The sequence below is a fragment of the Mesorhizobium sp. P171375 genome (assembly GCF_057786075.1).
In genome coordinates this window covers 173,448-228,515 of sequence record NZ_JBYNWF010000001.1, presented here as the reverse complement: position 1 = coordinate 228,515, position 55,068 = coordinate 173,448, and the positions used below count along the sequence as shown (strand labels likewise).

56 protein-coding genes (2 of these 56 running past the window's edge) are annotated in these 55,068 nt (G+C 63.1%); 34 read left to right on the top strand and 22 right to left on the bottom strand.

Annotated elements, in window-relative coordinates; all coding sequences use genetic code 11:
* Together ACYHH6_RS01140 and ACYHH6_RS01135 are read left to right on the top strand one after the other, a co-directional pair.
* A protein-coding gene (locus ACYHH6_RS01140; protein WP_352591260.1) for a glutathione S-transferase family protein crosses the window boundary here: on the top strand, positions 1-255 show its final stretch. Its footprint begins 630 nt before the window's first position; only the last 255 of its 885 coding nucleotides appear in the window; the start codon falls outside the window, past its left edge; it ends in the stop codon at positions 253-255.
* Between the two features lie 230 nt (positions 256-485).
* A complete protein-coding gene (locus ACYHH6_RS01135; RefSeq protein WP_352591257.1) occupies positions 486-854 on the top strand; it encodes a hypothetical protein in 369 nt (122 codons plus the stop codon).
* A 133-nt stretch (positions 855-987) separates the two neighbouring features.
* Here the strand turns inward: ACYHH6_RS01135 and ACYHH6_RS01130 are convergent, their stop codons facing one another.
* The gene (locus tag ACYHH6_RS01130; protein WP_112559520.1) at positions 988-1,203 is read right to left on the bottom strand and encodes a hypothetical protein; all 216 of its coding nucleotides are present in this window, start codon (positions 1,201-1,203) and stop codon (positions 988-990) included.
* 393 nt (positions 1,204-1,596) lie between these two features.
* On the opposite strand from ACYHH6_RS01130, the gene ACYHH6_RS01125 reads away from it, so the two are divergent.
* From ACYHH6_RS01125 to ACYHH6_RS01115, 3 genes are read left to right on the top strand one after another with little or no spacing between them, the layout of a single operon-like run.
* The gene (locus ACYHH6_RS01125) at positions 1,597-2,043 is read left to right on the top strand and encodes a DUF2865 domain-containing protein (protein ID WP_435053432.1); all 447 of its coding nucleotides are present in this window, start codon (positions 1,597-1,599) and stop codon (positions 2,041-2,043) included.
* Between the two features lie 10 nt (positions 2,044-2,053).
* Positions 2,054-2,248 (top strand): DUF2865 domain-containing protein, encoded by a 195-nt coding sequence (locus tag ACYHH6_RS01120; protein WP_435053431.1) that lies wholly within the window; start codon positions 2,054-2,056, stop codon positions 2,246-2,248.
* Positions 2,245-2,382, top strand: coding sequence for a hypothetical protein (locus tag ACYHH6_RS01115; protein ID WP_352591254.1), 138 nt, complete (start codon positions 2,245-2,247; stop codon positions 2,380-2,382). The genes ACYHH6_RS01120 and ACYHH6_RS01115 overlap by 4 nt, the downstream gene beginning before the upstream one ends.
* A gap of 81 nt (positions 2,383-2,463) precedes the next feature.
* On the opposite strand, the gene ACYHH6_RS01110 is transcribed toward ACYHH6_RS01115, so the two are convergent.
* A complete protein-coding gene (locus ACYHH6_RS01110) occupies positions 2,464-2,817 on the bottom strand; it encodes a hypothetical protein (RefSeq protein ID WP_352591251.1) in 354 nt (117 codons plus the stop codon).
* Between the two features lie 416 nt (positions 2,818-3,233).
* Between ACYHH6_RS01110 and ACYHH6_RS01105 the strand changes: the two genes are divergently transcribed.
* From ACYHH6_RS01105 to phoB, 7 genes are all read left to right on the top strand, one after another.
* Positions 3,234-7,757, top strand: coding sequence for a PAS domain-containing hybrid sensor histidine kinase/response regulator (locus ACYHH6_RS01105; protein WP_435053435.1), 4,524 nt, complete (start codon positions 3,234-3,236; stop codon positions 7,755-7,757).
* 492 nt (positions 7,758-8,249) lie between these two features.
* Positions 8,250-9,278 (top strand): substrate-binding domain-containing protein, encoded by a 1,029-nt coding sequence (locus tag ACYHH6_RS01100; RefSeq protein WP_352591248.1) that lies wholly within the window; start codon positions 8,250-8,252, stop codon positions 9,276-9,278.
* Positions 9,279-9,373: 95 nt separating this feature from the next.
* A complete protein-coding gene (gene pstC / locus ACYHH6_RS01095) occupies positions 9,374-10,834 on the top strand; it encodes a phosphate ABC transporter permease subunit PstC (protein ID WP_352591245.1) in 1,461 nt (486 codons plus the stop codon).
* Positions 10,831-12,147, top strand: a complete 1,317-nt coding sequence (gene pstA / locus ACYHH6_RS01090) for a phosphate ABC transporter permease PstA (protein WP_352591242.1) — start codon at positions 10,831-10,833, stop codon at positions 12,145-12,147. The genes pstC and pstA overlap by 4 nt, the downstream gene beginning before the upstream one ends.
* A gap of 17 nt (positions 12,148-12,164) precedes the next feature.
* A complete protein-coding gene (pstB, locus tag ACYHH6_RS01085) occupies positions 12,165-12,989 on the top strand; it encodes a phosphate ABC transporter ATP-binding protein PstB (RefSeq protein WP_112559514.1) in 825 nt (274 codons plus the stop codon).
* A 41-nt stretch (positions 12,990-13,030) separates the two neighbouring features.
* On the top strand, positions 13,031-13,735 hold the full coding sequence (gene phoU, locus ACYHH6_RS01080; RefSeq protein ID WP_192259346.1) for a phosphate signaling complex protein PhoU: 705 nt from the start codon (positions 13,031-13,033) through the stop codon (positions 13,733-13,735).
* Positions 13,736-13,751: 16 nt separating this feature from the next.
* Positions 13,752-14,441, top strand: a complete 690-nt coding sequence (gene phoB, locus ACYHH6_RS01075; RefSeq protein ID WP_010911896.1) for a phosphate regulon transcriptional regulator PhoB — start codon at positions 13,752-13,754, stop codon at positions 14,439-14,441.
* Between the two features lie 24 nt (positions 14,442-14,465).
* Here the strand turns inward: phoB and ACYHH6_RS01070 are convergent, their stop codons facing one another.
* The gene (locus ACYHH6_RS01070; RefSeq protein WP_352591238.1) at positions 14,466-15,701 is read right to left on the bottom strand and encodes an ROK family protein; all 1,236 of its coding nucleotides are present in this window, start codon (positions 15,699-15,701) and stop codon (positions 14,466-14,468) included.
* Between the two features lie 269 nt (positions 15,702-15,970).
* On the opposite strand from ACYHH6_RS01070, the gene xylF reads away from it, so the two are divergent.
* The 4 genes from xylF (at position 15,971) to ACYHH6_RS01050 (ending at position 21,114) form a co-directional block, all read left to right on the top strand.
* Entirely contained in the window at positions 15,971-17,011 is a 1,041-nt protein-coding gene (xylF, locus tag ACYHH6_RS01065) for a D-xylose ABC transporter substrate-binding protein (RefSeq protein ID WP_112559512.1), read from the top strand.
* A gap of 148 nt (positions 17,012-17,159) precedes the next feature.
* Positions 17,160-18,491, top strand: a complete 1,332-nt coding sequence (locus ACYHH6_RS01060) for a sugar ABC transporter permease (RefSeq protein ID WP_352585257.1) — start codon at positions 17,160-17,162, stop codon at positions 18,489-18,491.
* Between the two features lie 13 nt (positions 18,492-18,504).
* Positions 18,505-19,302 (top strand): ATP-binding cassette domain-containing protein, encoded by a 798-nt coding sequence (locus ACYHH6_RS01055; protein WP_192259350.1) that lies wholly within the window; start codon positions 18,505-18,507, stop codon positions 19,300-19,302.
* A 165-nt stretch (positions 19,303-19,467) separates the two neighbouring features.
* Positions 19,468-21,114: a CHASE domain-containing protein gene (locus tag ACYHH6_RS01050; RefSeq protein WP_352585259.1), complete on the top strand. Its 1,647-nt coding sequence runs from the start codon at positions 19,468-19,470 to the stop codon at positions 21,112-21,114.
* Between the two features lie 38 nt (positions 21,115-21,152).
* Here ACYHH6_RS01050 and ACYHH6_RS01045 read toward each other — a convergent pair whose 3' ends face one another.
* The 6 genes from ACYHH6_RS01045 to ACYHH6_RS01020 all read right to left on the bottom strand — a co-directional run bounded on the left by ACYHH6_RS01045 (position 21,153) and on the right by ACYHH6_RS01020 (position 24,715).
* On the bottom strand, positions 21,153-21,395 hold the full coding sequence (locus tag ACYHH6_RS01045) for a YMGG-like glycine zipper-containing protein (protein ID WP_112559509.1): 243 nt from the start codon (positions 21,393-21,395) through the stop codon (positions 21,153-21,155).
* Positions 21,396-21,478: 83 nt separating this feature from the next.
* Positions 21,479-21,805, bottom strand: a complete 327-nt coding sequence (locus ACYHH6_RS01040) for a hypothetical protein (RefSeq protein WP_352585261.1) — start codon at positions 21,803-21,805, stop codon at positions 21,479-21,481.
* Positions 21,806-21,956: 151 nt separating this feature from the next.
* The gene (locus ACYHH6_RS01035; protein WP_352585263.1) at positions 21,957-22,139 is read right to left on the bottom strand and encodes a hypothetical protein; all 183 of its coding nucleotides are present in this window, start codon (positions 22,137-22,139) and stop codon (positions 21,957-21,959) included.
* Between the two features lie 181 nt (positions 22,140-22,320).
* On the bottom strand, positions 22,321-23,361 hold the full coding sequence (locus ACYHH6_RS01030; RefSeq protein WP_352585264.1) for a sensor histidine kinase: 1,041 nt from the start codon (positions 23,359-23,361) through the stop codon (positions 22,321-22,323).
* Positions 23,362-23,528: 167 nt separating this feature from the next.
* Positions 23,529-23,696 (bottom strand): DUF1328 domain-containing protein, encoded by a 168-nt coding sequence (locus tag ACYHH6_RS01025; protein ID WP_023670098.1) that lies wholly within the window; start codon positions 23,694-23,696, stop codon positions 23,529-23,531.
* Between the two features lie 224 nt (positions 23,697-23,920).
* Positions 23,921-24,715, bottom strand: coding sequence for a response regulator (locus tag ACYHH6_RS01020; RefSeq protein WP_192259355.1), 795 nt, complete (start codon positions 24,713-24,715; stop codon positions 23,921-23,923).
* 221 nt (positions 24,716-24,936) lie between these two features.
* Between ACYHH6_RS01020 and ACYHH6_RS01015 the strand changes: the two genes are divergently transcribed.
* Together ACYHH6_RS01015 and ACYHH6_RS01010 are read left to right on the top strand one after the other, a co-directional pair.
* Positions 24,937-25,131, top strand: a complete 195-nt coding sequence (locus ACYHH6_RS01015) for a NepR family anti-sigma factor (RefSeq protein WP_112559505.1) — start codon at positions 24,937-24,939, stop codon at positions 25,129-25,131.
* A 3-nt stretch (positions 25,132-25,134) separates the two neighbouring features.
* Positions 25,135-25,686, top strand: coding sequence for a sigma-70 family RNA polymerase sigma factor (locus ACYHH6_RS01010; protein ID WP_023670095.1), 552 nt, complete (start codon positions 25,135-25,137; stop codon positions 25,684-25,686).
* Positions 25,687-25,737: 51 nt separating this feature from the next.
* Here ACYHH6_RS01010 and ACYHH6_RS01005 read toward each other — a convergent pair whose 3' ends face one another.
* On the bottom strand, positions 25,738-26,115 hold the full coding sequence (locus ACYHH6_RS01005) for a response regulator (protein ID WP_112559504.1): 378 nt from the start codon (positions 26,113-26,115) through the stop codon (positions 25,738-25,740).
* A 287-nt stretch (positions 26,116-26,402) separates the two neighbouring features.
* On the opposite strand from ACYHH6_RS01005, the gene ACYHH6_RS01000 reads away from it, so the two are divergent.
* From ACYHH6_RS01000 to ACYHH6_RS00990, 3 genes are all read left to right on the top strand, one after another.
* Complete coding sequence (locus ACYHH6_RS01000; protein ID WP_352585267.1) at positions 26,403-27,164, top strand: Crp/Fnr family transcriptional regulator; 762 nt, start codon at positions 26,403-26,405, stop codon at positions 27,162-27,164.
* Between the two features lie 130 nt (positions 27,165-27,294).
* Positions 27,295-27,621 carry an ElaB/YgaM/YqjD family protein gene (locus ACYHH6_RS00995; RefSeq protein ID WP_352585269.1) on the top strand — a complete coding sequence of 109 codons (327 nt, stop codon included), beginning with the start codon at positions 27,295-27,297 and terminating at the stop codon, positions 27,619-27,621.
* A gap of 12 nt (positions 27,622-27,633) precedes the next feature.
* On the top strand, positions 27,634-28,095 hold the full coding sequence (locus ACYHH6_RS00990) for a hypothetical protein (RefSeq protein WP_352585271.1): 462 nt from the start codon (positions 27,634-27,636) through the stop codon (positions 28,093-28,095).
* Positions 28,096-28,115: 20 nt separating this feature from the next.
* On the opposite strand, the gene ACYHH6_RS00985 is transcribed toward ACYHH6_RS00990, so the two are convergent.
* The gene (locus ACYHH6_RS00985; RefSeq protein ID WP_352585273.1) at positions 28,116-29,642 is read right to left on the bottom strand and encodes a sensor histidine kinase; all 1,527 of its coding nucleotides are present in this window, start codon (positions 29,640-29,642) and stop codon (positions 28,116-28,118) included.
* Between the two features lie 157 nt (positions 29,643-29,799).
* On the opposite strand from ACYHH6_RS00985, the gene ACYHH6_RS00980 reads away from it, so the two are divergent.
* Positions 29,800-29,994, top strand: coding sequence for a hypothetical protein (locus ACYHH6_RS00980; RefSeq protein ID WP_352585274.1), 195 nt, complete (start codon positions 29,800-29,802; stop codon positions 29,992-29,994).
* Positions 29,995-30,020: 26 nt separating this feature from the next.
* Here the strand turns inward: ACYHH6_RS00980 and ACYHH6_RS00975 are convergent, their stop codons facing one another.
* Positions 30,021-30,941, bottom strand: coding sequence for a diacylglycerol/lipid kinase family protein (locus tag ACYHH6_RS00975; protein WP_352585275.1), 921 nt, complete (start codon positions 30,939-30,941; stop codon positions 30,021-30,023).
* Positions 30,942-31,198: 257 nt separating this feature from the next.
* Between ACYHH6_RS00975 and ACYHH6_RS00970 the strand changes: the two genes are divergently transcribed.
* Positions 31,199-32,524 carry a PRC-barrel domain-containing protein gene (locus tag ACYHH6_RS00970; protein ID WP_352585277.1) on the top strand — a complete coding sequence of 442 codons (1,326 nt, stop codon included), beginning with the start codon at positions 31,199-31,201 and terminating at the stop codon, positions 32,522-32,524.
* Between the two features lie 97 nt (positions 32,525-32,621).
* On the opposite strand, the gene ACYHH6_RS00965 is transcribed toward ACYHH6_RS00970, so the two are convergent.
* The gene (locus tag ACYHH6_RS00965) at positions 32,622-34,184 is read right to left on the bottom strand and encodes an alkaline phosphatase family protein (RefSeq protein WP_352585279.1); all 1,563 of its coding nucleotides are present in this window, start codon (positions 34,182-34,184) and stop codon (positions 32,622-32,624) included.
* 221 nt (positions 34,185-34,405) lie between these two features.
* Here ACYHH6_RS00965 and ACYHH6_RS00960 point away from each other — a divergent pair, with 221 nt between their 5' ends.
* The 4 genes from ACYHH6_RS00960 to ACYHH6_RS00945 all read left to right on the top strand — a co-directional run bounded on the left by ACYHH6_RS00960 (position 34,406) and on the right by ACYHH6_RS00945 (position 37,549).
* Complete coding sequence (locus ACYHH6_RS00960; protein ID WP_352585281.1) at positions 34,406-35,338, top strand: VOC family protein; 933 nt, start codon at positions 34,406-34,408, stop codon at positions 35,336-35,338.
* A gap of 4 nt (positions 35,339-35,342) precedes the next feature.
* The gene (locus ACYHH6_RS00955; protein WP_352585283.1) at positions 35,343-35,975 is read left to right on the top strand and encodes an alpha/beta hydrolase; all 633 of its coding nucleotides are present in this window, start codon (positions 35,343-35,345) and stop codon (positions 35,973-35,975) included.
* Positions 35,968-36,267 carry a GNAT family N-acetyltransferase gene (locus tag ACYHH6_RS00950; protein WP_192259367.1) on the top strand — a complete coding sequence of 100 codons (300 nt, stop codon included), beginning with the start codon at positions 35,968-35,970 and terminating at the stop codon, positions 36,265-36,267. The genes ACYHH6_RS00955 and ACYHH6_RS00950 overlap by 8 nt, the downstream gene beginning before the upstream one ends.
* Before the next feature lie 223 nt (positions 36,268-36,490).
* Complete coding sequence (locus ACYHH6_RS00945) at positions 36,491-37,549, top strand: dipeptidase (RefSeq protein ID WP_352585285.1); 1,059 nt, start codon at positions 36,491-36,493, stop codon at positions 37,547-37,549.
* Here the strand turns inward: ACYHH6_RS00945 and ACYHH6_RS00940 are convergent.
* The 4 genes from ACYHH6_RS00940 to ACYHH6_RS00925 form a co-directional block, all read right to left on the bottom strand.
* Positions 37,546-37,794, bottom strand: a complete 249-nt coding sequence (locus ACYHH6_RS00940; protein WP_352585287.1) for a hypothetical protein — start codon at positions 37,792-37,794, stop codon at positions 37,546-37,548. The two genes, ACYHH6_RS00945 and ACYHH6_RS00940, sit on opposite strands and share 4 nt — an antisense overlap.
* A 2-nt stretch (positions 37,795-37,796) precedes the next feature.
* Positions 37,797-39,032: an aminomethyl transferase family protein gene (locus ACYHH6_RS00935; RefSeq protein ID WP_352585288.1), complete on the bottom strand. Its 1,236-nt coding sequence runs from the start codon at positions 39,030-39,032 to the stop codon at positions 37,797-37,799.
* A 211-nt stretch (positions 39,033-39,243) separates the two neighbouring features.
* Entirely contained in the window at positions 39,244-40,809 is a 1,566-nt protein-coding gene (locus tag ACYHH6_RS00930; protein ID WP_352585290.1) for a phytoene desaturase family protein, read from the bottom strand.
* Positions 40,796-42,415 carry a phytoene desaturase family protein gene (locus ACYHH6_RS00925; protein ID WP_352585292.1) on the bottom strand — a complete coding sequence of 540 codons (1,620 nt, stop codon included), beginning with the start codon at positions 42,413-42,415 and terminating at the stop codon, positions 40,796-40,798. The genes ACYHH6_RS00930 and ACYHH6_RS00925 overlap by 14 nt, the downstream gene beginning before the upstream one ends.
* Before the next feature lie 255 nt (positions 42,416-42,670).
* Here ACYHH6_RS00925 and ACYHH6_RS00920 point away from each other — a divergent pair, with 255 nt between their 5' ends.
* The 5 genes from ACYHH6_RS00920 to ACYHH6_RS00900 all read left to right on the top strand — a co-directional run bounded on the left by ACYHH6_RS00920 (position 42,671) and on the right by ACYHH6_RS00900 (position 47,796).
* Positions 42,671-43,465 carry a class I SAM-dependent methyltransferase gene (locus tag ACYHH6_RS00920; RefSeq protein ID WP_352585294.1) on the top strand — a complete coding sequence of 265 codons (795 nt, stop codon included), beginning with the start codon at positions 42,671-42,673 and terminating at the stop codon, positions 43,463-43,465.
* Positions 43,466-43,492: 27 nt separating this feature from the next.
* Entirely contained in the window at positions 43,493-44,158 is a 666-nt protein-coding gene (gene betI / locus ACYHH6_RS00915; protein ID WP_352585296.1) for a transcriptional regulator BetI, read from the top strand.
* Positions 44,159-44,213: 55 nt separating this feature from the next.
* Positions 44,214-45,296 carry an ABC transporter substrate-binding protein gene (locus ACYHH6_RS00910; RefSeq protein WP_352585297.1) on the top strand — a complete coding sequence of 361 codons (1,083 nt, stop codon included), beginning with the start codon at positions 44,214-44,216 and terminating at the stop codon, positions 45,294-45,296.
* Positions 45,297-45,412: 116 nt separating this feature from the next.
* Positions 45,413-46,489 carry an extracellular solute-binding protein gene (locus ACYHH6_RS00905; protein WP_352585299.1) on the top strand — a complete coding sequence of 359 codons (1,077 nt, stop codon included), beginning with the start codon at positions 45,413-45,415 and terminating at the stop codon, positions 46,487-46,489.
* The gene (locus ACYHH6_RS00900; RefSeq protein WP_352585300.1) at positions 46,486-47,796 is read left to right on the top strand and encodes a flavin monoamine oxidase family protein; all 1,311 of its coding nucleotides are present in this window, start codon (positions 46,486-46,488) and stop codon (positions 47,794-47,796) included. Before ACYHH6_RS00905 ends, ACYHH6_RS00900 begins: the two co-directional genes overlap by 4 nt.
* Here ACYHH6_RS00900 and ACYHH6_RS00895 read toward each other — a convergent pair.
* The 3 genes from ACYHH6_RS00895 to ACYHH6_RS00885 are packed head-to-tail and all read right to left on the bottom strand — an operon-like array spanning position 47,760 to position 50,624.
* Positions 47,760-48,833 carry an ABC transporter ATP-binding protein gene (locus ACYHH6_RS00895; RefSeq protein ID WP_352585302.1) on the bottom strand — a complete coding sequence of 358 codons (1,074 nt, stop codon included), beginning with the start codon at positions 48,831-48,833 and terminating at the stop codon, positions 47,760-47,762. The two genes, ACYHH6_RS00900 and ACYHH6_RS00895, sit on opposite strands and share 37 nt — an antisense overlap.
* Positions 48,834-48,885: 52 nt before the next feature.
* Positions 48,886-49,710, bottom strand: a complete 825-nt coding sequence (locus tag ACYHH6_RS00890) for an ABC transporter permease (RefSeq protein WP_352585303.1) — start codon at positions 49,708-49,710, stop codon at positions 48,886-48,888.
* A complete protein-coding gene (locus ACYHH6_RS00885) occupies positions 49,707-50,624 on the bottom strand; it encodes an ABC transporter permease (protein ID WP_352585305.1) in 918 nt (305 codons plus the stop codon). The genes ACYHH6_RS00890 and ACYHH6_RS00885 overlap by 4 nt, the downstream gene beginning before the upstream one ends.
* A 316-nt stretch (positions 50,625-50,940) precedes the next feature.
* Here ACYHH6_RS00885 and ACYHH6_RS00880 point away from each other — a divergent pair, with 316 nt between their 5' ends.
* Positions 50,941-52,353 (top strand): aminotransferase, encoded by a 1,413-nt coding sequence (locus ACYHH6_RS00880; protein WP_352585307.1) that lies wholly within the window; start codon positions 50,941-50,943, stop codon positions 52,351-52,353.
* Positions 52,354-52,402: 49 nt separating this feature from the next.
* Here the strand turns inward: ACYHH6_RS00880 and ACYHH6_RS00875 are convergent, their stop codons facing one another.
* Positions 52,403-53,605 carry an aromatic ring-hydroxylating oxygenase subunit alpha gene (locus ACYHH6_RS00875; RefSeq protein WP_352585308.1) on the bottom strand — a complete coding sequence of 401 codons (1,203 nt, stop codon included), beginning with the start codon at positions 53,603-53,605 and terminating at the stop codon, positions 52,403-52,405.
* 515 nt (positions 53,606-54,120) lie between these two features.
* Here ACYHH6_RS00875 and ACYHH6_RS00870 point away from each other — a divergent pair.
* Positions 54,121-54,501: a hypothetical protein gene (locus ACYHH6_RS00870; protein ID WP_192259380.1), complete on the top strand. Its 381-nt coding sequence runs from the start codon at positions 54,121-54,123 to the stop codon at positions 54,499-54,501.
* 234 nt (positions 54,502-54,735) lie between these two features.
* Here ACYHH6_RS00870 and ACYHH6_RS00865 read toward each other — a convergent pair whose 3' ends face one another.
* Positions 54,736-55,068 carry the 3' portion of a PAS domain S-box protein gene (locus ACYHH6_RS00865; RefSeq protein ID WP_352585310.1) on the bottom strand. The gene runs 1,755 nt beyond the window's last position, so 333 of the gene's 2,088 nt are visible here — the last part of the coding sequence; the start codon falls outside the window, past its right edge; the stop codon is at positions 54,736-54,738.

Here is a 55,068-nt window from a genome sequence, read left to right as displayed (position 1 = left end):
GAGCCGCTGGAGGTGTTTCACTCCTTCTTCAGGGACGGCAAGCCGTTCATCGGCGGCAAGCACCCGTCGATCGCCGACATCCGCCTGGCATCGACGCTCGAATTCCTGGCCGTCATCGACTATCCGCTGCCCAAATGGGCGAAGGAGTACATGGCGGCGATCGAGAAGAAACTCGGCAAAGCCTATGCCGAGCCGGCCGGCGATGTCAGAGGCTATATCGCCTATGTGAAATCGCAGGCCGGCGCGCAAAGCTAAGGATTCGTTAACCAAAGCCCTGTCTATTGAGGGCAATCCACCCGCGACCACGGATGTACTGGCGCCGAAGTGGAAGGAAAGGTCGGCGCAAAGCCGGCCTTTTGCTTTTCGCCGATGCGCCACAAGACGCGTCCCCGCGCTCTGCCATAAAGTCTGACATCAGGCATATTGCCATTGCCTGCGTCGACCCTACCATCATGCTTGGCGGCCGAGGTACGAGGAGCTTTGCGATGAAGGGCGTGGCGAAATTGTTTGCGGTTGCCGGCGTTGTGTTGGCCGGAGGCTACCCGTCCAATGCGGCGCCGCTCGACACCATGACGGAGGTCGGCGATGCGATCCAGGCGTGCTGGACGCCACCCACCGATGCTGGAAATGCGACCGTCACCTTGAGCTTCAGCTTCAAGCGTGACGGCACGCTGATCGGTCCGCCGCGGCCGACGGCGATCAAGGTCGATGGTGACGCCAATGCCAAGAAAGCGTTTGTCGACGCTGCGACCACGGCTCTGCAGAAATGTCTTCCCCTGAGCTTTTCGCCCAAGCTTGCACAAGGCGTAGCTGGCAATGTCTTCACCATGCAGTTCGCCTCGCCCAAGCAATAGCGAGCGATAGAGCGTTTCACTGTTTCACAGAAACGGCGACCCACTCTCTCGTTGTTTTGACGCAGTTCCCAAGGGAAAGCGCTACGCGCTTTTCCCGGAAAAACCGCTCACACTTTTCCTGGAATTGCTCTGATCAGTTGTGCCGGCGCCTTATGTCGACATGCCGTTGCAGGTCGGGTGTCTCGAAGACGTAGTCGGCCCAGGCGGATTCGGGAATCTGCCCCGCCAGGTAGCATTCCAACAGCAGGCTCTGTTCGGGATCGAGCGGTCTCGGCGCCCATTCATGGTCCAGCCCCAGCGAATGGAACAGGTTCCTGGTCAGGCCAGAGACAGTGAAGTGAATAGACATCTTCGGTCTCCTTTGCCCGATACAACGCGAGACAGCGGAGAAAGGTTTCAACCGCAAGGGCCATAACGCGGGATTGATCGCGGTGGCGGCCTAGGCGGGTCGATGCCTCGCTTCGTCTCAATCTTGAAACAAAAGTGTAATAGTGAATTTACAGGAGACGGCATAATACACTTGGTGTAAATACCTGGCTGTTGCTGGTTTCCTCTGAATTAGACTTGCCTTATATATTGAGGCTCAATCGTCTGGAGCGGCTATCGGCTCCATAGGGTACAAGGACCAGGGGCGCCGATGATGCGTTTGTGGCCAGTCGGAATCTTTGCACTGGTGATGACGGCGACCGTCCTCGGAAGCTCGGCCTCCCTTGCCGATGCTTGCGCCGCACTCAGGGGCCAGATGGCGTCGTCCGGCCGCGGCGGCGGGATCAGCCCCGCGCAGCTGCGCCGCCAGCTTGCGGCGATCCAGGGCCTGGAGAGGCAACGCCGCTGCACGGCGCAAAGTGCGACGGGCGGCTTCTTCAACGCTTGCGCCGACCTCGCCAAATGCCGCACCCAGGTGCAACGCCAGATCGCCGGCGCCGCGATTTCGGGCCGGGATACGTCCGGGCTGCAGGCCAGGCTCGTCGCGCTCGGCTGCGCGCCCGCCGCCAGGCAACAGAAACAGCGTCCGGCAGGTGCCATGATCGGCAGCAATTCCATGCTGTTTTGCGTTCGCCTGTCCGACGGCTATTTCTTCCCGGCGCCGAAGTCGCAGTTCGTGCAAGGCGACGATGTCAAGGAGATGGTCGATCAGTGCCGCTACATCTGCGACGATGCCGGCGTCCACCTGTACACGCTGGCTTGAAACCGACGAGATGGTCGCGCTCGATACGCGCAAACCCTACAAGGACCTGCCGGCGGCCTTCAAATACCGCGACGATACGACTTTCAAAGCCTGTGACGTCAAGCGCTACTCCAGGCGTGTCGCCGAGCTGAGAGCGCGAACGGTGACGCCGGCCAATATGAGCAACGCCATCATTCCCTGCCGTCGGCAAAGCCGGATCTCGTGACCGTTGCGCAAATCCCCCAGACCGGCGCCGATGCCCCAGACGCCACGGGCGCTGCCCAGCAGCAGTCGGTCGAAGCTTTGGCCGGCTCGCGGCCGGTCAGGATGGTCGGGCCGGCTTATTTCCCGGCGGACTGAGCCGCGCGGCGCCGAAATACCCTGTTTTATCCATGTCTTGATCCCAAAACCGCGGGCCGCTTTTGGGCGATATGCATCAGGCTATTCGCAGACCATCTTGTAGCGTTTGCCGGGTTGGCTGACATTCTTGCAGGTGAGCGGGTTGGCCGGTTCGGAAGTCATCGCGGGCGGGCTGGACCTGACGTGCCGTCTCGGCGGAGGCGATGTCGTCTGTCGGCGCGCCGCCGGCCGGTACGGCTCCTGCGGCGGCGGCGTCGGAAACACGCCGGCTGCCGCCTGCATCTTGCTGGCCTCGGTCAGCGACGGATCGCGATCCCAGACCCGCCTGATATCGAGCGGCCTCGGGATCACAACTGTGCCGTCATAGCTGCGCGCGCAGCCGCTGCTGGCAAGCAGCGCCACGCCCAAGAAACAAGGCACGATCCAACCAGTCATCCGCAATACCCCCGCCAACTATAGCCCGGTCGGGGTTCCGCCGACAACCGGCGGAATACCGCAGGGCAATGTGGGCTCTGGTTGGAGTTTGGATGCGTTATGGTTAGCGGATCATTAATGCTTCTCGGGCACATTTCGCCGGCGAACCGCTAAGGGGGTTCGGCCTTGGCTCTCGGGGTGGGAACGGAATGGCTGACGGGACTGTTGGAACACGCGGCGGACGCGGTTCCCGAGAGGGGGCTGTGAACGGCGAGGATACGTCCGTCGGGGGTTCACCCGAAGCGCCGCATGAGCCGGTCGAGGCCGGTTTGCATGGCGAGGACGATTCCGCCGGGGCTTCGCCCGAAGCGCTGCGCGAGCTGTTCGAGGCCGCTTTGCGTGGCGAGGACACTCCTGGCGAGGATTCGCCCGAAGCGCTGCGCCGGCTGGTCGAGATTGCTTTGTGTGGCGAGAACGCGTCCGCTGGGGCTTCACCCGAAGCGCTGCGCGAACTGGTCGAGGCCGGTGCTGACTGGGTCTGGGAGACCGACGCGGAACTGCGCTTTTCCTGGCTTTCAGAAAATTACCAGGCCGCCACCGGCATCGATCCCGCCAGCATTCTTGGTCGCTTCCGCTTCGATTTCCTCAAGCACATGGTGCATGGCAATCGACACGCCGCCGCGCATCTGGAGGATCTGCAGGCGCATCGGCCATTTCGCGACTTCGTTTATGAATTGAAGGGCGGCCGCCCCGGCTGCCGCTGGGTTTCGATCACCGGCTCGCCCCGTTTCGACAGCGAGGGCGAGTTTACCGGCTATCGCGGCATTGGCCGCAACGTCACGGCGCTGGCCGGTGCGCTGGACGACCTTCGGCAGGTGCCGCCAGCTGCAGACGAGAGCACGCAGCATCTTGCCGATCTCGAGCGGACGATGGATGCCATGCATATGGGCGTCGTGCTGCTAGACGCCAAGCTCGACACGCTCATTGTCAACAAGGCCTATCGCGACCTCTCAAGGATTCCCGACGGCGCCGTCACTGTCGGCGCGCCGTTCAGCCTCCTGATGGAGCTCAACCGCCGCAACGGCATCTATGGCGATCTCGACGAACAGCAGTGGCAGCATTACCTCGCCACCCGTATCGAGGAGATCCGCGCCGGCGCGGTTGCGCCGCGCGAGTTCACCCATGCCAATGGCCGCACCATGATGTTCTCGGTAACGGCGCTGTCCGGCGGCAAGCGGCTCCTGACCTATTACGACATCACCGAGCTGACGCTTCGCGACGCGGCGATCGAAAGCGCCAACGCCAGGACCGCCGAGACTTTCGCCAATCTGCGCACGATGGTCGACCAGATGCCGATCGGCGTGCTTGTCCTCGATGCGGACATGCGCACGGAGGTGATCAACCGCGCATTCTATGATTTCTGGGAAATCGATCCCCGACGTGCCGGGATCGGCTGCGGCTTCCGCGAGCTGATGCAAGCCAGCCGCGATATGGACCCCTACGGCGCCGACGACGCCGAATGGCAGCGCCACATCGCCGAGCGCGAAGCAGAAATCTCGGCCGGCGTGGTGGGCTCTAGGCAATTGCCGCGCAATGACGGCCGTACGCTGATTGCATCGCTGGCGCCGCTCGCCGGCGGCAAAAGGCTGATCTCCTATGTCGATGTCACCGACATAAAGGACCGCGAGGCCGAACTCGCCGAGGCGCTCGAAAAATCACGGCTGGCCGAGGCGGTGATCAACGCCGTCGAGGACCCGATTTTCGTCAAGGACGACAATCTGCACTTCGTCTTCGTCAACGAGGCGTTCTCGGCGCTGTTCGGACAGACGCCGCAAGCGATGCTGGGCAGGCCCGGCGGCGACTTCATGCCGGGGAAGGATGCCGCGCTGTTCGAAGACAGCGAACGCGCCGTGCTGGCGACCGGCACGCCTTATGAGATCGAGGAGAATTTCGAGGTCGAGGGCGCCAGGCGCTCGCGCATCGTGCGCAAGAACCGCGTCGGCATGCCAAGTGGCCGCAACTATGTCGCCGGCTTCCTGTTCGACATCTCAGACATGAAGCGCCGCGAGACGGAAGCCGAGGACGCGCGCAAGAACCTTGCCACGGTGCTGGAATCGCTCCCCGCGGCCGTCATCATCTACGACCGCGACGACAAGTTCGTCTTCGCCAACCGCAAGCTGCAGGACACGCTGCCGGCGCTGGTGCCGGCATGGCAGCCCGGCAGCACTTTCCGCGACGCGCTGGAACTGGGACATTCGGTCGGCTATTTCCGATCGAGCGGCGATCCCGAGATCGACAGACTCTATGACGGCGACCGCGACGTCTGGCTCAGTGCCATCCTCGCCCGCTACCACTTGCCGAACACCTCCTACGAGCGCCTCAATGCGGACGGCCGCTGGTACCAGGTCTACGATATGCGGACCGAGGACGGCACCTTCATCGGCGTGCGCGTCGACATTTCGGAGATCAAAAGCCGCGAAAAGGCGCTGCAGGAAAGCATGCGTCAGATCGACCTGTTCCGCCACGTCATGGACGAACTTCCGGTCGCCGCCTTCATCAAGGCGCAGGATCTGAGCATGGAATTCGTCAACAAGGCCTGGTGCGCGCTGACCGGCATCCCCAAGGAGGAGGTTATCGGCCGGACCGATCTCCAGCTTTTCAACATCGATGACGCCGAAACCTACACCCATGACGACACCGAGGTCGTCGTCACCGGCCGCGGCCGCGAGATCGAGGAGCCCGTTACCCATCGCGACGGCACGGTGCGGCAATTGATGACGCGCAAGAGCCGGCTGGTGGCGCTCGACGGGTCGGTGCATCTGGTCGGCTCCAGCACCGATATCACCGACGTCAAGGCGCGCGAGCAGGCGCTGGAAGAAAGCATGCGCGAGAACGAGGTGTTCCGCAATCTCATCGACAACGTGCCGGTGTCGATCTACGCCAAGCGCTCGGACCTGCGCCAATTCTACGTCAACAAGGGCTGGTGCGACCTGACCGGTCTCAGCAAGGAGGAGGCGATCGGCAAGACCGACGTCGAGATCTTCGGCGCGGACGGTGAGGCCTTCGTCGCCGGTGATATGGCCGTGCTGCGCACCGGCGAGACGCAGGAGATCGAGGAGACGGTGACGCTTGCCGACGGCAATGTGCGCCACCAGTTCGCGCGCAAGGGCGCAATGATCGCCTCCGACGGTTCGCTCTATCTCATCGGATCGACCACCGACATCACCGAATTGAAGATGCGCGAGGCCGAGCTGCGCGAGGCACGCCAGCGCGCCGTGCTCGCCGACCGCGCCAAGTCGGAATTCCTGGCCAATATGAGCCACGAGATCCGCACGCCGATGAACGGCGTGCTGGGCATGGCCGAGCTGCTCGCCAAATCCGACCTCGACACCAAGCAGAAGACGTTCACCGACATTATCGTCAAGTCGGGCAACGCGCTTTTGACCATCATCAACGACATCCTGGATTTCTCCAAGATCGATGCCGGCCAGCTCGTGCTCGACCCGGCGCCGTTCAACCTGCCCGAGGCGATCGAGGATGTGGCGACATTGGTGTCGACACGCGCCAAGGAGAAGGATCTCGAACTGATCGTGCGTGTCGAGCCGGGCCTGGAAAGCCTGTTCATCGGCGATGTCGGCCGCATAAGGCAGATCGTCACCAATCTGCTCGGCAATGCGGTGAAGTTCACCGACGAAGGCCATGTGCTGGTCGATGTCACCGGCGAGAGGGTTGTGGCCGGAACCAGGCTCACCATCTCGGTCACCGACACCGGCATCGGCATTCCGGAGGACAAGCTGAAGGCTGTCTTCGAAAAGTTCAATCAGGTCGATACCTCGTCGACCAGGCGCCACGAAGGCACCGGGCTCGGCCTTGCCATCACCTCGCGGCTGGTCGAGTTGATGGACGGCGAGATCGGCGTCGAGAGCGCCGAGGGCAAGGGCTCGACCTTCTGGTTCACCGTCACGCTGCCGAGGGCCGGCCAGCAGACGGCGCAGCGCATCATGCCCGTCGACGTCACCGGCGCGCGGGTGCTGATCGTCGACGATAACGCCGTCAACCGCTCGATCCTGACCGAGCAGATGGTGTCGTGGACGTTCGATTCCTGCGCCGCCGAAAGCGGTGCCGAAGGGCTGAAGGTGCTGGTCGCCGCGGCTGCCTATGGCGTGCCTGTCGACTGCGTCGTCCTCGACTACCAGATGCCGGGGATGAGCGGTGCCGAAATGGCGCGCATCGTGCGCAACACCGCAGGGCTGGCCGCCACACCGATCATCATGCTGACCTCGGTCGACCAGTCGCTCGCCAACACCAGCTACCGCGACCTCGGCATCGACGCGCAGCTGATCAAGCCGGCGCGCTCCTCGGTGTTGCTGGAGACGCTGGTCGCGACCATCCAGCGCCATCGCCACGGCACGACAGGTCAGGCGCCGGAAGCCGCAAGCGGCGGTTCCGGCGAAGCGATGGTACAGCGGGTGTCGGCGCCGCCGGCACGCGCCGCGTCCGAGCGGGCGCAGTTGCATCCGCCGCCAGTGCGCGCCCGCGCCCGGGCCGGCGGCAACGAACGCGGGCTCGACATCCTCGTTGCCGAGGACAATGAGGTGAACCAGATGGTGTTCACGCAGATCCTCGGTGAAACCGGCTACAGTTTTGAGATCGTCGGCAACGGCCGCAAGGCGCTCGACGCTTTCGGCCGGCTCAATCCCCGCATGATCCTGATGGATGTCTCGATGCCGGAGATGAACGGGCTCGAAGCCACGGCCGCGATTCGCCGGCTGGAGCAAGAGAGCGGCACGCATATCCCGATCGTCGGCGTCACCGCGCATGCCTTGAAGGGCGATCGCGAGCGCTGCCTGGAAGCCGGCATGGACGATTATCTGCCCAAGCCGATCAGTCCCAAGGCGCTGCTCGAAAAGGTCGAGCGCTGGGCCGGCATCGCGAGCGAAGCCCAGCGAGACGCCGGCTAGCTGATATCAGCGCCGGGATTCGGCGGTGCCGCGACGTCCAGGGATATGGTGCGATCGCACCATATCAAAGCTTGCGCCCAGTCGGGAAAATGGCGGCAACTCAACCGCTCATTCAGTTACGGGCGGGAGCAAGCGACCGCCGACAAAGAAACAGCGTCGAAATCTACCCCAACGGACCTGTTTTTGGCGATGGCTCGGCCAAGATACGCTCTGGCCACGGGCAACGCGCTCCCGTCCGGTTTTTCTTTCTCGGCATCGCCTGCGATCTGCCGGGACAAATGCCGGCGCAAAATCCCGCAAGCTTATGATTCCAGCGGCAAACTGCGGCTCTCTCGGAGAGGCCGGCCGGCTGCGGCTTTCGGTGCGTCCATCCGACGTTACCGGGCTGACACGAAACTGTCATGCGACTGTAATAATCGAAGGCTATTGGCCTCAGCGGGCGCCGGCTGAAGAGGGCGCCGAGAGACCATCTTCCGAACAGGAGCAGGCCACATGAAGAAATTCCTCGTTACGGCATCGGCCGTGGCGGCAGCGTTCGCCGCATCGTCGGGTGTCGCCGCCGCGCGCGACCAGATCCAGGTCGCCGGTTCGTCGACCGTGCTGCCTTACGCCAAGATCGTCGCCGAGCAGTTCGGCGAAACCTTCACCAACTTCAAGACCCCGGTTGTCGAGTCCGGCGGCAGCGGCGCCGGCATCAAGGAATTCTGCAAGGGGGTCGGCGAAGACACCATCGACATCGCCAACTCTTCGCGTCCGATCAAGAAGGACGAGCTGAAGTCCTGCGCCGACGCCGGCGTGAAGGAAGTCCAGGAAGTCCGCATCGGCTATGACGGCATCGTCTTCGCCACCGACATCAAGGGCCCGGATTGGGCGCTGGTTCCCGCCGACATCTACAAGGCGCTCGCCGCCAAGCTGGTCGTTGACGGCAAGCTCGTCGACAATCCGAACACCAAGTGGAACCAGGTCAACCCGAAGCTGCCCGACTGGGATATCGCCGCCTACATCCCCGGTGAAAAGCACGGCACCCGCGAAGTGTTCGAGACCAAGCTTCTCGACGCCGGCTGCGACAAGGCCGCCCTGAAGGCCGCCGGCATTGCCGACGACAAGGAAATCGGCAAGACCTGCATCGCCATCCGCAAGGACGGCAAGGCTGTCGACATCGACGGCGACTACACCGAGACGCTCGCCCGCATCGACTCCAACAAGACCGGCGTCGGCGTGTTCGGCCTCGCCTTCTACGAGAACAATGCCGACAAGCTGAAGGTCGCCACCGTGGAAGGCATCGTGCCTTCGACCGAGACGATCGCAACCGGCAAGTATCCGGTTTCTCGCCCGCTGTTCTTCTACGTCAAGAAGGCGCATCTCGGCGTCGTTCCCGGTCTCAAGGAATATGTCGAGTTCTTCCTTGACGACCAGATGATCGGCCCGGAAAGCCCGCTCGCCCAGTACGGCCTGGTTTCGGCTCCGGATGCCGAACGTCAGGCGCAGCGCGACGCGTTCGCTGCCGGGAAGAGCATGTAATCAACGACTGGATCAGGGCGCGGACCAAATCCGCGCCCTGATTTCGCTGCATGCCGCAACGGCGGCCGCGATCTGAATTTTCCCTGGGGTGGGTGATGTCGTCCTTGCTCGTACTCGCCATAGTCATTGCCATCGGCGTGGTCGCCTTCGTGATCGGCCGCCAGCGCGCCGCGGCGCACGATACCGGCAAGGTCAAGCCGCATTCGCGCGCCCACTATCACGGCTGGTGGGCCTTTCTACTCGCCGTCCTGCCTGCCGTCCTGCTGCTCGCCGTCTGGGACATCGGCTCGTCCTTCTATCTTGACCGGCACATCCACGCCGCCCTGCCCGAGCGCACTGTCGACTCCAAGGTCGCCAGCGAAGCGCTCGACGCCAGCCTGGTGAAGAGCCTCGCCAAGGGCCTGCGCCGGCTCGATGCCGGAACGCCGCTTCCCGCCACGTTCGCTGAATTGCAGCCGCTGCTCATCGCCAAGGGCGTGGCGCTGGCCAGCGACACGCAGGATTACATGATCCCGATCGCCGTCGAGGCGAACACGGTCCAGGACAGGCTCGGCCTGTTTGGCGCGGTGCTGACGCTTGCGCTGTCGATCGCCGGCGCCTTCTATGCGCTGCGGCAGATCGCGCCGCGCGCCAGGGCGCGCAACAATGTCGAGAGGCTGATGCTGTGGGGGCTGCTTGCGGCATCGACCATCGCCATCCTGACCACGGTCGGCATCGTGCTGTCGATGCTGTTCCAGACCATCACCTTCTTCGAAAGCGTGTCGCCGATGAGCTTCTTCTTCGGCACGGTGTGGGATCCGCGTTTCGCCGCTGCCGGCTCCGGCGGCAGCCAGGGCCAGTTCGGCCTGATCCCGCTTCTCGCCGGCACGCTTTATATCGCCGCCGTCGCTCTGCTGGTGGCGGTGCCGGTCGGCTTGATGTCGGCGGTCTACATGGCCGAATATGCTTCGCCCAAGGTTCGCGCGGTGGTCAAGCCGGCGCTGGAACTGCTGGCCGGCATCCCGACCATCGTCTACGGCATCTTCGCCGTGGTCACGCTCGGGCCATTCCTGCGCGACCTGTCGGCGGCACTCACTGGCGGTTCGCCCTTCATCCAGGGCCAGAGCATCTTCACCGCCGGCCTGGTGATGGGCGTCATGCTGATCCCGGTCGTGTCCTCGCTGTCCGACGACATCATCACCGCGGTGCCGCGCGCCATGCGTGACGGCTCGCTTGGCCTGGGCGCGACGCGCTCCGAGACGATCAAGAGGGTGATCCTGCCGGCGGCACTTCCCGGCATCGTCGGCGCCATCCTGCTGACGGCGTCGCGCGCCATCGGCGAGACGATGATCGTCGTGCTGGCGGCCGGCGTTGCCGCCAATCTCACCGCCAATCCATTCGAGGCGATGACGACCATCACCGTCAAGATCGTCAACCAGCTGACCGGCGACCTCGAGTTCAACTCGCCGCAGACGCTGGTCGCCTTCGCGCTCGGCCTGACGCTGTTCGCGCTGACACTGGTGATGAACATCGTCGCCCTCTACATCGTGCGCAAGTACCGGGAGCAGTACGAATGACCGACATTCCCCTGGACACGATGGCGGGCGCCGTTGCGCGTCCGCGCCGCGACATAGGGCTGAAGGCGCGCTACGCCGCTGAACGCCGTTTCCGCATCTACGGTGTGATTGCGATCTCGGTCGGCCTCGCCTTCCTGGCCATCATGCTGATCACCATCGTCTCGAAGGGCTACACCGCCTTCTGGCAGACGACGGTGACGCTGCCGATCAGCTTCGACGAGAAAGTCATCGATCCCTCCGGCAAGCGCGCCACCGATCCGAGCGTGCTGATCAAGGCGAACTATCCCAAGCTCGCCGACACTGCGCTGATGGCCAAGCTTGGCATCGACCCAAGCAACAAGCCGATGGTCATGAAGCTCAAGGGCTTCCTGTCGGAAGGCGCCCGCGTCCAGCTGCGCGACATCGTCGCCGCCGATCCGTCGGTGATCGGCACGACGCGCGACGTCAATATCCTGGCCGCGGCCAATCTCGACTCCGCCTTCAAGGGCCAGATCGACCTCGGCGTCGATGAAGCGCGCCGCAAGGTGTCCAACCAGCAGATCGACTGGATGAACAAACTCAAGGCCGACGGCGTGATGGCCGAGCATTTCAACACCGGTCTGTTCACCTATGGCGCCTCCAGCCGGCCCGAGACGTCAGGCATGGGCGTGGCGATCATCGGCTCGTTCTACATGATGGTGATTGTGCTGCTTTTGGCGCTGCCGATCGGCGTCGCGGCCTCGATCTATCTCGAGGAATTCGCCAAGAAGAACCGCTTCACCGACCTGATCGAGGTCAACATCAACAATCTTGCAGCGGTGCCGTCGATCGTCTTCGGTCTGCTCGGCCTTGCCGTGTTCATCAACTTCCTCGGCATGCCGCGCTCGGCCGCCTTTGTCGGTGGCCTGGTGCTGACATTGATGACGCTGCCGACCATCATCATCGCGACGCGCGCGGCCCTTGCCGCGGTGCCGCCGTCGATCCGCTCGGCAGCGCTTGGGCTTGGCGCCTCGAAGATGCAGATGGTGTTCCAGCACATACTGCCACTTGCCGCTCCCGGCATCCTGACCGGCACGATTATCGGCCTGGCGCGTGCGCTGGGTGAGACAGCACCGCTGCTTCTGATCGGCATGGTCGCCTTCGTCGCCAACTATCCGAAGACGCCTTTCGATCCGGCGACGGCGCTGCCGGTGCAGATCTACATGTGGGCAAACGAGGCCGAACGCGCTTTTGTCGAGCGCATGTCCGGCGCCATCATCATCCTGCTCGTCTTTCTCATGGCCATGAACATCACCGCGATCGTGCTTCGGCGCCGGTTCGAGCGGCGCTGGTAGAAAAAAGGCAATTTGGTATGAACATCATGACCGAACAGTCCCTTGAAAACGCAGTGGGCGACAAAATGAACGCCAAGTCGAACGAAGTCATCAAGATGCGCGGCGACAAGGTCGGCGTGTTCTACGGCGAGAAGCAGGCGCTGTTCGACGTCAATCTCGACGTCCGCCAGAACCAGGTGACGGCGCTGATCGGCCCGTCCGGCTGCGGCAAGTCGACCTTCCTGCGCTGCCTCAACCGCATGAACGACACCATCGATTCGGCGCGGGTGACCGGCAAGATCACGCTCGACGAGGACGACATCTATGACAAGAACATCGACGTCGTCGAACTCAGGGCGCGCGTCGGCATGGTGTTCCAGAAGCCCAATCCGTTCCCGAAGTCGATCTACGAGAACGTTGCCTATGGCCCGCGCATCCATGGGCTGGCCAAGCGCAAGTCCGACATGGACCAGATCGTCGAGTCGAGCTTGAAGAAGGCGGCGATCTGGAACGAGGTCAAGGACCGCCTGCAGGAGCCCGGCACCGGCCTGTCCGGCGGCCAGCAGCAGCGCCTGTGCATCGCGCGCGCCATTGCGGTGTCGCCGGAAGTAATCCTGATGGACGAACCATGCTCGGCGCTCGACCCGATTGCCACCGCACGCGTCGAGGAGCTGATCGACGAGCTGCGCCAGAATTACACGATCGTCATCGTCACCCACTCGATGCAGCAGGCGGCGCGCGTGTCGCAGCGCACGGCGATGTTCCACCTCGGCTACCTGGTCGAGGAGGGCGCCACCGACAAGATGTTCACCAATCCCGACGACAAGCGCACCCAGGACTACATTACCGGCCGCTTCGGCTGAGCCGTCCAGCGGTTGAATTTTCAGGCACGAGGACCACGATCATGGGTGAACATACCGTCGCTTCCTTCGATGAAGAGTTGGGCCAGATCAGCAAGCTGATCCGCGACATGGGCGATCTGGCCGGGTCGATGGTCAGCGGCTCGACAAAAGCGCTGCTCAATTCCGACAATGCGCTGGCGCAGCGCGTCGTGTCCGACGACGCCATCATGGACGCGCGCCAGCGGGAACTCGACGATCGCGCTATCACGCTCATCGCCAAGCGCCAGCCGATGGCCAACGATCTGCGTGCCGTGGTCGGCTCGATCCGCATGGCCGGCGACCTCGAGCGCATCGGCGATCTCGCCAAGAACATCGCCAAGCGCGTCGGCACCGTGGGCCTCAGCGTCACGCCGCGCGACCTCTCGCACTCCATCGACGCGATGGCGCAGCTGGTGCTGATCCAGGTGCAAGGAGTGGTCGAGGAGTATGCCGCGGCCGATGCGGCAGCCCTGGCGAAACTCAGGAATGAGGACGAACGTATCGACGTCAAATACACGTCGGTGTTTCGTGAACTCTTGACCTACATGATGGAAGACCCGCGCAACATCACCGCCTGCACGCATCTCCTGTTCTGCGCCAAGAATCTGGAGCGCATCGGTGATCATGTCACCAACATCGCTGAAAATGCGTATTATGTGCTGACCGGCCAGCAATTGCCCGCCAATCGCCCGAAGCAGGACGAGACGGCGATGGCCACTTCGGCCTGACAAGGGTGAACTGCTGATGATCGCGCCACGCATCATGGTCGTGGAGGACGAGGAGCCGCTGGGCGTGCTCCTCCGCTACAACCTCGAATCCGAAGGCTACCAGGTCGAGGTGGTGACGCGCGGCGACGAGGCCGAAATTCGGCTGCAGGAAAATGTGCCCGACCTTCTGGTGCTCGACTGGATGGTGCCGGCGGTGTCCGGCATCGAGCTCTGCCGCCGGCTGCGCATGCGGCCCGAGACCGAACGGCTGCCGATCATCATGCTGACCGCGCGTGGCGAGGAGAGCGACCGCGTGCGTGGCCTGTCGACCGGCGCCGACGACTATCTGGTCAAGCCGTTCTCGACACCGGAATTCATGGCGCGCGTGAAAGCGTTGCTGCGCCGCGCCAAGCCGGAAGTGCTGTCCAGCGTGCTCAAGGTCGGCGACATCGTGCTCGACCGTGAATCGCACCGCGTCTACCGCAAGAAGAGCGAAATCAGGCTCGGACCGACCGAGTTCCGCCTGCTCGAATTCATGATGCGCCATCCCGGCCGCGTGTTCTCGCGCAGCCAGCTGCTCGACAATGTCTGGGGCGAGACGATCTATATCGACGAGCGCACGGTCGACGTGCATGTCGGTCGACTGCGCAAGGCGGTCAACAATGGCCGCATGCCCGACGTCATCCGCACCATCCGCGGCGCCGGCTACGCTATCCGGGAAGATTAGGCGCGCCGCGCTGTTGCCGGCCCCTCAGGCGACATGCTTGCCCGCTTTTGCCTGAATCCCCGGTGCGAAAATCTCCTGGTCGACGAAGCTGAGCGCGCGCATAGCGCAGCCTTCGCGGATCAGCGGCAGTTCGTTGGGCTCGGTGTCGAAGGAGATCGATTTCGAGTGCTGGCCGCCGGCGGTCTGAGCAATCGCTTCGCGCAATGCCGGTTCGATCAGATCGAACGCGGCGGCGCTGACTCCGACCATGGCGACAGGTGCTGGATCGATCAGCGCGAACAGGCTGCCGAGGCCGAAGCCGAGCGCCTCGCCGGCCTTGCGGTAGGCTTCGCGCTCCGGGCCATCGGTCTCGCGGGCACGTGCGGCGAGCGCCCGCATGTCGGCGTCGCCGACATCGACCGGTTCGGCATCCTCGCTCATCATTTTGGCGCTGCGCCAGATGGCGTAATTGCCGGCATAGGCCTCCACGCAGCCGCGCCGCCCGCAACGGCACAGCGCGCCGCCGGGCCGGTGGATCATGTGGCCGAACTCGCCGCCCGAGGAATGGGTGCCGGTAAACAATTCGCCCTTCAGCACCAACCCCATGCCGATGCCATGCGAGAGCAGGATAGCGATGAAATTGTCGCGGTAGCGCTCAGGCTGGCGCCATTGCAGCGCCACCGCCATCATGTTGCAGTCGTTTTCCATGGTGGCCGGAATGCCGAATTCCGCTTCCAGTATGTCGGCGAAGGCAATGTCGGTCAGCGGCGTGATCGGCGACCACAGCATGGCGCGCGCCCGCGAATCGGTGATGCCCTGGATGCCCATGGCAATGCGGGCGATGCTCTGAACATCGAGATCGGGATCCTCGAGCTGCCGCCGAACGATTGCCGTGCATTCGCCGATCAGCTCGTCGCGCGGCATGGTCAGCGTATCCAGCCGGCGCTGCTCCTCGGCGACCACATGGCCAGCATAGTCGATGACGGTGACGGAGAGGAAGTTCAGCGACAGCACCACGGTCATCACCGCGGCGGCTTCCGGGTTGAGCGCAAGGCCAACCTGCGGCCGGCCGCGCTTCAGCGCACCCGTCTCGCCGGGTTTGCTCTCAGCCAGGATGCCTTCTTGAATCAGATCAGACGAGATCGCCGATATGGTCGAATGGCTGAGGCCTGTGGTCGCCGCAATCTCGGTGCGCGACGGCTGGCCGGCCCGGCGCACGGCCGAAATCACCATCGCACGGTTGCGACGGCGCAGATCGTCGTGACGGATTCCAACCGACATTTTTGTTTTCCTCCCGGTCCCCTTGCGCCTCATGATAGTGGAGGCGGTCAGGGACGCCACGCAAATATTGCCAGAAGCCAGCGGCGCTGTCATTGTTTATTGCGGGTCCCGAAAAAATTCGGCGAAGCCATCAGAATCCATCAGAATCGATGTTGACAGCGCCCCGCCGTTGGACCAGTATTTTTTCGAGGCTCGAAAAAATAGAGCCTCTGTGTGCCGGCCTTCGGGCCAGTTTTTGTCGCGCCGTGCGCGGCGCAGGGAGGGTTATCATGAACAGATTTGCAGCCGCCATGCTGGCGGGTGTCGCCATGTCGCTGACGCTGGTGTCGGTCGCGCAGGCGAAGGACAAGGTCATCGGCGTGTCGTGGTCGAACTTCCAGGAAGAGCGCTGGAAGACCGACGAAGCGGCGATGAAGGCGGCGATCGAGGCTGCCGGCGACAAGTACATTTCCGCCGACGCGCAGTCCAATCCCGGCAAGCAGCTGACCGACGTCGAAAGTCTGATCTCGCAGGGCGCCAACTCGCTGATCATCCTGGCGCAGGACGCCTCGGCCATCGGCCCGGCGGTGCAGAAGGCGCTGGACGAAGGCATTCCAGTCGTCGGCTATGACCGCCTGATCGAGAACAAGGACGTCTTCTATCTGACCTTCGACAACAAGGAAGTCGGCCGCATGCAGGCCCGCGAAGTGTTCAAGGCGAAGCCCGAAGGCAACTATGTCTTTATCAAGGGCTCGGGTGCCGATCCGAATGCCGATTTCCTGTTCGCCGGCTCGATGGAAGTGCTCAAGGAAGCCATCGACTCGGGCAAGATCAAGAATGTCGGCGAGGCTTACACGGATGGCTGGCTGCCCGCCAACGCCCAGAAGAACATGGAACAGTTCCTGACCGCCAACGACAACAAGGTCGATGCGGTGGTTGCGGCCAATGACGGCACCGCCGGCGGCGTCGTCGCGGCGCTGACGGCGCAGGGTCTGGCCGGAACCGTTCCGGTCTCGGGCCAGGACGGCGACCATGCCGCGCTGAACCGCATCGCGCTCGGCACGCAGACCGTGTCGGTGTGGAAGGACGCGCGCGAGCTCGGCAAGAACGCCGCCGAGATCGCTTCGCAGCTGGCCGACGGCAAGAAGACGGGCGACATTGCCGGCGCCAAGGACTTCACCACGCCCGGCGGCAACACCGTCAAGTCGCTGTTCCTGACCCCGGTTGCCATCACCAAGGACAACCTCAACGTCGTCATCGATGCCGGCTGGATCAAGAAGGACGAAGTCTGCGCCGGCGTCACTGCCGGCAGCGTTGCAGCCTGCAACTAAAACCGGACCCTATCGGTTCGAAATCTCGGCGCCGCGGCCCAAAAGCCGCGGCGTTTCTCCAAGGGCTTCCGCTTCAAATGACCACGGAAAGCAAATAGCATCCATGTTCCGGCATCCGCGCCAGACGGCAAACCGGTGGGAGGATAGCATGACCGACACGACCTCTAATCAGCCGGTCGCCAGCACTGCTGCGGACCGGGCGCGCGCATCCGAGCTCAGCGCCGTCGGGCGGTTCCTCAAGGCTACCGAACTCGACACGCGCATGCTCGGCATGGTCGGCGCCCTGCTGGTCATCTGGGTCGGCATACACATCCTGTCGGGCGGGCTTTTCCTGACGCCGCGCAATCTGTGGAACCTGTCGGTGCAGACCTCCTCGGTCGCGATCATGGCGACCGGCATGGTGCTGATCATCGTCATGCGCAACATCGACCTTTCGGTTGGCTCCGTCGAAGGCGTGATCGGTATGATCATGGGTGTGGCGCAGGCCGAATTCCTCATTCGCGTCATCGGCTTCCAGCTCGGAAATCCCTGGCTCTGGATCATCGCGCTGGCCGCCGGCGTGGTGCTTGGTCTGCTGATCGGCGCGTTCCAGGGCTTCATCATCGCCTATATGGAGGTTCCGGCTTTCATCGTGACGCTGGGCGGCCTACTGGTGTGGCGCGGTATGGCATGGCTGATCACCAGCGGGCGCACGGTCGCGCCGCTCGACGCCACCTTCCAGCTGATGGGTGGCGGACCACGCGGTTCGATCGGCGCTACCGCCAGCTGGATCGTCGGCGTCGTCGCCTGTGCGGCGGTTGCCTTCGCGCTGCTCAATGGCCGCTCGCAGCGCAAGCGGTTCAGCTTTCCACTGCGCCCCGTGTGGGCTGAGACCTTGCTTGGCGTGGTCGCTTGCGCGGCCATCCTCGGCGCCGTCTGGATCGCCAATTCCTATCCATGGCCGATCGGCATCGTGCGCCAGTATGCGCGGCAGAACGGCATCACTCTTCCCGAAGGCGGGCTGTTTATCGCGCATGGCATCGCCATACCGGTGCTGATGGCGGTGGCCACGGGCATCATAATGACCTTCATCACCAAACGCACGCGTTTCGGCCGCTATGTCTTCGCCATCGGTGGCAATCCGGAAGCAGCAGAACTTGCCGGCATCAACACGCGCTGGGTGACCATGAAGGTGTTCATGATCATGGGGGTGCTGGCGGCGATCAGCGCGGCGATCTCGTCGGCCCGCCTCAACGCGTCGACCAACGCACTGGGCACGCTGGACGAGCTGCTGGTCATCGCCGCCGCCGTCATCGGCGGCACGTCGCTGGCCGGCGGCGCCGGAACGGTGATGGGCGCCATGCTCGGCGCGCTTCTAATGCAGTCGCTGCAATCCGGCATGGTGCTGCTCGGCATCGACTCGCCGCTGCAGAGCATCGTCGTCGGCGCCGTGCTGGTCATCGCGGTGTGGCTCGACACCGTCTACCGCAAGCGGGTCTAGGGGAGGAACGATCATGGAAAAAACTGCTCCCACGGGCACAGCGCTGATCGACATGCGCAACATCTCGATCGCCTTCGGCGGCATCCGCGCCGTCGACGATGCGTCCATCGATCTTTTCCCGGGCGAGGTCGTGGCGCTGCTCGGCCATAACGGCGCCGGCAAGTCGACGCTGATCAAGATCCTGTCGGGCGCCTACAAGCGCGACGCGGGCCAGATCTTCGTCAATGGTCAGGAGGCGGCGATCTCCAACCCGCGCGACGCCAAGAAATACGGCATCGAGACGATCTACCAGACGCTGGCGCTGGCCGACAATGTCGACGCCGCCGCCAACCTCTTCCTCGGCCGTGAGCTGATGACCGGCTGGGGCACGCTTGACGATGTCGCCATGGAAGCCGAGGCGCGCAAGGTCATGGGCCGGCTCAATCCGCGTTTCCAGCGCTTCAAGGAGCCGGTGATCAAGTTGTCGGGCGGCCAGCGCCAGTCGGTGGCGATCGCGCGCGCCATCCTGTTCAACGCCCGCATCCTGATCATGGACGAACCGACGGCCGCCCTTGGTCCGCAGGAAACGGCGCAGGTCGGCGAGCTGGTCAAGCAGCTCAAGGCCGACGGCATCGGCATCTTCCTGATCAGCCACGACATCCACGACGTGTTCGAACTCGCCGACCGCGTCTGCGTGATGAAGAACGGCCAGGTCGTCGGCACCGCGCGCACCACCGATGTCACCCAGGACGAGGTGCTTGGCATGATCATCCTCGGCAAATGCCCACCCGGCGCCATTCCCGGGCCGGGCGCGCTGAAGATCGCCGCCTGAGACGAGCGCCATCATCGGCTGACGGTCATCTTCTCCGATGCGCGATCGATAAGCCGGCTAATATCTGGAACGTGATGTGCCAGCTGTCACGATGGTTTGGCCTCGCCATTGTGTTGGCGCGGTGACATGCCATAAAGGTCCCAGATACATGGGCCGCAGCATCCTTTGAAGAAGTTTTTCCCGATTGTCGCCTTCATTGCCGTCGCGCTGATCAGCATGACGATGGCAGGCTTCGCCTACTTCGCCACCCAGGAGGCGGCACGGATCAAATTCGAGGCGACGGCCGACGATGCGCTCAACCGTATCGAAAGCCGCATCGACCTGCATCTGTCGCTGCTGCGCTCGACGCAGGCGCTGTTCGACGCCCGCAATGGCGAGATTTCGCGTAGCGAATTCAAGGCCTTCTTCAGCGCGCTCGACGTCGACAGCAATTTCGCCGGCCTGCGCGGCATCGGTTATCTCAGGCTGGCCAAAGCGGGCGACGAAGCGGCGGTCGAGCGCGACATGTTGCGCGACCGTGGCGTGCCGCACGCTGTCTATCCGGACACGGCACAGTCCTGGCGCACGCCCGTCGTGCTGTTCGAGCCGCTCGATCCTGCCAACGAGTCGACCATCGGCTACGACATGTTCACCGAACCGGCGCGGCGCGAAGCGATCGAAAAGGCGATGGCCGATGACGCACAGCATGCAAGCGGCCTGGTTCAACTCGGCCAGGGCGCGGGCACGGCACAGACCTTTACCGGCTTCCTGGTGTTCGTCAGGCTCAATGTCGAAACCGCACCGGATGGCATTAACGCCTCCAGGTCGTCGACATCAGGCTTTCTATACGCCGCTTTCCGCGCCCGCGACCTGTTCCAGACCGCGCTCAGCCGCACGCCGCTACTACCGGTCAACACCGAAGTCTATGACGGCAAGGTCGATGCCGACAATCTTCTGTTCCAGTCGGAAACGCCGCCGGTTGCGAGCTTCGGCGACAGGCTCTTGGTGACGCGCAAGATCATCGTCGCCGGCCGGCCGTGGACGGTGCTGTTTCGGCCGACCAGCGCTTTCTCGCAGCCGTCTTCGCGCGCCATTCCGGTGATGCTTGGCTTGTTCGGGTTGCTCCTGGCGGGCGCGATCGCGCTGGTTGCGCGCTATCAGGAGCGCGCCTATGACGCCAAGTCGCTGTTGCACGAGACGACGGAAAAGAGCCTGCTCGAAAAGGATCTGATGCTGCAGGAGATGAAGCATCGGATCAAGAATTCGATCACGCGGGTGCTGGCGATCGCGCGTCAGACGGCAGCGCACGCCACCGACGTAAAGGAGTTCTCCTCTTCCTTCTCGGCTCGCCTGCAGGCAATGGCGGCTTCCCAGGACATGCTGACGCGCTCGCGCTGGCAGAAGGCCGACCTTGGCGATCTCTTGCGCATCGAGCTTGGCCAGGTGTTCGGCAAGGAGCTTCCGGAAGGGATATTGTCAGGCCCTCAGGTGCTGCTCGACGAGACGACGACGCAGGCGCTTGGGCTGACCTTCCACGAACTGGCGACGAATGCGCTGAAATATGGCGAAGCTGGCAATTCGGTCGGCGCGCTTAAAGTTGACTGGTCGTTCCAAGGGCGCGGATCCGACAGGATGCTGGTTCTGAACTGGCGCGAGGCCGGGCAGAAGCAACTCGAAGCGCCGGCCAAGACCGGCTTCGGTACCAAGCTGATCGATCTCAATGTCACGCGCGAATTGCGCGGCACGATCGCCAGAGATTTTCGTGCCGACGGGCTTACAGTGGAAATCAGGATTCCGCCGCCCGATACACGCAAACAAACGGAGACCGGCTAACCGGTCTCCGTCTCGATTGTTTGACGCATTGAAGCGGATCAGCAGCGAGCGGTGTAGAGCCGGCCGCGATTGTCGCGATACTGACAATAGCCATTGCGCAGGTTGCGCACCAGCAGACCGGAACCGGCACCAACGGCTGCGCCGATGAGCGCACCCTTGCCGCCGCCAACCAGGCCGCCGACGCCGGCGCCTACCAACGTGCCGACACCCACGTCCTGTTCGGTCGTGCTGCAGCCGCTGACGGCGACCACGGCAACCATGGCAATAATCAATTTCCGCATTGAGTCTCTCCTCACTTTCGTCCTCACTTTAGTAAGCTCCAGCCGCCATTTAGCATGAAATGGCGGCCTTTGCCCGCTCGATCTTATTGTTGGCTAAGATAGTCTTTTTCGCGGCGCGCCACGTTCGACGCGACCATGACGTTGGAAATCTGCAAGGATGCGTCAAGTGAACCGTCCGGGCGCACGTTCCAGACGATCTGGTCGTAGTCGTCCTCCAAGGCAGGATCGACGGCAAGACATTTGGCGACGACATGCGGGGCCTGGCCCTGCACGTCGCCCATGGCAAAAGGCCGCTCGGCGGTGCATGCCTCCGCGGTTTCGAACACGCTGACCGGCACCGACAGTTCGCGGCATTCGGTCATGCTGTTCGAACAGCCGATAACCAGGAGCAAAGCGGCGATGTGTTCCACGGCGAAAAATCCTCTCGCCACAAGAACGGTCCACAGCCGTCAAAGTTCCTGGGATGCAAGCTGGGGACGTTAATAATCGGCTGGCCAGGAGCCAGACCAGCCTTCAGCTAAGCCAGATTTGGGAGCAGCGTGAACCCGAAGCGAACGTGGCTCAGCCCAGCTGCAACGCCACGATCAGAACGATGGCGGCGACGAGCGCGACAGCGGCGAAACGAAGCAAGGGATGCCAGGCGTATGGCGCAGGCGAGGCGGAAGCATAAGGATCCTGAAAGCCGCTCATCGAGACGCGGGCGGCCTGCTCCAGCCTGTTCATATCGGCAACCGTCAAGATCATTCCTCCCATAGTTGGGTTGCAGGCCACGGCCGAAGCGTCGGTTGAATTGGTCAAGAGCCGGCAATCTCTGGGTGCCTCAGCATCGGACTTTATGGTGAACAGCCGGTTAAGGAATCCGGCGCTCCGGGCTCTCTGTTTGACGCAATTCGGGACGGAATTGCTCTGAGGCAAATCTGGCCGCTCACTCGGTTTCGAAATTGCCGTGCGGAACGACAAGCCGATATTCGAGGCGGTCGCCGGTGATTTCCAGCGTCGCCGTGCCGTTCAGCGATACCGGCACAACGCGTTCGAGAGCAACGCTGCCGAATCGTTTCTCGGTGCGCCTGTTGTCATTGGCGACAATGGCCTCGACCCAGGTCAGCGACAAAGCCGGCTTATCAGCGGTCTCCGTGACGCTCGACAGATTGGCGGTTACCTCGACGAAGCCATCCGGCCGCGCCAAGGCGCCGTAACTGAATGAATTGACTGCGAGCTCATGCATGGCCAGGCCGATATGAAGAGCGGCGTTGGGATTGAGGTAGGGATTGACGCCATTGAACCGCAGGCTCTGCGCGGGATCGGCGCCATAGCGCACGACCTGGCCACGGACTAGTTCGCGTAGTGCAGCACCCCGCCAATTCGACGACGTCACCAGATCCTGGGAGGAGGCCAGTGACTGCAGCCGACCGCGAAAGCGCGTCAGGAAATCGTCCGATGTCTCGGAATAACGGCCGGTCTGTGTGGCAATGCTCTGGATGATGGCCAACAGGTTCTTGGAGCGGTGGCTGACCTCGCGCAGCAGCGTCTTCAACGTTTGTTCTCGGCGTTTCTGCTCGGTTGTCTCCACCATTGTGGTGACAACGCCTTGGACATCGCCGCCGTCGCCGCGATCGGCATCGACCCAGACCTGAAACCAGCGGATGCCTTCAGCAGTGGGAACGCTGAGCTCGAGGCGTTCAGGATGGCCGGAAGCGATGACTTGGCGTTTGGTGATATCGATGTGGTCGGCCTGCGCCGGCGGCAGGATGCCGTTACTGTCCGCAGTATCGGAAGCCCATGGCTCACGCATGTTGCGCGCCCACACGGTCTTCATTTCGCGGTCCTGGTACAGAACGGAAATGCCGGCATTATGCAGGGCATGGAGCAAGGCGCGGCCGAGCTGCATGCCGCTTTCAGCGGGATGCAGGGCGATGACTTCGTCATTCCGCCCGCTTTCGCCTGTCTCTCCGCCTCTGGAACGCATCAGTCACCTGTCCACCCACTCAAGCTGAACGATTCACGCTGAAATCAGTTCCTGAAATAAGCCCCCAAAACAGGTCCGCCGGACGGTGTCCCGTTGAAGGACACCGCCCGGCGGTGACTGGAAACCGTTTGAGGGGTGCGGCTTCCAGTGTTGGCTCGCTGCCGGTCTTACGAGGCCCGCCTGAACAGGCCGGCCAGAAGCGAGATGACGAGGAAGGCGAGAAAGATGAAGAACAAGATTTGCGCGATGCCGGCGGAGGTGCCGGCGATACCGCCGAAACCAAGCGCGCCGGCGATGATCGCCACGACAAGAAATACGAGCGCCCAGTAGAGCATGATCCGTCTCCTTCCGATGCTGAGATAAAAACGTGGGTGGTTGGTGTTTGTTCCACCATTTGCCGAAAAAGACAGGCTTTGGAAGGGCCCGGACGCGAATTGATTCGGGGCACGCGAGCGCGACCACGCAAAGCGCGGCATGGAGCGGCCGACAACTGGCGATCACCGGGTGGACGATCGCCAGTGCTTGGCAACGCCGGGATGCGGCGACGTTGGAGATTGTGTCAGGCGGCGGCCTTGGCCTGACGGTCGAAGAACAGCGCCTGGCTGATCAGCGCCTTGACCATGTCTGGATTGAACGGCTTGGTGACGAGGAAAGCGGGTTCGGGCCGCTCGCCGGTCAGCAGACGTTCGGGGAAGGCGGTGATGAAGATCACCGGCACCGAGGTCGACGACAGGATTTCGTTGACCGCATCGATGCCCGAGCTGCCGTCGGCAAGCTGGATGTCGGCCAGCACCATCTTCGGCCTTGTCTTGCCGAACATCGCCACCGCCTCGGCATGGGTGCGGGCGGTGCCGACGACACGGTGGCCGAGGCTCTCGACCATTTCCTCGATATCCATGGCGATCAGCGGCTCGTCCTCGATGATCAGCACGTCGGTCGCCACCTGGCGGGAGATCTCGTTGCTCGCCTGGGCCAGCAGTTCGGAGAATTCCCTGGCGTCGACATCGAGAATTTCAGCCGCCTCGTCCTCGCTAAAGCCTTCGACGGCGACCAACAGGAAGGCCTGGCGGGGCCGTGGCGCAATGGCGTTCAGATTGGCGGCGGCGCGCTGCTCCCATGCCGATTGCGCATGCTCCTGCGGAACGCGGATGGCAATGGAGGTGAACAATTTTGCGAAAACCTTATAGATCGCGATGCGGTCGTTCGACGCTTCGGGGAAGATGTCGACATCGGCGATGATGGCTTCGAGCATCGCGGCGACCAGCGCATCGCCACTCTCCTGCGATCCCGAAACGGCGCGCGAGAAGCGGCGCAGGAACGGCAGGTGCGGAGCAATGGTTGCGGAAAGGCTCATGATAGACGTCTCCCTCAGATGACGTAATTGCATAGATTCTAGGTCAAGCTGATTGCAAGCCCCGGCAAACAACGCGGGTTTTGTGAAAAAGTTCCGAGGGTTGTGGAACGAATCTCCAAGGACGACGTTTGTGGTGCGATGGGCAACCAGACGAGGGGGCCGCTTTTGGCGTTGTGTAACAGGGCGGCTAAGGCGCTGGAATTTAAGGGCGAAATGAGGACATGAATAAAGAAACACTGGCTGGCGCCGCTGGCAGGCGCCGGGCCAATTCCGGTGACCCGCTCGGGGCGAATTCGGAAATCGGCCGCAAACTCAAACAATATTATGACGAGCTGGTCTCCGACAATGTGCCGGATCGCTTCGCCCAGTTGCTCAGGCAACTGGAACAGGCCGAACCCGCACAGAAGAAGGACTGAGGCATGGCAGCTGTCTCACAAGGGTTCAAGACCGATCTGCTCGGCTCGATCCCGAGCCTGCGGGCCTTTGCCGTGTCGCTGACGCAGAATGCCGACAAGGCCGACGATCTGGTGCAGGAGACGCTGGTCAAGGCCTGGGACAAGCATGAGAGCTTCCAGCCCGGCACCAATCTCAAGGCATGGCTGTTCACCATCCTGCGCAACGAGTTCTATTCGCAGATGCGCAAGCGCGGCCGCGAGGTGCAGGACAGCGACGGCATCATGACCGCCAGGCTCGCCGTTCATCCGGCCCAGCACGGCCAGCTCGACCTCAAGGATTTTCGCGGCGCGCTCGAGCAATTGCCCGAGGACCAGCGCGAAGCCATCATCCTCATCGGCGCTTCCGGCTTTTCCTATGAGGAGGCGGCCGAGATTTGCGGTTGCGCGGTCGGAACGATCAAGAGCCGGGTCAGTCGGGCTCGCACACGGCTGCAGGAGATCCTGAAAATCTCCGGCGAAGACGAATACGGCCCCGACGCCATCTCGTCGCAGGTTACCGGCTCAAACGCCGCCTGACAGCGGAGCCCGTTTGCGGGCTCGGGCTCTCAAGTACCGATCGAAGGCATTTCAGACTGGCGCGCGGCCGCAGGCCACCGCCAGCGCCCCGACGAGATCGTCTCCCGAATATGGCTTGGTTACCAGTCGTACGCCGGGGAAAGACGCCCTGATCTCGTCCGCGTCCGAATAGCCGGAGGCAAAGACGAAGGGCGTGCCCGCCTGGCGCAGTTGCGCGGCGAAGTCGAGCGTCGACGTTCCACTCAGCATCAGGTCGACGATAACGCCGTCAAACTTGTCGGCGATCGTCTGCTCGTCGATCTCTGCCAGGTCGCGGGCAATCACCACGTCGCCGGCGCCATGGTCGCGGCAAAGCTGCTCGACATCCATGGCGATCAGGAATTCATCCTCCAGGACAAGAATTCGCAATCCCTCGAGCAATGGCGGCACCTGGCAATGTCTCCTAAATTCTTGCGGCATCAGGGTTCAGGGACTCCAAATCAAAACCGCATCGGACAGGAGGCCCGTCGGTAGCTTTTATCCGAATTCGCTCGCCGGATCTGCTCCAACGTCAGGCAGGTTTCGAATTCACCTCACTGGAGCGCAGCGAGTCATGATCGGTATTTGCCATCCTGTCATTTAAAAAAGACATGCCCCACCGCCGGCGGTGGAACCGTGGCCCTCGCAAAGGCGTTGCAGTCAGTCTCTGTCAAAGAGGCTTTCGAAGAGGGGTCGAAATGTCTGGCCAGAACGGTCGTTCCTTTTCCAGTCGCCAATATCCGTGCGAGAAGTGCCCGCTCTGGCCGTTGCAGGTGTTCCGGGACTTCGAGAAGCAGGAGCTTGCGTTCGTCAGCACGTTCAAGAAGGGCGAACTTGCCGTCGACAAAGGCGCCACTGTGCTGGTCGAAGGCAGCCACAGTGCTCATCTCTACACGGTGCTGTCGGGCTGGGCTTTCCGCTACAAATTGCTGTCGGACGGCCGCCGCCAGATTCTGAACTATTCGATGCCCGGCGATCTCATCGGCCTGCAGGGCAGCCTGCTTGGTGAGATGCAGCACTCGATCGAGGCGCTGTCGCCGATGCTGTTGTGCGTCTTCGAGCGCGAAAACCTGCACGAGCTCTACCGCAACCATCCGGGCCTTGCCTACGATATCACCTGGCTGGCATCGCGCGAGGAGCGCATGCTGGACGAGAATTTGCTCAGCATCGGTAGGCGCACGGCGCTCGAGCGCACCGCCTATCTGATCGCTTTCATCGCCAGCCGCGCGGCGATAGTCGGGCTCAACGGCAAGGCGCCAGTGCAAATCCCGATCACGCAGCAACACGTCGCCGATACCCTCGGCCTGTCTCTGGTCCACACCAACAAGACGATCCGCAAGCTGATCGACCGCAAGCTGATCGTCTGGCGCGACGGCGGTTGCGAAGTGGTCGACCGGGAGGCGCTGAAGGACCTCGCACGCTGGGAGGGCTTGAGCGAGGGCCGCCGGCCGCTGATCTGAGGTTGATCTGAACGAGTCCCGCCGGGCTGGACTCGCACAGGCAAACACCCTTTCATGGATATGGTCTCCGATTTCGGAACCTTGACGTGTGTGGGGCGTTTGAAACCAAGCAAACGCAAGGAGTTATAGAATGGCAACTGCCGCAGGAAAAACCGCTGGCGAAACCCAGACGAACGCCGACCTCGAAGCCGATATCCGGCAGTTGAAGGCCGACATCGAAAAGCTGACCAAGCAATTGGCCAAGACCGGCGAGCATGGCTACGGAACGGCGCGGCGCGCTGCCGCCGAAGGCGTCGAGCAGTTGCGCGCCCAGGGTGAGGCTGCCTTCGACAGCCTGCGCGGCAACGCCAAGGATATCGAAGCCCAGATCACCGCCAATGTGCGCGAAAAGCCGGTGACGTCGCTGGCCATCGCAGCCGGCGTCGGCTTTCTGTTCGCGCTTCTCGCCCGGCGCTAGTTTTCGCTAGAGATGGGGACGCTGGCATCGTTGATTTCGGCTTTGGCCTCGGGTGAAGCCATTGCCGCCATGCGCCGCGCGCGCACGGCGGCGATCGTCTATGGGGTCGCCGCGGTTGCGGCTCTGTGCGGGCTCGGATTTCTCCTCGGGGCGGCCTATATCTGGGCCGCCGACCGCTATGGGTCGATGGCGGCCTGCCTGGGCTTCGCGGCCGGCTTCTTGGTGCTCGCCGGGCTCATCCTGCTCATCCATCAACTGGCGGCCGGCACGCGCGCCCGTAGACGTGCGCGAAGGCGCAATGCCGACCTCAAGGCACTCGGCATCACGGCGGCCCTTGCCGTATTGCCGTCGCTGCTCAAGGGGAAAGGCGGCAAGGAACTTGTCCTTGGACCGATCATCGCGCTGGTGGCCTATGCCATCTACAAGGAAAACGTCAAACCGCGCCCGGGCGATCCGGACGGCGATGTCGAGTAGGCCCGAACTCCCCCGACGCTTCAGCTCGGCAAATCTTCCAGCGGCATCGATATTTCCGCGAACACGCCTTCCCGACGGAACTCGTGCACAACCTCGCTGGACAAAACCTTGGCCAGGCTGCGGCGGATCAGGATCGAGCCGAATCCCTGGCGTTCCGGCGGCTGGACCTGCGGCCCACCGCTTTCGCGCCAGGTCAGCACAAGGCGGCGTGCGCCTTTCTTGCCCAGCGCCTTCCAGTCGACGTCGACCTTTCCCGAGCCCACCGACAGCGATCCGTATTGCAGCGCGTTGCTGGCCAGTTCGTGCATGATCAGGCCGAGCCCCACCGCCTGGTCGGGCGAAAGCAGCAGATCCGGGCCGGAAATCGCGATGCGCGGCTGTTGGGTCGAATCGAACGGCTTAACCTCTATCTGCATCAGTTCGCGGATGCCGATGCCGCGCCATTCGCGATCGGACAAGAGGTTATGGGCAGCCCCCAGCGCCTGCAGCCTAGCGCCGAAGGCTTCGAGGAATTCGCTTGGGCGGCGGGCGTGGCGAACGGTCTGCGTCGCCAGTGCCTGCACCGTCGCCAACGTGTTCTTGACCCGGTGGTTGAGCTCGCGCAACAACAGCCTTTGCCGCTCCTCACCGAGCTTGCGTTCCGATATGTCGTAGTTGACGCCGAAGATCAGCGTCGGTTTGCCTTCGCCGTCGCGCTCGATGACGCGCCCGCGGGTGGCTATCCAGCGCGGCGGATCGAAGCCCTTGACCCGGTATTCGCCGAAATAATCGTCGCTGCCGGTCAGGGCGTCGCGAAAGCGCGTCTCGGTCTGGTATACGTCGCGCGGGTCGATGGCGCCCAATATGTCGCGCGCCCGCAACCGGTTCGAGCGCGGCAGATTGAACAGTTCCGACAGGCGCACATCGCATTCGATCATGTCGGTGCGGATATCCCAGGCCCAACTGGCAAGCGAGGCGGCATCGAGCGCGATGGCGCGGCGCTTTTCCTCCTGCACCAAAGCTGCGGCGGCGATGGCGCCGCTGCGGGTGGCGTTTTTGAGCGTAAACAGGCTGGCGGCGAGACTGGCCAACGCCTTCAGTTGATCGAGTGCGGCAGGGGACGGAAAGTCATGCGGTTCCCGGTCGAGTACGCATACGGTGCCAATGCGCGCACCGGCCACCACCATGGGCGCGCCGACATAGAACCGCAGATGATGCTTACCGGTCACGAGCGGATTGGCGGCGAAGCGGGGATCGATGCTGGCATTGGTCACCACCATAGGCTCGTCGCCGGCGGCAATGGCGTGCGCGCAAAACGAGATGTCGGTGGCGGTCTCGGTCTCGTCCAGTCCGACACAGGACTTGAACCATTGTCGTTCGGTATCGAGCAACGTGACCAAGGCGATTGGCGCCTGCATCACGGCGGCGGCAAGACCGGTGATGTGATCGAAGTCGGGATCGGAGGCCGTGTCGATCGCGTCGAGCCCGTGCAGCACGGCAAGCCGCTCCGGCGTCGCCACGGCGCGTCGAACGTCGGCCGGCAGACCCTTCTCCACCTTCTTATCCACCAAGTCCCCTCGCTTGCAGGTCCCATCCGCAGTGCCGCGCGTTGTGCGCTGCCGTCGGGACCCGGAACTTTTGTAGCAACCAATCGTTACCCGACCATGTTTCGCCAGCCGTGGTTTTATCCGCCACGCCTGCAGTCGCATGATGGGAACGGCGCCAATGACCAAGATCATCCCTGAGAACAAGGCCCGCCAGGGGCGCTGGGGTTGGCATGGGCTGCGCATTCTGATCGCCGCGCTGCTGCTGGCCTTCATCGCCTGGGGCGCCGCCGAGATTTATGGCGAAAAGATCGACAACAGGGCTCCCGCCAACCAGAGCGCGCCCGCCGGGCAGGACCAGCCAGCCGGCGGCTGAAGCGCGCCTCTTGTTAGGCGCTCGCATCAGGCGGCCTTTGCCTGCGCAGCCCGCGCCGGAACCAGAACATTCAACGCGCCGGGGTGAATCTGCACAATTGTTTCGCGCTCCAGCTTGACCAGTTCACCGTCGATGACGGCGCCGAATTTCTTGCTTCCGGTGTGGATTTTCACGACTGCCTTATCGGCCTGATGGATTTCGACATGGTCGCTGTCGCGCCATCTGCCGCGCACCATGTCGAAGAGGGCCCTGGCCAGTTCGCCGCGCTGTCGCGCCACGGTGACATAGATGCCGAGCACGCCGCCGGCAGGGTTGTCGGCATAGGGCAGGTGGCCCTCGCCGAACAGATTGTTGGAGATGCCGATGCCGCTGATACGGGTGATGATCTCGGCGTCGCCAACCGTCAATGTCACCTTCATGGCGGGTGGATTGTTGATCGTCGTCCAGGCGGCCTTTGCCGAAGCACGGATCTTTCCCAGGCGCGAAGCAAACTCCATGGTGTCGCGGAGCCTCACCATCCTGGCGTGAAGGCCGATCGAGAACTGATGCACGAAAGGTCGGCCATTGGCACTGGCGATATCGATCGCGATGACCTCGCCGTTAGCAAAGGAAGTCAGGGCCCCGTCGAGGGTCTGCGGAATGCCCAGGCCGCGGGCGAACAGGTTCATGGTCCCTGCAGGCAGGACAGCTAAGGCTTTCTTGCTATTCATCAGCCGCGCCGCAGCGGCCGAAATGGTGCCGTCGCCGCCACCGGCCAGCACCACCTCGATGCCGCGTCGCGAGGCGACCTTGTCGAGCGCTGCGACAATGTCCTTGCCTTCGACGATGTCGATATCGATGGTGTGGCCAGCCGCCTCAAGCGTCTGGCGCATCCGGTCCGAAAACGCGGAAAGATCGGTCGTCCGCAAGGTGCCGCCGTCCCGGTTCAGCACCGCCGCAAATCGCATGCCCGCTCCGTATTCATTTTAGCGGCTGGAATGCCCAGCCGCAGGCTGAAACGGCGAAGCCTTACAAAGGTTCCATCGGCCGGCCGGAAATGTCGGGTGATTCCACGGACTTGCCCGAGGTATCCCGATGCCCCCGTTTTTTCGGAACAAGCGCCTTGTCACGACGTTGTGAACGTATTGGAGGCGCCGCTTTCGGTCTCCCGGCGACGGTTTGCCGGTTGCGGCGCGCACGAGATCACGCAAGAGGAGACTTAATCATGATCCGCACTCTTTTCGCGACGACCGCGCTCGCAACGCTGATCGCAACTGGTGCGTTTGCGCAGTCAACGACCGCCCCGGCGACGACCCCGGCGCCGGCTGAAGCCCCCGCCACCATCGCGCCGGCCGCGCAGCGGGCCGAGGGCGCCCTGATGACCAATGTTATCGGTGAATCCGTCTATAACGGCACCGCTGATGATGCGCAGAAGATCGGTGACGTCAGTGATGTCGTCTTCGATGAACACGGCCAGGCCAAATCCGCCATCATCGGCGTCGGCGGGTTCCTGGGTATCGGCAGCAAGAACGTCGCCTTCGACTACGGCAAGCTGCAATGGGTCGAGAAGAACGGCGACCGTTGGCTGGTCGCCGAGACGACAAAGGAAGCACTGACGGCGCTGCCGGACTTCGACCGCAAACCTTATGATCCGGCTCCTGCGCCTGCTTCCACCGACAGTGCGCAGAACGATCCGCAGAAGCCTGTCGACCTCAACGCCGCGCCGTCAGAGCCGGTGGTGAAACGCGCCGAAGGCAACCTTGCCACCAACATTGTCGGAGAGACCGTCTATAACGGTACCGCTGATGATGCCGAGAACATCGGCGACGTCAACGACATCGTGCTGACCAAGGAGGGCAAGGCGCAGTCCTTGGTAATCGGCGTCGGCGGCTTCCTCGGTATCGGCGAAAAGAACGTCACCTATGATTTCGCCAAGGCGCAGTGGGCGGAGAAGAATGGCGATCGCTGGCTGGTGGCGCAGACAACCAAGGAGGAACTGCAGGCACAGCCGGATTTCGACCGCAAGGTCTATGATCCGGTGCCGGTGACGACGATGTCCGACGCCGGGACACCCGCTGCCCCGGCAGCCACTGCGCCGCCTGCCGCTCCGGCTGACACAGCGGCGCCGATGGACAAGACAGCCGAGGCTCCGGCGGCCGAGTCACCTGACGTGAAGGCCACCGACCCGACGCAGACCGCAGCCATCGACAAATCGACGCTGACAGAAATGCCAGTCGGCGAGATCAGGGGCGACGATCTGAAAGGCACGACCGTCTATGGCGCAAACGACGTCAAGGTCGGCGAGATCGGCGACGTCGTGCTGGCACCCGACAGCAAGCCGGATGCGGTGATCGTCGATGTCGGCGGCTTCCTCGGCATTGGCGCAAAGGAGGTCGCGATCGGCATGGACAAGCTCAAATTCATGACCGACAAGGACGGCAAGAAGTATCTCTACACCAACTTCACCAAGGAGCAGCTTCAGGCGCAGGCTGCCTACGACAAGGGCAGCTACGCCGAGAAGCGGGATGAGCAGCGGTTGATGATGCAGTAAAGGAAGGGAGTAGGGCAGTACGGCAGTAAGGCAGTAGGGATAAAATTAGGGAGCGCGACAGCACCGGCTATCCCATACTTTTCCTACTGCCTACTGCCTACTGCCTACTGCCTACTGCCCTACTCACATACCCAGCCACGCCATCCTCGGTCAGCTCTGCCAGCGCCAGCGACTGATCGAGATGTTCGGCGCGCCAGGCAAGCAGACGCTCGGCAAATTCGAGCCGCGCGGCGAGGTAGGTCGGGTCGGCGGCAACATTGGCCAGCTCGCCCGGATCCTTTTTCAGGTCGAACAGCAGCGGCGGCAGGCCGCCGCCGAAGTGCACGTATTTGAAGTCTTCCGTGCGGATGACGGCGAGGTTGCACTGACACGAGGCGATGCCGAAGTGCCGCTCGGCTTCCCCTTCAGCAATGGAGCGGAAATCGAACTCCCAATGCGCGGCGTCGCGCCAATCCTTGGGCGGTTTACCTTCCAGGAACGGTTTCAGCGAGCAGCCGTCGAGATGCGGCTGGGCGTCGGCATCCAGCAGGTCGAGCAAGGTCGGGAAGATGTCGACGGCCTCGGTGAAGCGATCGACGGTCGAGCCCGCCGCCTCGCCGCGGCGCGGGTCGCGGACGATCAGCGGGATGTGATAGCTGCCGTCAAAGAAACCGCCTTTGCCGAGCATGAAATGGTCGCCCATCATCTCTGCGTGGTCCGATGTCAGGATAACGATCGTGTCGTCCCAGGCTCCGGCCGCCTTGATCGCCTGCCAGATGCGGCCAAGCTGCACGTCGACCTCCGAGATCATGCCGTAATAGATCGCGCGGATGGCGCGGATGTTGTCGTCCCCCCAGTCGCGCACCTTGCCGTCAGTGCCGGGGCGGAAGTTCTTACGCCTTTGCCGGCCGAGATCGTAGGCCAGATAGGGATGGCTTTCCGCCTCCGCCTGCCAGCTTTCGCCACGAGGGAAGGCCGGGCCGTCCGTGGGATCATACAGCGTGTTGTAAGGTTCGGGCACGATGAAGGGCGGATGCGGGCTGATGAAGGACACATGCGCGAACCAGGGCGCATCCTGTTCGCCCAGCCAGCGGATGAATTCGCCGGCGAGGAAAGCCGTCGGTGTCTCGTCCCTGGAATAGACCGGCGGCGCGTTGGTCGTCCCGTCGCTTGCTTCCTCGCCGAGGGGGCGATGGATGCCGGGAGAGCCGGCGCTGGTGTCGAGCCCGCGCGCCGTCAGCCATGACAACCATGGTTTCTGATGCTCGGGCAGGAACTGGCGCACGCTGAAGCCGGGCAGCACGCCCTCGTAGGTTTTCAGCCGGGGATCGCCCGGCGCCAACGTGCGCGGATCGGACGAGACGTCGGTGTAGCCGAACAGCGTCGGATCATAACCGAGGGCGCGGGCCGAAAGCGCGATGTTGCCGTGGCGGGCGTCGAGCGGCGTGCCGTTGCGGCAGACGCGGTTGTTCATCTGGTACAGGCCGGTGTAGAGGCAAGCGCGTGCCGGCGAGCAGGGCGCCGCACCGCCGTAATGTCGCTTGAAAAGGACACCCTCGGCGGCCAGCGCATCGGCGTTCGGTGTCTTCACCGTGGGATGGCCGGCAGCCGACAGGCAATCGCCGCGCCACTGGTCGCAGGAGATCAGGAGGATGTTCGGACGTCTGCTTTTCGCGGCCAATAGCTGTATCCTGTCACGTCGGGAAGACGCTCAATGAACCGGATTCTGGCGGCGGCGCAAGACCGTCAGCTTTACTGAAATGGTGAACGAAATTTTTCTACTGTTCACGATTGGGATACAGTCCATTCTGAGTTTGCCGCCTTTGCCTGCGCCGGGCGGCCCCTCATATAGGCGTGGACAGCGGCGAGGGCCGCACAAACACCAAGGGAAGGAGCAAGACAATGCTCGACCAGATCAAGGGCCTGCATCACGTCACGTCAATGGCCGGCGATGCGCGCCAGAACAATGATTTCTTCACTCACAAGCTCGGCCTGCGCCGGGTCAAGAAAACCGTCAATTTTGACGCGCCTGACGTCTATCACCTCTACTATGGCGACGAGCACGGCACGCCGGGCTCGGTGATGACCTATTTTCCGTTCCCGGATATTGCCAGGGGCCGCCACGGCGTCGGCGAGGTCGGCACCACGGCCTACTCCGTGCCGGCGGGCACGCTTGGCTATTGGGAAAAGCGCTTTGCCGATGAAGGCGTCAGCGGTCTCTCGCGCGAAGAAACATTCGGCGAGAAGCGGCTTGCCTTCGCCGGTCCCGATGGCGATGGCTTCGCGCTGGTCGAAGACAAGGCCGACAGCCGCGCGCCGTGGTTGAAGGGCGGTGTTCCCGCCGACGAAGCGATCCGCGGCTTTCATTCGGTGTCGCTGCGCCTCAAGGATGGCGGCGCCACGGAGGAGCTGTTGAAGTTCATGGGTTACGAGGAGGTCGACAAATCCGGCAATGTCAGCCGGCTGGCGGTGAAGAACGGCAACGGCGCCGATGTCGTCGACATCGAATCGCTGCCGACGGCTGGCTTCGCCAATCTCGGCGCCGGCTCTGTCCATCATGTCGCCTTCGCCGTGGAGAACCGCGCCAAGCAGCTCGAAGTGCGCAAGGCGCTGATCGATACGGGCTACGGCGTGACGCCGGTGATCGACCGCGATTATTTCTGGGCGATCTACTTCCGCACGCCGGGCGGCGTGCTATTCGAAGTCGCCACGAATGAGCCGGGTTTCGACCGCGACGAGGACACCGCCCATCTCGGCGAGGCGCTGAAATTGCCGACGCAGCACCAGCATCTCAGGCCCTATCTCGAAGAACATCTGCAGAAGCTGGAAGGCTGAGACAATGAGCAAGGACGCTTACATTCATAAGGCGCTGCCGGGTTCGCCCGGCGGTCCGCTGCTCTTCGTCTTCCACGGCACCGGAGCCGACGAGAATCAGCTGCTGTCGCTGGGGCGCGACCTTGCGCCCCAGGCGACCATCGTGTCGCCGCGCGGCGATGTCTCTGAATATGGTGCTGCCCGCTTCTTCCGCCGCACCGGCGAGGGTGTCTACGACATGGACGACCTTGGCCGGGCGACCGCAAAGATGGCCGGCTTCATCAAGGCGCAGGTGGAAGCGGCAAAGCCGTCTTCCGTGCTCGGCCTCGGCTATTCCAACGGCGCCAACATACTGGCTTCCGTGATGTTCGCTGCGCCGGATCTGTTCGATGCGGCGGTGCTGATGCATCCGCTGATTCCGTTCGAACCTGAGGTGAAAGGCAGCCTTGCCGGCCGTCGTATCCTGCTCACCGCCGGCAAGCGCGACCCGATCTGCCCGCCCAATCTGACGTCGCGGCTGGAAGCCTATTTGCGCGCCGATGGCGCCGATGTCACAGTGGAATGGCACGATGGCGGCCACGAGGTGCAGCCGAACGAGATCGAAGCGGCAAGGCGGCTTTTCGCTGGCGCGCCGGTTGAAGGAGCAAGCAATGCCTGACCAATTGCCTGAAATCGAACTGGAGGACCGCGGCTCGAAGGGCCGTTATGTCCTGCGTGGGCCGGGCGGCGCCGAGGCGGAGATGACCTTCACCAAGGTCGGCGAGCACCAGATCATCATCGATCACACCGAAGTGCCGGACGTGTTTCGCGGCCAGGGTGCCGGGCTTCGGCTCGTCACCCGCGCCGTCGAGGATGCGCGCGCAGCGGGCAAGAAAATCATCCCGCTTTGCCCCTTCGCCAATGCCCAGTTCCGCCGCCATCCGGAATGGGCCGATGTGCTGAAGCAATAGGGTGAGCAGCCGGTTCGCGAAGCGAATTCATCGTGCCGGTGGCACGATGAAAGGCTGGCGAACGGCGGGACGCTGCGAAGCAGCGGGGACCCGGCAGGTGGATCGGAGCCGCTCAGCCACAAGGCGAACACGTCTCTGGCATTTGCGCAGTTCGGCCTTCTTGCCTAAGTACACAGTTCGCTGCGGTTCGTCCGCTCCTGCCAACTGACCGAATGGCTTCCTGATGACCGAATCCGATCTCGTCCCCGTCTTCGACGGCCACAACGACACGCTGCTGAGACTTTACCAGTCGAAGGACACAGACGTCGAAAAGCTGTTCGTCGAGGGAACGCAGGGCGGTCACATCGACTTGCCGCGCGCCAGGAAGGGCGGCTTTGCAGGCGGCATGTTCGCGATCTTCCCGCCACCGGTCGAGAAAAGCAAACGCTCTCCGGTGCCACCGGCGCCGAGCGACAACGAGCCGTTGCCGCCGGAACTGCCGCGTGCTGAAGCGCTCAATTCCACCATCGGCATGGCGTCGATCCTGTTTCGGCTGGAGCGGGCGGGAGCGCTGACCGTCTGCCGCAGCGCCGGTGACATTCGCGCGGCGATGGCGAAAGATTCGATCGCGGCGGTGTTCCACATCGAAGGCGTCGAGGCGATAGACCCCGAGCTCACGCTGCTCGATGTGCTCTATGAAGCCGGCCTGCGCTCGCTCGGCATCGTCTGGAGCCGCCCCAACGCCTTCGGCCATGGCGTGCCGTTCCGCTTTCCTTCGTCACCCGACACTGGGCCGGGACTGACCGATGCCGGCAAGGCGCTGGTCAAGGCCTGCAACCAGCTGAAGATCATGATCGACCTGTCGCATCTCAACGAAAAAGGCTTTCGCGATGTCGCAGCGCTCAGCGACGCGCCGCTGGTCGCCACCCATTCGAATGTGCATGCGCTTTGCACCCATTCGCGCAACCTGACCGACTGGCAGCTCGGCGCCATCCGCGAGACCGGCGGCATGGTCGGGCTGAATTTCGCCACCGGCTTCCTGCGCGACGACGGCAGGATGAACTCGGACACCAGCCTCGACATCATGGTGCGCCATGTCGATTCGCTGCTGCAGGCGCTGGGTGAGGACGGTGTCGGTCTCGGCTCGGACTTCGACGGGGCGATGATCCCGGCGGTCATCGGCGACGTCGCCGGCCTGCCGAAGCTGATCGATGCGCTCGCCGCGCGCGGTTTCGGCCGCGCGCTGATCGAGAAGATCGCTTATCGCAATTGGCTCAATGTGCTGGAGAGGACCATCGGCTAGGCGCCCATGCGCTTCAGCCAGTCCTGGCCGGCGCCGCGATCCCTGATGATCGGCAGCGGGTTCTCGGAATCCAGCCGCGCGCAGATGCGGTAGACCTCGAGCGTCTCGGCGCTCATTTCGCCGCGCTTGTAGAAGTACATGGCGGCGGCGTAGCGCGTGCGGCCCGACCATTTTTCGCCGAGCGGCGTGTTGACCAGTTGCCACTGTTCGGCGGTTTCCGCCTCATCGTCCTGTTGATCGACCATGGTCAGAAATCCGCCGGCGGATTGGCGGTGCGGCGGTCGAGTTTTATGAAGGGACGCGCCACCACCTTGGCCCGCTTCATCAGCTTCTGGTACTGCAGTTCGCGCATGGCGTAGATCTCGACCCAGAGGTCTTCCACCATCGTATCACCGTGGGGCCGCGTAAGCGAAGCGATGGCGATGTTGCGCTTGGCCATCGGCGACCACATGGCGGCGCTGACCAGGCCTACCTCCTGGCTTTTCTTGTGGTAGACGATGGCGTGTTCGGCCGGGATGTTACCTTCGATCTCCAGCCCGACCAGCACATGGCGCAGCTTGCGCTTGGCGCGGGCTTCGAGGATGGCGCGGCGGCCGTTGAAATGACCCTTTTCCAGATCGACCATGAAGCCGAGGCCGATCTCATCCGGCATGCGCAGGCGATCGGCGCGAATGGCATGCTCGGCGGTGGTGAAATCGGCATTGGCGACGATCAGCCCTGCCTCGAGGCGGGCGCGGTTGAGCGCGGTATAGCCGATGGCGCGGATGCCTCGCAGTTCGCCTGCGGTCATCAGCCGGTCCCACAGACTCAGCGCATTTTCAGCCGGTACGAACAGTTCGTAGCCGAGATCGCCGGTAAAGCCGGTGCGCGAGATGGTTACCGTGCCGCCATCATGCGGGAACTCGGCGAGGTCGAAGATTTTCAACGTCTCGACGCCGGCGAAACCGGCATCGCGCAGCACGGCGAAGGAGGTTTGTCCTTGCAGGGCGAGACCGGCGACGCTTTCGGTCTCTTCCTCGACCGCCACATCGAAGCCAATGGCGCTGTCGAGCAGCCAGGGGAGGTGCCGTTCCTGCGAGCACAGGCGGAAGCGGGTCGGCGACAGCCGGAACAGCGTGCCGTCGTCGAGCACGAAACCCTCGTCATCGCACCAGGCAGTGTAGTGGACGCGGCCGGGCTTCAGCTTCGTCACATCGCGCAGCGTGACGCGATCGAGAAAGGCTTCGGCATCCAGGCCCTCGACGCGGTATTTCGTCATCGGCGAAATGTCGAACAAAGCAGCCTGGCTGCGAATGGCGAAATATTCGAGCTCTTCGTCCCACAGCGAATGCGGGGCGCGGTAGCCGGCCCAGTTGTACCAGTCCTGGGTCTTCGCCAGCGCATCGATGCGCGCCTGGAACGGCGTGCCGAGGCGTAGCGTGCGGAAATGACCCTGCGCGATGCTGCGGGCCTTCGATGATTTGATGGTGGGCTGATGGTTCATGACAGCGATCCTTCGCGCCCCCCTCTGTCCTGCCGGACATCTCCCCCACGAGGGGGGAGATTGGCTCTCACCAGCGATTTCGCCAATCTCCCACGCTGCAAGAAAGGCGCCGACAAATCGAGCTGCTGATCTCCACCCAAGTGGGGGAGATGTCCGGCAGGACAGAGGGGGGCGCCGTAGAGCGCGCCGTTTGTGATTTGTAAAATCATGCTCACCCCTTCATCGCGATGATGCGCTTCGCGGCGTTCAAGCCCGGCGCACCTGAAACACCGCCACCCGGATGCGAGCCGGCGCCGGCGAGGAACAGCCCTTCCACCGGCGTGTCGTAGCCCGACCAGCCGGAGACCGGTCGCGACATCAGCATCTGATCGGCCTGCAATTCGCCGTGGTGCCAATGGCCGCCCGGCATGCGGCAATGGGCTTCGATATCGGCAGGTGTCAAAAGCTCGGCGTGCAGCACAGACGTGCCGATGCCTGGCGCATAAGGCTCGAGCTGCGCCATGACAGCCCTAAGGAATTTTGGTTTGCCGGCGTCCCAGCCTTCTTTCAGCGCATAGGGCGCATATTGCACCACCGCCGAGAGCACGCAGGCGCCGGCAGGTGCGAGCGATGGATCGGAGAGCGAGGGCAGAGTGATTTCCATCACCGGTTCGGCAGAGAATTCGCCGTATTTCGACGGGCTGAAGGCGCGCTCGACATGGTCGGGCGAGGGCGCGATGACCATGCGGCCCTTGTGGTGGGCGGCGTCGACGCCTGAAAACTGCGGCGGCCGGTCGAGCGCCAGATGGAGCTTCGCCGCATCGCCCTTCATGCGGATGTTCTTCACCTTGCGCACGAAGCCGGTGTCGATCTCGCGCGGCCCAACGAGGTCGAGCATGGTGGTGGCGGGATTGATGGCGGAGACAATGGTTCTGGCGTGCAGCATCTCGCCGCTGTCCAGCGCGACGCCGACGGCGCGGCCATTCTCGACGATGATCTTGGCCACGGGTGCCGCTGTGCGGATGGTGACGCCGGCTTTTTCCGCCGCAGACCTTATGGCGGTGACGACCGCGCCCATGCCGCCTTTCGGCAGCATCTGCGCGCCGGCCGCACCGCCGGTCTCGCCGGCCAGCCTATAGTAGAGGCCGAGCAGCGAGGTCGGCGATCGCGGGCCGAGATGGCTGCCCAGCGTGGCGTCGAAGGCGAGCAGGCCCTTCAGCCTGGTGTCGGCAAGCTGCTCGTCGAGCAGGTCGGCGACGTTCATCAGGAGAACACGCAGGAAGTCGCGCATGTCTTCCTTGCCGAGTTTTTTCAACGCCAGAGCGGTCTGGCCGAGCGCCGCCGTCTCCTTGAGCGACATGCCGGCGAGATCGGGCGGGCGGCGGGAGAGGAATGGTTTCAATATGCCGGCATAGCGGAGCAACTGCGCGCGCAATTCCTTCCAGGCGGATTGCTCGGACGGAGTGGAGCCGGTCAGCACTTCGCCATAGGCGCCATGCAGGACCAGCGGCAGGCCGTCCTTCGACAAGGCAAAGGACGGCATGAAGTCGGTGCGCGCGCATTGCAGCCCGTGCTTTTCCAACTCCAGTGTCTTCACCACATCGGGATGCAGGCGGTTGAGCACATGGGCGATCGAGGAGACACGAAAGCCCGGCGCAAACTCCTCGGTGCGCGCCGCGCCGCCGACATCGACGGCGGCTTCCAGCACTAATACCTTGCGGCCTGCCTTCGCCAGCGTGGCGGCAGCGACAAGGCCGTTATGGCCGCCGCCAATGACGATTGCATCAAATGACGTCATGGGCCGGGCTCATATGCGAGGTCGATTTGGCGAGGTCGCGAAGGATCTCGGCTGCCGCATTGCGGCCGGGTGCACCCATGACGCCGCCGCCGGGATGGGTCGAGGAGCCGCACATATAGAGCCCGCCGACCGGCGAGCGGTATTGCGCGTAGCCCGGCACCGGACGGTTGAACAGCAGCTGGTCGAAGGTCAGTTCGCCCTGGAAAATGTTGCCTTCGGTGAGGCCGACCTCGGCCTCGATCTCGCGCGGCGTGCGCACCTCCATGTGGACGATGCGGTCGCGGAAACCCGGCGAGTATTCGGCGATCTGCGCAATCACGCTTTCAGCGAAACCGTCGCGGTCGGAATCGGTCCAGTCACGGCCGTTCACCTTGGGCGGCGCATATTGCACGAAGCAACTCATGAAGTGCTTGCCGGGCGGCGCCATCGTCGGGTCGAGCGTCGTCGGGATAACCATGTCGAGGAACGGGTCGGCCGACCAGCGCCCGGCCTTCCAGTCGTCATAGGCGCGCTCCATGCGCTCCATCGAATCGGTGAAATGCATGTCGCCGCGATAGACCGGCGAATCCTTCGGCAGCGCCGGGAATTCGGGCAGCGAATCCAGCGCAATGTTGACCTTGCCGGACGAGCCGCGGATCTTGAAATTCCTGACCCGGCGCAGGAAGATGTCGGGCAGTTCCTTTTCCTCGACCAGTTTCAGGAAGGTGCGTTTGACGTCGGCGTTGGAGACGACGAGCTTGCCGTAAATCTCCTCGCCGCCAGCCAGCACCACGCCCTTCGCCTTGCCCCTGCCGACCAGCACATGGTCAACCTCGGCGCCGGTGCGGATGGTGCCGCCGCTCGCCTTAAAGGAGGCGGCGAGCGCCTTGGTGACGGCGCCCATGCCGCCGCGTGCATAGCCCCAGGCGCCGACCGAGCCGTCGACCTCGCCCATATAGTGGTGCAGCAGCACATAGGCCGTGCCGGGCGACATCGGCCCGAGCGCGGTGCCGATGATGCCGGACAGAGCGAAGTTCGCCTTGATGACGTCGGTCTCGAAATACTCGTCGAGGAATTCCGAGATCGACATGGTCCAGAAGCGCAGCGTCAGCGCCATTTCCTCGGCCGACAGGCCGGCGAATTTCTTGCCGAGATAGAGAAGTTCGCCGAGGTCGCGTGGCCGAAAACTGGTCGGGTCAGGGGCGGTGCGCATCAGCAGCGGCTGGATGAAGCGGCACTGCCGCGTCACGTCGCGCGAATAGCGATCGTAGGCTTCGGCGTCGCGCTTGGAGAAGCGGGCGAATTCGCGCCGGTGGGCGTCATGGTCGCGGTAGTTGGCGAGGTAGTCGCCGTCGCGGGTGAATACGGCGCCGCCTTCGTAGGAGATGACCTGCAGGCCGAAGCGCGGCAGTTCCAGGTCGCGCATGATCTCGGGACGAAACAGCGAGCAGACATAGGAGCAGTTGGAATAGAGGAAACCCGGCGTCAGCTCGCGGCTGGTGGCGGCGCCGCCGACCCAGTCGTTCTTCTCCACCACCAGCACGTCGAGCCCGGCGCGCTGCAGGTAGCAGGCGTTGACCAGGCCATTGTGTCCGCCGCCGATGATGATCGCATCCCAAGCTTTCATTCTGCCTCAGTCTTCTCTCTTTTTCGCAATTCCGGACGGAAAACCGCTCACACTTTTCCTGGAATTGCGTAGGCGATCCGCTGTTCATTTTTTGCGTGGTCTGTTCCCGAATGCGCGGAATTTGGCATGGCAGCCGCCATTTTGTCCAGCCATATTGAATGAATGTTCAACAAATGGTCTTGCGTTTTCTTTGGTATGCGCTACGTTTTGCCGGCAATCGAACGTGTTGAATTCGGCTGACGGGACCGAGGTTCGATGATCGAAGCGGCAGATGCCGAGCCGGAATATGACGACACCGCCATCCGCTTCCTCGAGGCGCTGTGGGGCGAGGGTTATCTGTCGCCGGGCGGACCTGATGAGGTCGACCGGGTGATCGAAGGGCTCAAGGGCAAGACCATTCTCGATATTGGCTGCGGCTCAGGCGGCATCGCGTTGCATCTGGTCGAGCGCCACGGCGCTGCCCATGCCACCGGCTTCGACATCGAGCGGCCGGTGATCGAGGCGGCCAGGAAGCGCGCCGCCGCGCGCGAGCTTTCAGACCGCGCAAGCTTCATCCAGGCGCCGCCGGGGCCGCTGCCTTTTGCCGATGCTTCGTTCGATGTCGTCTTCTCCAAGGATGCGCTTTTGCATGTGCCCGACAAGGACGCGCTGTTTGCCGAGATTTTTCGCATCCTGAAACAGGGCGGCGTCTTTGCCGCCTCCGACTGGTTGATCGGCCATGACGGCGAACCGTCACCTGACATGAAGGCCTATGTCGCAGCTGAGGGCCTGTCCTTCGCCATGGCGTCACCGGCGCGCTATGCGCAGGCGATGCAGCGCGCCGGCTTTGCCGATGTGGTCGTCAAGGACCGCAATCCCTGGTATCGCGAGGTCGCGCGCGGCGAGCTGGAAAGGCTGAAAGGCCCGCTCTACCAGACGGCGGCGACCGCGGTCGGGGCGGCCTATGTCGACAAGAACATACGAACCTGGGAAGCCATGCAGAAGGTGCTTGACAGTGGTGAGCACCGTCCCACTCATCTTCGCGGGTGGAAGCCGGCTATGGTGGGATAGCCGGCAATGTGGAGCATGACGGCACCGATGAAAGCTGCAGCGCGCGAAGAGCGATCCTCCGGCACGTCTGAAAAAACCGAACCGGAAAAACGCGGCCGCAAGGCGTCGAAGGAGGTCAGGCAGCAGCAGCTGATCGAGGCGACCATCGATTCGCTGGCCAAGCGCGGCTACGCGGAGACAACAATGGCCGATGTCGCCGATGGCGCCGGCTTGTCGCGCGGCATCGTCAACTTTCATTTCGAGAGCAAGGAGAAGCTGCTGATCGCCACGCTGCAGTATATGTATGACGAGTATTCGGCACATTGGCGTGCTGCCCTGCAGAAAGCCGGTGATGATCCGGCCCGCCAATTGCAGGTGCTGGTTTGGGCCGACTTCGACCGCTCGATCTGCAACAAGCGCAAGCTCGCCGCCTGGCTCGCCTTCTGGGGCGAGGCCAAGTCGCGGCCGGTCTATCAGGCGCTGAGCAGTTCCCGCGACGCGTATTACCAGCAGGTCTTCATCGATCTTTGCGCGACGCTCAAAGAGAGCGGCGGCTACGGCTATGAGCCGCAGGTCATGGCGCTGGCGCTGTCGGCCATGCTGGAAGGTCTATGGCTGCGGCTGATGATGGGAACCGAAGACACCACGCGCGAAACCGCGCTGCAAGCGGCGAACGCGTTCCTCGCGGCGGCCTTCCCCAAGCACTACGGATAACCAGAAGCCGGCCAGTCGAGCCGGCGACGCAACGACAAGAGAGGATGGAACAGCAATGAAAAGACTAACCAGACGTCTGACGCTGACATTGGCGCTGACGGCAACGCTTGCGGCTTCGGCCGCAGCGCTAGCGGTTGCCGCCGACAAGGACTTGATCGTGTTCGACTGGTCCGGCTATGAGGATCCGAGCTTCCACCCGAAATATGTCGAGAAGAACGGCGACTCGCCGACCTTCGCTTTTTTCGGCGACGAGGACGAAGCCTTCGAGAAGGTGCGCTCCGGCTTCAAGGCCGATCTCGGCCATCCCTGTTCGCAGAGCGTGACAAAGTGGCGTGAAGCTGGGCTGCTGCAGCCGCTCGACACCTCGAAGATCACGGGCTGGAAAGACCTCAATCCCGGCATCATGGCGATGAAGGATCTGGCGACTACCTCGGATGGCAAGGCGTGGTTCATGCCCTGGGATTGGGGAAATACCCAGGTCACCTACAACTCCGACAAGATCGACGCGAAGGAGGTGCAGTCGCTAAAGGCCTTCGCCGATCCCAAGTTCAAGGGCCGGGTCTCGATCGGCGACAATGTCGACGACGCCTATGCGCTGGCCAGCCTTGCCATCGGGCTGAAGGACTGGACCAAGATGACGGATGACCAGTTCAAGCAGGCTTCCGACTTCCTGCGCCAGGTGCACAAGAATGTCCGCTCCTATTGGGCCGACACCACCGATATCGTGCAACTCCTCTCCGGCGGTGAGGTTGATCTCGCCTGGGCGTGGAACGACGCGACGGTCCAGTCCGTGGCGGCCGGCGTGCCGATCAAGTCCAGGAAGGACACGGCTGAAGGCATTTCGACCTGGGTCTGTGGCTATGTGCTGTTCAAGGACGCACCCGGCAACATCGACAAGGCCTATGACTATCTGAACGCCGTCAACGATCCGGAGACGGCCAAGGTGCTGGTCAAGGACTGGGGTTATGGCCAGGCCAACGCCAAGGGCATGGCTGGTGTCGACCAGGCGATCCTGAAGGAAAAGGGCTATGACGACGTGCAGAAATTTGTCGACAAGACCCTGTTCCAGTCGCCTCTGCCCTCCGACCTCAAGCTCAAGATGATCGCCGAGTTCGAGAAGATCAAAGCGGGCTACTAAAGCCCCGTCCGGCCTCATCCGTCTGCCCGCCGCTCAGCGGGCAGACGGTCTCGCCAAGGTCGCTGAAATTCCGTAACGTCGCCCGGCTGCTTTTTAGCGATGAGGAGTTTCGCACCATGACTTCCATGCTTCGCCGCCTTGCCCTTGCCGGCGCCTTCGCATTGGGCGCCGGCGCCGTGCTGGCTTATGCCGAGGGCGGTGGCGACCTCGTCGTGTTCGACTGGTCGGGTTATGAGGATCCGCTGCTGCATCCCGACTACACCGCCAAATACGGCGCCGAGCCGACTTTCGCTTTCTTCGGCGACGAGGACGAGGCCTTCGAGAAGATGCGGGCCGGCTTCAAGGCCGACATCGCCCACCCCTGCTCGCAAAGCGTGGCCAAATGGCGTGCGGCCGGCATCCTGCAGCCGCTCGACACCTCCAGGATCGCCGGCTGGAAGGACCTCAATCCCGGCATCATGGCGATGAAGGATCTCGCCGTCACCGCCGACGGCAAGGCCTGGTTCATGCCGTTCGACTGGGGCAACACCTCGCTGCTCTACCGCACCGACAAGGTGACGGCTGAGGAGGCGCGGTCGCTGAGGATTTTTGCCGATCCTAAATTCAAGGGCCGCGTCACCATCGGCGACAATGTCGACGATGCCTATGCGCTGGCAAGCCTGGTCGTCGGCCTCAAGGACTGGACCAAGATGACCGACGCGCAGTTCCAGGAGGCGTCCGCCTTCCTGCGCGACGTGCACAAGAATGTCCGCTTCTACTGGACCGACGACACCGATCTCAACCAGGCCTTTACGGGCAATGAGGTCGACCTCGTCTGGGGCTGGAACGAGACCTTCGTGACGCTCAAGGGCCAAGGCATGCCAATCGCGATGAACCGCGACACCAAGGAAGGCATATCGACCTGGGTGTGCGGCTATGTGCTGATGAAGGACGCGCCGGGCAAGCTCGACCAGGCCTATGATTTCCTCAGTGCGGTCAACGCGCATGCCGTGTCCGACTATCTGGTCAAGACCTTCGGTTACGGTCACGGCAACAGCGCCGGCATGGCGGCGATCGACCATCAGGTGCTGATCGACCGCGGCTTCGACAATCTCGACAAGTTCCTCGACAAGACGCTGTTCCAGCAACCAGTGCCGCCCGAGCTCAAGCAGCGCATGGTCACGGAATTCGAGAAGATCAAGGCCGGCTATTGAGCGACAAGACTGAAAGAACCGACGTCGTCATCGTCGGCGCCGGTTTCACTGGCCTGTCGGCCGCGCTTGTGCTGAGAAAGGCCGGCATCGATTTCGTGCTGCTCGAAGCGCGCGACCGTGTCGGCGGCAGGGTCGAAGCGGTTCGCAACGGGCTTGGCGAACGGATCGACAGCGGCGGTCAGTTTTTCTGCGAAGACATGCCGGAGGTGACGGCGCTGGCGGCGGCCCGCGGCAAGGCCTTCGTCGAGACCTATGTGGATGGCGATTTCATCACCCATCCGTCGCTGTCGGTCGAACAGGCCGAGCGGACCTATTACGGCGCGATGGCGATCCGCGAGCGCATGAATGCGATCGAGCCGGACGACCCTGCGATCGCCGGCATGAGCGTTGCCACCTGGCTTGAACATCAGCCTGATCCCACTGACGCCAAGACGGCTTTCCGGTCGATGATCGAAGGCCTGTGGTGCCTGGCGATGGACAGAGTGCCGCTGTGGCACCTGATCGACAACGACCGGCGCATCACCAACGAGGTGCCTGAGCTGCAATATTCCTTGCGCGAGACCATGCAGTCGCTGGCCGAGGATCTGGCTGGCGATCTCGGCGACCGGGTGCGGCTCAACGAACCCGTTATGCGCGTCGAGCACGGGCCGCATGGCGTTCGTGTCGTCTCGGCCGGTAGCGTCATAGAGGCGCGAAAAGTGCTGGTCGCGCTTCCGCCGGCAACGGCCGCGAAGCTCGATTTCGCGCCGGCCTTGCCGTCGGTCCTCGAGAAGGCGCTTGGCGTCTGGGAAAGCGGCGCGGTGATCAAGATCCTGGTGCGCTATCCCAAGCCGTTCTGGCGCGATCGCGATCTGTGCGGCATGGTGATGTGGCGCGATTTGCCGGGCCTGTTCGCCTGTGACGCCAGCAAGGATATCGACCACGCCGCACTCGTCGTCTTCGTCGGCGGCCCGTTGGCACTGCGCTGGCGCCCACTCGACGATGCTTCGCTGCGCGTGGAAGTAACGGCAAGGCTGGTGAGCGCCCTTGGTCCGGACGCGGCCGACATTATCGATTTCAGCCAGCGCGACTGGATCCAAGACCGCTGGAGCGGCGGCGCCTACAGCGACCTCATTGTCGATGTGACGGCACGGGATGCCGAGTGCACGATCCTTGCCGGCGCGGCTCCTGTCCATTTCGCATCATCGGAACTGTCGCCGTCCTTTCCGGGCTATGTCGAGGGTGCGATCGTGATGGGGCGCATCGCTGCCAAAGAGATCGTAACCGAGCTTCAGTCCGCCATAGCCACCAATGCCTCGGGATCGTAGGCGAGGCGGATTGAGGTGCCGACCGGGATGTCATCGGCGCCGAAATCATTGGTCTCGGTGACCGACAGCGGCCTTTCCAATCCGGGTATCTCGACGATCAGATGGGTGATCTCGCCAAAATAATGGCGCTCGACCACCTTGCCGGCGACCTCGAATTTGGCCGTCGCATTGTCCCACAGCACACGCAGGCGCTCCGGCCTGATGCCCAGCGTGGCGCGGCCGCCATTGCGCACGAAAGCCTTCGGCTTGTCGGTCCTGACGCGGCCGAAGCCCAGTGTGTCGACGACCAGCGAGGCGGCGTTCTCCTCGACGATCTCAGCCTTGACGAAATTCATGCCGCCGAGGAAGTCGGCGACCTGGCGGTTGACCGGCCGCTGGTAGATTTCCTTGGGCGAGGCGACCTGCGCGATCTTGCCGCCGAACATCACCGCGATGCGGTCGGACATTGCGAGCGCCTCATACTGGTCGTGGGTGACGAGCACGAAGGTGATGCCGACCGCCTGCTGCAGCCGGCGCAGCTCGACCTGCATCTGCTCGCGCAGCTTCTTGTCCAGCGCCGACAGGGGCTCGTCGAGCAGCAGCACCTTGGGCCGCATCACCAGCGCGCGGGCGAGCGCCACGCGTTGGCGCTGGCCGCCGGAAAGCTCGGTGCCAAGACGCTTGCCGAGGCCTGTCAGCGAGACCTGCGCCAGCGCCTCCTCGACGCGGCGCTTTTCTTCCGTTCCGCCCAGCTTCAGCCGTTTCAGCCCATAGGCGACGTTCTGCTCGACATTGAGATGCGGGAAGATGGCATAGCTCTGGAACACCATGTTGGTCGGCCGGCGGTTGGCCGGGATGCCTTCCATCGACTGGCCGCCGACCGAGATCGAACCGCTGGTCGGGTTGTCGAAACCGGCAATCATGCGCAGCAGCGTTGTCTTGCCGCAGCCGGAGGGGCCGAGCAGCGAAAAGAACTCGCCTTCCCGGATGGTCAGTGTCGCGTCGTCGAGCGCCTTGAAGGCGCCGTAGCTGCGGGTGACGCTGCGGATCTCGATCATCGCTCGGTCAGTTTGGGATCGATCAGATTGGGGCCGTTCGGCCTGGGTTGGCTCAGGCATAGAGGCCTCCCTCGTTTTGGGTGCGCCTGGCCGCACGGCGGCGCAGGATCTCGGCAACGGTCATCAAGACAAAGGATGCGACCAAGAGCAGCGTGCCCAGCGCCAGCACGCCCGGCAGCTTGGCGGCAAAGCGCAGCTGGCCCCAGATGTAGATCGGCAGCGTCGTCTCGGTTCCGGTGAGGAAGAAGGCGATGACGAACTCGTCGAGCGAGATGGTGAAGCAGACGAGCAGGCTGGAAATGATCGCCGGCGCCACCATCGGCAGCGTCACTCGCCGGAAGGTGCCGAAGGCGCTCTCGCCGAGATCGGCCGAGGCTTCCTCGAGGCTGCGGTCGAACCCCTCGAAGCCTGCGGTCAGCACCGTCATCGAATAGGGAATACAGATCAGGACATGGCCGAGCACGACGGTGAACAGCGACAGGCTGAGGCCTAGTTGCAGCATGACCAGCAGCATGGAGATGGCGAGGATGATTTCCGGCAGCACCAGCGGCGCCATGATCAGGCCGTTGATGGTGCGGCGGCCGGGATAGCGGTAGCGGGTAATGGAACGGGCGGCGAGGATACCGAGCAGCGTCGCCAGCACCGATGCCGAGACACCGACGATCAGGCTGTTCCAGGCGGCATCAAGCAGTGCCGGCGTCTTGGGCAGGTCTTGGTACCACTTCAACGTATAGCCGGTGAGCGGAAACTTCGGCGTCGGCGCGGTGTTGATCGAGAAGATAGGCAGGAAGATTACGGGCAGATAGAGAAAGACGATGTAGAGGAAGGCGTAGGCGGTCAGCCAGCCGCCGGCAAAGAGGCGCCGCATCGACATCATCGCGCCAGCCTCTGAATGGCGCGGATGATGAGCACCGTGGCGCCCGCCATCAGCGACACGACCAGCATGGTGGTGACCGAAAGTGCCGCGCCGAGCGGCCAGTTGGCGGCCTTGCCGAACTGCGCCTGGATGGCATTGGCGATCATCACGCCGTCCTTGCCGCCGACAAGCTTCGGGGTGACGTAATCGCCGACCGTCGGGATCATGACGATGAGTGCCGCCGAAATGACGCCCGGCGCCGACAGCGGCAGCGTCACCCGCAGGAAGGAGCGCAGCGGGCCGTCGCCGAGATCGGTGGCCGCCTCGACCAGCGTGCGGTCGACCTTCTCCAGCGAGACGAAGATCGGCAGGATGGCGAAGGCCGCCCAGGCATGGGTCAGCGTGATGATGACGGCGCTGGAATTGTAGAGCAGTGCTGTCGACGGCTCGTCGATGATGCCGAGGCCCATCAGGCCGGAATTCAGCACGCCATTATAGCCGAGGATCACCTTCCACGACATCACGCGCAGCAGATAGCTGGTCCAGAACGGGATGGTGATCAGGAACAGCCACAGGCTCTTGTGGCGGCCGCCGTGGAACGAGATGAAATAGGCGATGGGATAGGCGAGGATGACGGTGAAGAAGCTTACCGTCAGCGAGATGTAGAGCGAGCGCCAGAGGAGATCGCGATAGATCGGCTCGGTCAACGCGATGCGGTAATTTTCCAGCGTGAACGTGTGGTCGATGGTGAGGTAGTGCTGCGTCCAGAACGAATGGGCGAGCACCACCATGATCGGCAGCACAAGCAGGATCAAAGCGTAGACGAAGGTCGGGCTGATCAGGGCAAAGCCCTGAGCGGATTCGGACTGCAGAAGGGCGTTTCGCCTGGCCCGCGTCATGCCGAATACGGGCGACCCTTCGGCAGCTGCTGTCATTGCAGCGCTCCGGGCGCGATCTCGGTTGCTGGCTCGAATTGTCCCGCCATGCGACTCCCATTGACCGGGCCGGCTGCCTGTTCCCAATTTTTGCGGAGCGCGATCGAACCAAAGCCTATGACCGCTTTTGCTGGCCGCGCTCCAAGCTTGCCGGCTTTCTTTCATCATGAGCGCATCCGTGGATTGAAATCAAGCGCTATTTCTGTAATATTGATTGAACGGACATTCAAAATGAAGTGAAGAAAGCCCGCTTTTCAAGGCTTGGCGCTTCGTTTCGTGTCCGGCGAAAATTACGGTCCAGACCTGCGAGGCAATGATGGCGGCTGCAAGAGACCTAAGAGCGATGGAGATGGCTGGTGACGACGATGCGGTAGAGCTCGCCAAGCGCCATCTGGTCCAGCCCTGGCCATATGCCGGCTCGGTCGGCAATGAAGCACGCGCGCTGATCGGCGAAGGCGACGGCATCTACATCACCGATGTGACAGGCAAGCGGCTGATCGACGGACCGGCCGGCATGTGGTGCATCAATGTCGGCCACCGCCGCGAGGAACTGGCCAAGGTGATGTACGACCAGGCGATGATGCTGTCCTACAACACGCCCTGGTACACGATGAATGCGCCCTCGGCCGAACTCGCCAAGCGCATTGCCGATCATGCGCCGGGCGATCTCAGCCATACCTTCTTCACCACCGGCGGTTCGTCGGCTGTCGAGACGGCGCTGCGTTTCATGCAGTTCTACAACAATGTGCGCGGACGGCCGGAAAAGAAGCTGATCCTCAGCCGCGGCGGCGCCTATCACGGCTCGACCTATCTGTCGGCCTCGCTCAATGGCCGGCCGCGCGACCGCGACTGGATGGACGGCGCCGACGATCTGGTGGTCAAACTGTCCTCGCCCGACCCGTTCCGGCGGCCGAAAGGCATTGATATCGCCGCCTTCACCAATTTCCTGGTCGATCAGTTCCGCGACACGGTCGCCCGCGTCGGGCCTGAGAAGATCGGCGCTTTCGTCGGCGAGCCGGTCCAGGCATCGGGTGGCGTCATCGTGCCGCCGGATGGCTATCTCAAGCGCATCCGCGAGATCTGCAGGGACAACGACATCCTCTATATCTCCGACGAGGTGGTGACCGGCTTCGGCCGGCTCGGTCATGTCTTTGCCTCCGGCGATGCGTTCGGCATCGACCCCGACATGATCACCTTCGCCAAGGGCGTCACCTCAGGCTATTTCCCGCTCGGCGGCGTCATCATCTCGGAGCGGCTGCTTCAGGAAATGCGCCGCTCCAACCATCCCGACGCGCTGTTCGGCCATGGCCTGACCTACACCAGCCATCCGATCGGCTGCGCGGTGGCGCTGAAGAACCTCGACATTCTTGAAGACAGCGTGCTTGCCCATACGCGCGATGTCGCGCCCTATTTCCAGGCGCAGCTGAAGACGCTGGAGGAACTGCCGCTGGTCGGCGAAGTCCGCGGCATGGGGCTGATGGGCTGCGTCGAATGCGTCGCCGACCGCGAAAGCAAGGATCCGCTGCAGCTCGACAAGGATGTCGGCAAACGCATCGACGCGCACTGCCATGAACTCGGCCTTTTGGTGCGGCCGCTGATCAACATGTGCGTGATGTCGCCGCCGCTGATCATTACGCGCGCGCAGATCGACGACATGGTGGCGATCCTGCGTGAAGGCATTTCGCGGACGATGGATGATCTGAGGAAAGAAGGGGTTTGGCAGGGGTGATAGGCTAATCTCCCCCACGAGGGGGGAGATTGGCAATTCCGTCGCCGCGCTACCCCCGCGACCTCAGCGCGTCGTTCAGCGACCACATGTCCTTTTCCTCAGGTGCCGTCTCCAGGCCCAGAACCGGAATCTGCTTGCGCAGATGGTCGTGGTGGGTGCGCACGCCATATTCGAGGTCGGAGAGATAAAAACCCTCGAAGGCGTCTGAAATCATCGACTCGTTCGACCAGACGGAAAGCTGCACATCCTCGTTCATGGTGTCGCGGTCGATGCGATAGGCGAGATAGCGGGCCGCGGCCTGTTCGCGCGTCTCGTCGGGGTAGCGATAGATGGCGCCGCGCAGCAGCGTCTGCCCGGTCGACAGCGGGAACTCCTGATAGAACTGCACCGATTCCGGCATGATCGACAGCGCGTTGTTGGGGAAGATGCCGTAATAGATCCAGGCCCTGCGCAGATGCTCCGGCAGATGCGACGCATCGGGCGCAAGCTTGATGTATTCGCGCACGCTCCAGCGCCTTCCGGCATGCGGATTGTAGGTGGCGAAGGAGCGCGACACGCCGTTGATGAACGGCTCGTCGAAATAGGTCGCACCGTAGAGATCCTGCAGCGCCGGATGCGCCATGGCGACGTGGTAGCCTTCGTTGTCGACGTCGCGCACCGACTTCCAGTTAACCGGCGACTTCTGCGTCCAGATACCCCAGGACGGCACCATCTCGGCCACATTGTAGTGAGTCATCTCTGCTTCGATCGGCTTCAGCAGTTCGGCCACCGAAGGCTGTGGGCCGCCCTTGCGAAAGCGGATGAAGATAAAGCCCATCCAGACTTCGAGGTCGAGCGGCATCAGGCCGAATTCGGTCTTGTCGAGTTCGGGGAAGGAGCGCGGGCGGGCGGCGCCGCGCAGCGTGCCGTCGAGATTGTAGACCCAGCCATGGAACGGGCAGACCAGCGCGTTCTTGCAGGTGCCCTGGCTGTCGGCGACGACGCGGCTGCCGCGATGCCGGCACATATTGTTGAAGGCGCGCACGACGCCATCCTTGCCGCGCACGATCAGCGCCCGCTCGCCGACCACGTCTATGGTCAAATAGTCGCCGGCATTCGGCACGTCGGAGATATGGCCGGCGATCTGCCAATGATTTCGGAAGACGTATTCCTTCTCGAGTTCGAGAAGCGCGTCGGAATGATAAGCCCAGCCCGGCAGGCCCCGCCGGTCCCAATCATTGGGGATCGCCACGTCACGGAGGTGCGGGTTCATGGAAAGCTCTTTTTTGTTGAATACTCATTCAATAAAATCACATTTTGCATTGAAATGCAATGGCTTGTGGAAATCCGGAGGTTTCTCGATGGTGTAGTCGAGCCAGCTCGGAGCCGGCTCGATCGAAGAAAATCCCGGAAAATCCGGGCGTTAGCCCAGGTCGTGAAATGGCCGTCTCGCATACGGATTTGGACGCGCCGGACCGAAAAAAGCGGCCCTGTCCGGAGATGAAAAAATGCCTGCCGTCGCAAATTCAATCCGCAGTGTGAGCTTGTTCATAGTTTGACTGGCCAGCAGTAGGATTTGCTGCATTCACGGCCCGCCTGTCGTCAACGTTTTGATTGCGCGCATGAAACAGCACCGCAAACGAACCCTGCCGTCGGCACATGACCGGATTTGCCCGGACATGCCCGAATTTCTTGTTTCAAACCTGTTACGCGGGCAAGCCAAGCGCATCATTCGCCCGTTACCAGGCGCGGTTAAGTTCGTTTCATAAGAAATCGAAGGGGAGCAACATGTATACGAAAGCCGAGATCGCCAGCAATGAACGGCGCGCCAAACTGGCACTGCGCCAGCGCGCCAGCGACCATCCGGTCGTGATGTTCTCGATGCTGGGCGCCTGCGCGCTTGCCGTCCTGTTCCTGACGCCGGCTTCCGGTCCGGCCTTCGCATCGCTCAACCCGCCGGCCAATGTCGTCGATGGCGCGCCGACCACCATCAAGACCGCCCGGCTGCCGGTGCCGGAAATCGATTTTGCCTGCAAGGGCCAGGCCTGGGGCGCCGAGAGCGCGGAGTGCCTGCGCGTCATCGCCGCCCAGTCCGGCGTGCACAAGGCGCGTGCCATCCGCATGATCGCCAACGCCGCGCCGCTGACCACGACACCCAACGTTTTTTGAACCTCCCGAGCGCTTCCTCCCGCGCTCTTTCTTGGCTCCCGACGGTCCTGCCGGTCGGGAGCCTCTTTTTTCCGGGCCTATCGATATTCGGGTGAGGCCGGCCTGCGAACGATGGCCGCCTGCGCTTCCGGTGCTCACGTACTTTAAGTACGCTCCGCTTCGGTTCTCGGCGTCCACCGTTCTCGGCTCGGCCTGACCCGAATCTCGGTAGACCCTCGGCTTCGGAAGAAAAAATCAGCCGGCGGCGGCGACCTGGTCGGCTATTGCCGAGAGGACGCCGCGGACGTCGAGCGTCGAGAACGGCTTTTCCAGGATCTGCGGCCGCTGCTGCGCCGGCAAGGCTTCGATCTCGGCCTTGGCGCCGATCAGGTCGCCGGTGACCAGCACGAAGCGTTTGGCGAGCGCCGATTGCTCGGCCAACAGCTCGCGGTAGATGGCGATGCCGCTGATGCCGGGCATGCGCAGGTCGGAAAAGACGATGTCGGGTGGCATGTGGTCACTCAGGGTTGTCGCCGCCGATGTCCAGACCGGCACGATCCGCGATTTGATGCCCATCAATTCCAGAAT

Excerpts from the sequence above, each read along its gene's own strand:
- ACYHH6_RS01135 (WP_352591257.1), top strand. The coding sequence starts at position 486 with ATGAAGGGCGTGGCGAAATTGTTTGCGGTTGCCGGCGTTGTGTTGGCC.
- ACYHH6_RS01130 (WP_112559520.1), bottom strand. The coding sequence starts at position 1,203 with ATGTCTATTCACTTCACTGTCTCTGGCCTGACCAGGAACCTGTTCCAT.
- ACYHH6_RS01125 (WP_435053432.1), top strand. The coding sequence starts at position 1,597 with ATGGCGTCGTCCGGCCGCGGCGGCGGGATCAGCCCCGCGCAGCTGCGC.
- ACYHH6_RS01120 (WP_435053431.1), top strand. The coding sequence starts at position 2,054 with ATGGTCGCGCTCGATACGCGCAAACCCTACAAGGACCTGCCGGCGGCC.
- ACYHH6_RS01110 (WP_352591251.1), bottom strand. The coding sequence starts at position 2,817 with ATGACTGGTTGGATCGTGCCTTGTTTCTTGGGCGTGGCGCTGCTTGCC.
- ACYHH6_RS01100 (WP_352591248.1), top strand. The coding sequence starts at position 8,250 with ATGAAGAAATTCCTCGTTACGGCATCGGCCGTGGCGGCAGCGTTCGCC.
- pstC (WP_352591245.1), top strand. The coding sequence starts at position 9,374 with ATGTCGTCCTTGCTCGTACTCGCCATAGTCATTGCCATCGGCGTGGTC.
- pstA (WP_352591242.1), top strand. The coding sequence starts at position 10,831 with ATGACCGACATTCCCCTGGACACGATGGCGGGCGCCGTTGCGCGTCCG.
- pstB (WP_112559514.1), top strand. The coding sequence starts at position 12,165 with ATGAACATCATGACCGAACAGTCCCTTGAAAACGCAGTGGGCGACAAA.
- phoU (WP_192259346.1), top strand. The coding sequence starts at position 13,031 with ATGGGTGAACATACCGTCGCTTCCTTCGATGAAGAGTTGGGCCAGATC.
- phoB (WP_010911896.1), top strand. The coding sequence starts at position 13,752 with ATGATCGCGCCACGCATCATGGTCGTGGAGGACGAGGAGCCGCTGGGC.
- ACYHH6_RS01070 (WP_352591238.1), bottom strand. The coding sequence starts at position 15,701 with ATGTCGGTTGGAATCCGTCACGACGATCTGCGCCGTCGCAACCGTGCG.
- xylF (WP_112559512.1), top strand. The coding sequence starts at position 15,971 with ATGAACAGATTTGCAGCCGCCATGCTGGCGGGTGTCGCCATGTCGCTG.
- ACYHH6_RS01060 (WP_352585257.1), top strand. The coding sequence starts at position 17,160 with ATGACCGACACGACCTCTAATCAGCCGGTCGCCAGCACTGCTGCGGAC.
- ACYHH6_RS01055 (WP_192259350.1), top strand. The coding sequence starts at position 18,505 with ATGGAAAAAACTGCTCCCACGGGCACAGCGCTGATCGACATGCGCAAC.
- ACYHH6_RS01045 (WP_112559509.1), bottom strand. The coding sequence starts at position 21,395 with ATGCGGAAATTGATTATTGCCATGGTTGCCGTGGTCGCCGTCAGCGGC.
- ACYHH6_RS01035 (WP_352585263.1), bottom strand. The coding sequence starts at position 22,139 with ATGATCTTGACGGTTGCCGATATGAACAGGCTGGAGCAGGCCGCCCGC.
- ACYHH6_RS01030 (WP_352585264.1), bottom strand. The coding sequence starts at position 23,361 with ATGCGTTCCAGAGGCGGAGAGACAGGCGAAAGCGGGCGGAATGACGAA.
- ACYHH6_RS01025 (WP_023670098.1), bottom strand. The coding sequence starts at position 23,696 with ATGCTCTACTGGGCGCTCGTATTTCTTGTCGTGGCGATCATCGCCGGC.
- ACYHH6_RS01020 (WP_192259355.1), bottom strand. The coding sequence starts at position 24,715 with ATGAGCCTTTCCGCAACCATTGCTCCGCACCTGCCGTTCCTGCGCCGC.
- ACYHH6_RS01015 (WP_112559505.1), top strand. The coding sequence starts at position 24,937 with ATGAATAAAGAAACACTGGCTGGCGCCGCTGGCAGGCGCCGGGCCAAT.
- ACYHH6_RS01010 (WP_023670095.1), top strand. The coding sequence starts at position 25,135 with ATGGCAGCTGTCTCACAAGGGTTCAAGACCGATCTGCTCGGCTCGATC.
- ACYHH6_RS01000 (WP_352585267.1), top strand. The coding sequence starts at position 26,403 with ATGTCTGGCCAGAACGGTCGTTCCTTTTCCAGTCGCCAATATCCGTGC.
- ACYHH6_RS00995 (WP_352585269.1), top strand. The coding sequence starts at position 27,295 with ATGGCAACTGCCGCAGGAAAAACCGCTGGCGAAACCCAGACGAACGCC.
- ACYHH6_RS00990 (WP_352585271.1), top strand. The coding sequence starts at position 27,634 with ATGGGGACGCTGGCATCGTTGATTTCGGCTTTGGCCTCGGGTGAAGCC.
- ACYHH6_RS00980 (WP_352585274.1), top strand. The coding sequence starts at position 29,800 with ATGACCAAGATCATCCCTGAGAACAAGGCCCGCCAGGGGCGCTGGGGT.
- ACYHH6_RS00975 (WP_352585275.1), bottom strand. The coding sequence starts at position 30,941 with ATGCGATTTGCGGCGGTGCTGAACCGGGACGGCGGCACCTTGCGGACG.
- ACYHH6_RS00970 (WP_352585277.1), top strand. The coding sequence starts at position 31,199 with ATGATCCGCACTCTTTTCGCGACGACCGCGCTCGCAACGCTGATCGCA.
- ACYHH6_RS00960 (WP_352585281.1), top strand. The coding sequence starts at position 34,406 with ATGCTCGACCAGATCAAGGGCCTGCATCACGTCACGTCAATGGCCGGC.
- ACYHH6_RS00955 (WP_352585283.1), top strand. The coding sequence starts at position 35,343 with ATGAGCAAGGACGCTTACATTCATAAGGCGCTGCCGGGTTCGCCCGGC.
- ACYHH6_RS00950 (WP_192259367.1), top strand. The coding sequence starts at position 35,968 with ATGCCTGACCAATTGCCTGAAATCGAACTGGAGGACCGCGGCTCGAAG.
- ACYHH6_RS00945 (WP_352585285.1), top strand. The coding sequence starts at position 36,491 with ATGACCGAATCCGATCTCGTCCCCGTCTTCGACGGCCACAACGACACG.
- ACYHH6_RS00940 (WP_352585287.1), bottom strand. The coding sequence starts at position 37,794 with ATGGTCGATCAACAGGACGATGAGGCGGAAACCGCCGAACAGTGGCAA.
- ACYHH6_RS00935 (WP_352585288.1), bottom strand. The coding sequence starts at position 39,032 with ATGAACCATCAGCCCACCATCAAATCATCGAAGGCCCGCAGCATCGCG.
- ACYHH6_RS00930 (WP_352585290.1), bottom strand. The coding sequence starts at position 40,809 with ATGACGTCATTTGATGCAATCGTCATTGGCGGCGGCCATAACGGCCTT.
- ACYHH6_RS00925 (WP_352585292.1), bottom strand. The coding sequence starts at position 42,415 with ATGAAAGCTTGGGATGCGATCATCATCGGCGGCGGACACAATGGCCTG.
- ACYHH6_RS00920 (WP_352585294.1), top strand. The coding sequence starts at position 42,671 with ATGATCGAAGCGGCAGATGCCGAGCCGGAATATGACGACACCGCCATC.
- betI (WP_352585296.1), top strand. The coding sequence starts at position 43,493 with ATGAAAGCTGCAGCGCGCGAAGAGCGATCCTCCGGCACGTCTGAAAAA.
- ACYHH6_RS00910 (WP_352585297.1), top strand. The coding sequence starts at position 44,214 with ATGAAAAGACTAACCAGACGTCTGACGCTGACATTGGCGCTGACGGCA.
- ACYHH6_RS00905 (WP_352585299.1), top strand. The coding sequence starts at position 45,413 with ATGACTTCCATGCTTCGCCGCCTTGCCCTTGCCGGCGCCTTCGCATTG.
- ACYHH6_RS00895 (WP_352585302.1), bottom strand. The coding sequence starts at position 48,833 with ATGATCGAGATCCGCAGCGTCACCCGCAGCTACGGCGCCTTCAAGGCG.
- ACYHH6_RS00890 (WP_352585303.1), bottom strand. The coding sequence starts at position 49,710 with ATGATGTCGATGCGGCGCCTCTTTGCCGGCGGCTGGCTGACCGCCTAC.
- ACYHH6_RS00885 (WP_352585305.1), bottom strand. The coding sequence starts at position 50,624 with ATGACAGCAGCTGCCGAAGGGTCGCCCGTATTCGGCATGACGCGGGCC.
- ACYHH6_RS00880 (WP_352585307.1), top strand. The coding sequence starts at position 50,941 with ATGGCGGCTGCAAGAGACCTAAGAGCGATGGAGATGGCTGGTGACGAC.
- ACYHH6_RS00875 (WP_352585308.1), bottom strand. The coding sequence starts at position 53,605 with ATGAACCCGCACCTCCGTGACGTGGCGATCCCCAATGATTGGGACCGG.
- ACYHH6_RS00870 (WP_192259380.1), top strand. The coding sequence starts at position 54,121 with ATGTATACGAAAGCCGAGATCGCCAGCAATGAACGGCGCGCCAAACTG.